Here is a 57,671-nt window from a genome sequence, read left to right as displayed (position 1 = left end):
CCTCAGCAGCAGTACAACGATCTGCCAGACTTTGATGACGACATTCCGTTCTAGGAAACGTATAAAATAATACCGTAAAGAAAAACGGTAAAATTACAGCGAAAGATACTATAACCCAGCAAAAATGCTGGGTTTTTTTATGCCTGAAAGTCAGATTTTCGGTGCCGTTTATACACTCAGGCTTTTGGCTTTTTCTTTGATGAAATTGATAAAAAGCTTGGTTTTTGTGTGGTTGAACTCAAGCTTCGGATAATACGCATAGGCAGACGCTTTGGGGACACGCAAATCAGGCAACACAGGGACAAGCAACCCTTGATCGAGTTCTTTGCGGATAGTGCCGGGGCCAACCAGAATGATCCCCATCCTGTAACCGCCGCTGTCACTAATGCTTCCGGGTTGGGGGAGATAAAATTACCTTGCAGCTTCAGGGTGATACCGTGTTCAAATTCATGATCCTGATGGTGAATTTCCGTGCCGTATAAAAGGCAGTTATGGTGAAGTAGCTGCTCAGGCTCAACAATCGGTGGGTGTTGGGCCAGATATGCAGGTGAGGCAAAGAACCGTGACTGGAAGTCAAACAGCTTGGTCGCGATATAACTTGAGGAGTTAAAGTCGGCGAGTTCACGGGTCACAACCACGTCTAGGCTGGGATCGGGCAATTCACCCAAGGCCAATGTGTGCAGTTCAACCTGAATATTCGGATAGGTATCGAGAAACTCAGCGAGGTAGTTGACCAGTAAGCGGCTACCTGTCGCCAGCGGGGCACCGATTCTCAGCACACCACTGATTTCGCCGTAGGTGGATGTTGTTTCTGAAACCAACTGGTTCCAGTCATACAAAAGCCGCTTTCCCCGCTGATAAAATAATCGGCCTGCGTCAGTAAGTGTGAGCGTACGTGTTGTTCTCTTTAGAAGTTGAACGCCCAACTGACTTTCCAGCCATGCCAATCGCTTTGAAAGCGCTGAACTTGAGGTGTTGAGGCGATTCGCTGCTTGGGCAAGCGAGCCCATTTCAACCACAGTGATATAACTCTTGGCGCAGGTAATCCAATCCATCAGTACGCATATTTCCTATCAATTAACACGCTTGCATTCACTTTCTTAAGCATTCACACGATAATACACCAAACTCTAGAGGCGAGGGTGAGTTTGACTTTCCTGTAACGCCCACATTCCTCTCTTTTTTGCTAATGGATTGCTCTATGAAAAAAACAGCAGGGCTTAGGCTGACAAATCGACTGATAGCATTTTTTACGCTGATGCTGATCTGCGCCATGTTTGTGCTGTTCATAGGGGGGCCGTCAGTTTTCATAAGCTGGGGAATGACTTCATTAAGCACTATCTGGGGCAGGTGGTTACAGAAATCGATATAGCCATTGCCGACCCAGATGCCAACGACAACCTGAACACTTGGCTGCCAAAGCTTCTAAAAGCCAATGATGTGATTGAGCTAGAGATCCGAAGTGATACGGGGCTTTTGTATCGTTATCAGCAAATTCATCAGATGGGTAACAGCTTTGATGTGGCGAGTATCGGTTATCCATTGCCGAGCAATCCGGGGTTTCGCGTCGCGATCACCTACGTCATGCCTTATGCTGATTTCACGTATTCGCTGGGGGCTATGTCCTCGCTTGGCCTGGCTGTGCTGATCATTGTCATGTCTATTGTCTGGGCTATAGGCTGGCTCCGCCAACAATTGCTTGGCGCTGAGCTATTGGAAGAGCGCGGTAAATTAATTTTGGCAGGGCGGACAGAAGACGTTGCTAAAAGTGACGATAGAGAGTGGCCTGCGACCGCCAGTATCGCTCTGGATAAGCTGATATCAGGCCTTAAAGAAGCGAGACAGGAACGCAGTCGCTTCGACACATTTCTTCGCAGTAACACCTTCCTTGATCAACTGACTGGCGCTGCTAACCGGGTGATGTTTGATAATCGTCTCCACGCATTGGTGCAGGATACGGGTAACCACGGCGCAGTGATGATGGTAAAAGTCGCAGACTTTGAAGATCTGGTACATGAAATTGGTCGAGAGCGAGCCGATGAATGGATTCAGGAAGTTGGCGTCGTACTATCAAATGCTGTTCAACGATATCCTGATGCGATACTCGCGCGTTATTTTGATGCGGAATTTTCAATCCTTCTGGTCCAACAGGCCGATAAGGAAGCGCAACTTTTCGCAGGACAGCTAATGCGTGCGCTCGAAAGACTGTCGCCTCCTGATGTAATGGAAAAAGAAAACTGGTGCCATGTCGGGCTGGCGATATTTACCTTTGGTGAGAGTCGTGGTCGGTTGATGGACGAAGTACAAACAGCCGTCAAGAATGCCGAACTTCAGGGCATCAACAGCTGGTCTCAGTTTCGTAAAAATGTTGTGGCACCGGAAACCCGGGGTAGTGTGCGTTGGCGAACATTACTCACTAAAGTCTTCGAGAAAGATGATTTAGAGCTTTATACCCAAGTAGTGAAAAACCGTACGGGAGATCTGCTTTACACTGAGGTACTGACACGGATTCATGATGAGCAAGGTCGGCTGATTAAAGCGTCACGTTTTATGCGCGGGGTTGAGTTGGTTGGAATGACGGCAAGGCTCGACAGCTCTGTTCTGACGAAAGTTATTACAAAAATAAATCAAGGCCACTTCAGCACTGTGTCTGTCAATCTCAGTGTGTACTCTCTTAAAAACAGGCGGTTTGTGCGCTGGATCAGAAATGAGCTGATGCAACTGACCTCAGACAAAAGAAAGCGCCTGTTGTTCGAAATTGCCGAAGGCCCGCTGGTGACCAACTTTGATGCTGTGTTTCCAGCGCTCCGGCTAATTTCTGGCCTCGGTTGCCAGCTGGTGGTTGATCAGGCTGGGCGATCTGTCGTCAGCACCCACTATGTGAAAGATATTCAACCTGCCTATATTAAATTACATCGCAGCCTAGTGAGAGATATCCATCAACGACCGGAAAACCAGCTTTACATCCGCAGTATGCTTGGTGCCTGTGAGTCAACAGCGACAAAAGTCCTTGCTGTGGGTGTGGAAACAACCCCAGAATGGAAACAGCTACTACAGCTTGGCATTCAGGGTGCACAAGGACGACTGTTAGGGCCGGAACTCTCTGATAAACCTATAAAACCTACCCAAAGACGACGTCAGAGATGGCGTAAGAAGTAAAGATATCTTTACTTTATTGAGTATGATCTTTGTATAAAAACCAGTCATTTTTTTGTCTCTTCAGTGATTGAGATCTGTTTATTTTGATGAATTTTGATATATTCATCGCACATCATCTCGAAAAATATCTAAGTGTTTCATTTTTGAGGCAAAAGACTTCATGTCCAATACGCTTTTTTTTCAGCGGTTTTTGACGCGCCGTAAACGCAAGCAACTGTCGTTGGCTATTTTTAGTCATCAGGTACTGTGCGTTAACACTCATGGCGATGTCGTTGTTGAAGAAATCCTTGCAGGCGACACCATTGAAGCCGTGTCACGCTTGTTTGAAAAAATTGAAATACAAAAAGCGGATGTCAGCCTGCTACTTGGGCGCAACCAGTATCAATCTATCTTGATTGACGACCCTGAACTGCCACCGGAAGACATGTTTTCGGCACTGCCGTTTAAGCTGAAAGACTACTTGTCTGAGTCTCCGCTTGATGTGGTCGCAGACGGGTTTGACTCTCCGCTTTCCGGCCGTTTTCAGGCAATGGCGGCGAATAAAGCGAGCATTCTGCAAATCAGTACCATGCTGATGAGGCGTCAGTGCCGACTAAAACAAGTGACGGTGGAAGATGCTCAACTGGCGGCATGGACGGATACAGACAGTACGGAAATGGTACTGAACAGCCTGTATACCGGAGGCATTCAGTTAACGGTTATCAGCAAAGGTAAATTATGTTTCCAGCGCCAAATCAGAACCTTGGCACTGGACAACAGTCATCAATTATCTGAAACCGATATTGATGAGCTGGCACTTGAGATACAGCGCTCTCTGGATTACCTGCGCTCGCAACTGCGTCAGACACAAATTCGCGGTGTGATTCTCGATCTTGACAGTCTGGATGATAAGGCACTGGCGTTATCCTTATCGGCACGTTTAACGGTAAAAGTTCGAACACCTGAATTCAGAAAAGGCGTACCGTTCAGAGAAAAACTGGCGTTCTCGTTGCTGGAAACCCCCGAGTCGCTGATAAATCTTTACCGTGACAGTCTGGGGCATAAGACGCCTTGGCTGACATTTGAAAAGATGTTAGGCGCATGGGGAATCACCATGTTGTTGCTGTCATCGGTGTATGCATACGAGCAATGGCAGTTAAGCGATGCCAGTAAAAACCTGTTAGCTAAGAATGGACAGTTAGAGCAGCTACGTGTTGCGTCGCAGGACCTGTCGTCGCGATTATCTTTGCACCTGCCATCGGAAGAGAAAAAGCGTCAACTGAACGCGTTGAAACAACAAATGGCCGACAGCCAAAGAACACTGAGTGCGGTTGCTGACCATGATAAAGCCTCATTGGAAGGGTTTGCCGGCGTGCTGCGTGATTTGTCATCAGCATCGAGAGCCGATATTTCGATTGAGGAAGTCAACATTTCGCCATACCAGCTGAATATCAAAGGGCTGGCAGCATCACCGGATGCGGTACCTGCATGGGTTACCACGTTCAAGAGGCATCGTTACTTGGCGTCTAAGGCCTTTGCGTCGATGGAAATCAATCAACGCGAAGACAAGTTGTTGGAATTTACGCTCAAGACTCAGCGTGATTCAGATGAGGTAGCATCGGAATGACCATGTTACAGACATTAAAGATTCGTTTTGAAAGCCTCACCCGCCGTGAGCAGTGGATGATCGCGATCTGCGGTTGGGTGTGTGTGTTGTCTGTAGGCATTTTTAATTTCATAGAACCTGCTTATCAGCAGTTGGTGGTGAAAGAGCAACAACATCGTGCGATGTCAGTGAACATCAATGAATTGATGTCGCTGAATGATCAACAACTGAAAATGCTGAGTGATAACCCTGATTCACAGCTTGATCGTGAACTGACCGAGCAGCAAGAAAAGAACCTGCAACTTGCGCAGGAAATTCAGAAGCAAGTGGCGGGCTACGTCAACAGCAGCCAGATGTCATCACTGATGGAAAGCGTGTTGAAGCAATCGGACAAGCTTGAGCTGGTATCGATGCGCTCGTTGCCGTCGGCGTTGCTGACCAAAGACAAAGATGCGGGGTATCACTTGCATCCGATTGAAATGACATTACGCGGCAGCTTTTTTGACATCGTTGAATACCTGACGGCACTGGAGTCGCTCCCTGTGAAGTATTTCTGGCGCAAAGTCGACTACCGGGTTGTGGATTATCCGACTGCTGAAGTCGTGATTGAAGTTTACACATTAGGCGACAGCCCGTTGTTTATCGGAGGTTAAATGAAACTGCTTTTATCGATACTACTGAGCGTTGCGATGTGCTTTTCTTCTGCGGTCAATGCCGCGGCTGCACATGATCCTACCGCGCCGCTTGGGTACAAAGCTGCCCCTAAACCTGTAGAGGTGAAAACGGCGCCCGCACCCGTTAAGAAAAAGGGGCCCAAGCGCGTGCGCCTACCGCGCCTTGATGCGGTAATTTGCTCGTCAGAAAACAGCTGTGTGGCTGTGTTTAACGGGGAAATGGTAGAGGAAGGCAAGGTTTACAAAGGGTTTAAAGTTGCCCGTATAAACGAAAATTCTGCATTGCTGACGCGTCAGAAAAAGCAATGGACCTTGAATGTATACAGTGAGCAGGTAGTTCAGTGATGAGAGAATATGGATGTAAAGCGCCGCTGTTAACTGTGCTGGCTGCAATGACGCTGGCAGCATGTTCCAGTGTCGACCGCCAGCCGCCTGAAGAGATAAACAAAACACTTAAAGAGGCGTATCAACAAAACGGTGCGCAGTTAAAAACTCTCCCCGATGCCGTCAGCCGAGATCTGATGGCATTTGGCGATCAGGAGCGACCTGATTCTCAGCTCAACAACAAGCGTGTTCGGGTGAATGCGCGTGATATTCCGGCCAAAACCTTTTTCGCCAGTCTGTTTAAAGACTCTGACTGGAATTTAGTACTGCATCCTGATGTGTCAGGGAAGATCTCCGTTTCACTCAAAGATGTCACCTTGGCCGAAGCGCTGGATGTTGTATCAGATATCTACGGCTATCAGATTGAATATACGGGTAAGCTGGTTCAGGTATTCCCGGCTGTGATGCGCACAGAAACTTTTGCGGTCGATTATTTGCAATTGCGTCGTGAGGGTAAATCCAGCACGTCAGTGACCAACGGCATTGTGACTCAAGGGTCATCATCCAACGATAACAATACATCAAGTGTTGCTGCCACGAGCGGGACGGTGATCAATACCTCCGCAGAGAGTGATTTCTGGCGACAGTTGGAACAAACAGTGCGCGGAATGATTGGTCCGGGTGAGGGTAACAATGTCATGGTATCGCCACAGGCGAGTTTGCTGACTGTACGCGCTTACCCCAACGAACTGCGCGAAATAAAACGCTATCTGCAAGTGGCGGAAAAGCGTCTTAAACGTCAGGTTGTGCTGGAAGCAAAGATCCTTGAAGTCACATTGAATGATGGCTATCAGCAAGGCATCAACTGGAAGAATATTACCCGCAGTATTGGCAGCGGTGCAGTCACCATTGCCAACGCAGCCGCGACGATAGGTAACAACATCACCACTGAGCTTGGCGGACAAACAACCATTACCATCGGTGACGGCCAGTTTGAATCAGTGCTGAACTTCCTTGAAACGCAAGGCGATTTAAATGTTCTGTCGAGCCCACGTGTCACCGCGGCGAATAACCAGAAAGCGATGATAAAAGTCGGTGGTGACGAGTACTTTGTCACCAACATTTCGTTCAGTGACGCGACAGGCGATAATTCGAAATCTGGACCCAATATTGAACTAACACCGTTTTTCTCCGGGATTTCTCTTGATGTGACGCCGCAAATTGACGAGAACAATGGCGTGTTACTCCACGTCCATCCGTCGGTGATTGATGTGTTGACCGAGACGAAAAAACTAAAAGTCGGCAAAGACGAAGAATTTGAACTGCCATTGGCGAAAACGTCGGTACGGGAGTCAGACTCCGTCATCCACGCTAAGTCGGGTGATGTGGTGGTCATTGGCGGTTTGATGAAATCGTCAGTCAGTGAAAAAGTCTCAAAAGTGCCGCTATTGGGCGATATCCCGGGGGTAGGGAATCTTTTCCGTAACACTGCCAAGCAGAAACAAAAGACCGAACTGGTTATTTTGCTTCGTCCTTCTGTTGTGGGTGATAAAACCTGGCAACAGGAAATTCAACGCTCGCAACAACTTCTGGATACCTGGTTTCCTGAGCAGTAAAGATAGACCTATGTCTTGCGGGAGAAGCTGATGATAAGCAAACTGCACACCGATAAATGGACGTCTCTGGCTATGATGGCTAGCGTCTTCTTTTTGCTTTTTTCTCTATCTGTCCATGCTGACAACTCTCGGTCATCAGTATCAGGCAATGCCAGCATGACGGTAGAGCATGTCACTCTGACACCCAAAGAGATGGCAACCGTAGCCTATGATAAAGCGCAGCAGCGTGCAAAGCAGGGAGACATGAATGAGGCTATTCAATACCTTTTCACAGTGCTCGATAATCAGCCTACCCATGTTGCGGCAATCAATCAGTTAGCGGCATTACTGTATGGCAAGAACCGGGGGCGCGAAGCGGAGTTTGTCCTTCGCAAAGGCATAAAAGCCAACCCTAACAAATTATCGTTAACCCTCACGTTGGCAAAGCTTCTTGATAAATCAGGTCAACCCGAGGCCGCCCTTTGGGTGCTTGGTGAAGCGAGGTCCAAAGCTGATTCAGACCCGAAACATGCTAGCCATTTGTACGCGATGCGGGGTGCCTTGGCACAAGAACTGAATCATATCGGGATGGCGAGAGACAGTTATCAGTGGCTGACCACACACTATGCGGAAGACGGCCGCTGGTGGCTTGGGCTGGCGGTGGCGGAAGATAAATCCGGTCATATTGATAAAGCTATACCTGCCTATGAGTCGGCGCTCAGTGCTGGGCATTTAAGTTCACCGTCAGTGACATTTATTCGTGACCGTCTGGCTCTATTGACCACGCCTCAGGAGGTTGCCGTCGATGGCAATTAAACTCCGCAAGCGACTTGGCGACTTATTGGTTGATGAACATATCATTCAGCTCAGTGATTTGATGGCGGCGCTCAGCCAACAGGAGCAAAGCGGTAGTAAGCTTGGCGATATTTTCATTGAGATGGGGCTACTGACAGAGCAGCAACTGGTTGATTTTCTCTCGCGCCAACTTGACCTGAAAGCTATCGATTTTAATCATTTCGATATTAATGTGGATGTGGTCGGTTTGTTGCCAGAAGTTCATGCTCGTCGTCTGCGAGCTTTGGTGATTGACAGAACATCAGAGGGTTTGCTTGTCGCGATGAGTGACCCTGCCGACTTGGCTGCGCAAGAATCTGTGATGGCATTGCTGCCAGACCATAAGATTGCGCTGGCGATTGCGTCAGAACGCCAGTTGATCGCTGCGTTTGACCGTTACTACCGCAAAACGCAGGCGATAGCCTCGTTTGCTGAACGTCTGGAAGCGGAACACAGAAAAGAGTCATCGACAGCTTCGGAACTACCATCGATGATGCGCAAGACATGACAGTGGTTAAGCTGATTAACTCGCTGTTTGAAGATGCTGTGCAGATGAATGCCTCTGACATTCATATCGAACCCGATGAAAAAGTTCTGCGGATCCGACAACGTATTGATGGCAACCTGCAGGAAACTCTGCTGAAAGAGTCCGGTATCGCATCGGCTTTGGTATTGCGTCTCAAACTGATGAGTGAGCTGGATATTTCTGAAAAGCGTCTGCCACAAGACGGCCGTTTTCACATCAAAGTGCGTAAGATGAATATCGATGTGCGCCTTTCTACATTGCCAGTTGAACACGGCGAAGCGGTGGTAATGCGTTTGCTTAACCAGTCGGCAGGCCTTCTCAGCCTCGATCAGGTGGGCATGCCCAATGACATGCTGCGTCGTTTCCGCAGTCAGCTCCACCGTCCATATGGAATGATTTTGGTCACTGGGCCCACAGGGTCGGGTAAAACCACCACGCTTTATGGCGCGCTCAACGAGTTAAATATCCCCGACAAAAAAATCCTTACTGCAGAAGATCCTGTGGAATACCGTCTGCCGCGTGTCAGTCAGGTGCAAATCAATAACAAAGTGGGGCTGACCTTTTCCAATGCGCTACGTACCTTCTTACGACAGGATCCAGACATCATTCTGGTCGGTGAGATGCGAGACAGTGAGACCGCTGAAATTGGTTTAAGAGCGTCGATGACCGGACACTTGGTTCTCTCGACCTTGCATACTAACAATGCCATTGACAGTGCACTCCGTCTTGTCGATATGGAAGCGCCGGGGTATCTAGTGGCGAGTGCGGTCAAGGCCGTGTTGGCGCAACGACTGGTGAAGCGTAACTGTACAGAGTGCAGCGAGCCAGAGCCTGTCAGCTCTCATCATAAGGTTTGGCTCGACAGCCAGTACCCAGCCTATAGTCAGCAACGTTTTACAAAAGGAAAGGGCTGCCAGACCTGCAATCACACCGGATATAAAGGGCGTATCGGGGTGTTCGAATTATTAGAAGTGACACCAGAGCTCGCCGATGCTCTGCGTGCCAATGACCACAATACGTTTACACGACTGGCACAGCAGCAAAAAGGTTACCGTTCATTAGTCGACAGTGCGCTTGCAATGGCAGTCAGCGGTCAGACGTCACTTGAACAGGCCATCAGCCTTTCCGAGAGTGCTCCGCTGCTTGATGAGCTTGAAGGTAACTTCTGATGGCGTTTTATCAGTTCGTTGCCAAAGATGCCAAAGGCGCACAAGTTCGCGACGTGGTGGAAGCGGAAAGCGAGCGTATTGCAATCGACAAGGTCACCGAGCGTGGATACGTGCTGCTGTCACTGCGGGAAAAAAAGCGTCGTAGTGCCGATATCACCTTACCAAAATTTACGCTACCGAGCTTTTCCCGCGGTATCTCGCTCGACTTGCTGGTGATCTTTTGTCGCCAGTTTTACAGCTTGTCAAAAGCAGGCATTCCCTTACTTCGCGCTATCAACGGCCTTTCTCAGAATACAACAGACCCCAAGCTAAAACTGGCGCTTGAAGGCATTCATGAAGAGTTGTCGAATGGACGAGCATTGTCGTCTGCCATGCGCGATTATCCGCTGATCTTCAGTGATTTGTTCGTTTCCCTGATTCAGGTGGGTGAAAACACGGGGCGGCTCGATCATGCGCTGCTTGAGCTGTCGGAGTACTACGAGAAAGAAATTGAAACCCGCCGCCGTATTAAAAGCGCCCTGCGTTACCCAAGTTTTGTCTTAACCACCATCGGGCTGGCTGTGGTCTTCCTCAACGTTAACGTGATCCCCAAATTTGTCGGTATGTTCGCCAAATATGGCTCTGAACTGCCGTTGCCCACCCGAGTGCTTATCACCACCTCGAATTTCTTTGTCGACTTCTGGTGGATGTTGATATTCGGTCTAGTGTTCTCAGTGGCTGCTTTTAAGCTCTGGAAAGACACGCCTGATGGCGGCATTAAGTGGGACAAATTCAGATTGCGCTGGCCGCTGGTGGGGAGCCTTTTGCAGCGAGCCCTGATGTCTCGGTTTGCACGCACCTTCGCGATGATGATTCAGGCGGGTGTACCGCTGAATACCTCTCTTTCACTGGCCGCCTCAGCCATTGGCAACAAATATCTATCGTCAAAAGTCAGTGAAATGAAAACCGCGGTGGAATCTGGCATGACGATAAGTTCAGTAGTCGGCAGTTCCGGTGTTTTCCCACCGTTGGTTCACCAGATGATTCAGGTCGGTGAAGAGACTGGGCAAATAGATAAGCTGTTGCTGGAAGTCAGTGACTTTTACGACCGCGAAGTAGATTACGAGCTAAAAACTTTGTCAGCGCGGATGGAACCGTTTTTACTGTTTATTGTCGCTGGGTTGGTATTACTGTTGGCCATGGGTATTTTCTTACCGATGTGGGGTATGTACGACTTCGCTCGCGGTATTTGAGCAATTAACACGAGCTTTTGATAAAAAACTTTCCGCTCAAAAAGTGTGCAACATATTGTTTTAAAAGGCTGTACAAAAAATAATCAAAAAAGTTTTAAAAAACGGCATTTTTTTGTGGCGCAGAACAGAAAATCGCATTATATTGCGCTTCCCCAGCGAGGAGGGTGCTGGTCTTACCTGTGGTGAGACTCAGTGTGAAACATGGAAAACAAAGTTTGATATCCATGCGTTCAGTTCCTTACTCGCGCAACCGTGCCTGCCGTTTTGCTGGCCCGAGTTTGCCGACAGAAGCTGCGCGTTGTCAGCGTCGACTGGGAAGCAGGGATAGCATGAAATCAAAAATTTTATTAGAGAACGCTCAGTCTGATTGCTGAGCATATTACTGAAGTACCTATGAGGAGGAGTAGTATGAAACGTCAAGGCGGTTTCACATTAATTGAAATGATCGTTGTGATCGTAATTTTGGGCATTCTGGCAGTAACGGCAGCGCCTAAGTTTTTGAGCTTTGAAGATGATGCAAGAGTTGGCGCACTAAATGGATTAAAAGGTGCAGTCGATAGCGCTGCAACAATGGCCTATGGAACTGCAGCAATTAAGAATGTTAAGGATGGACCACTAGTAACCAGCAGTGGCACCATTCAGGTAGTGAAGAGTTACCCCAAAGCATCTTCCGATGGCATTGCAGCGCTAGTAAATGGTATTGGCACAGATTTCAAAATCGTGGCTAATAAAACTACTGCCAATGATGGCAAAGTAATTCAATTCACATTTAGTAGCGTTAATACACCTGCATCTACAGATAAGTGTGTCATTTATACCGGAGCAACTGACTCTGCTGCTGCATTTACGACCGTAGGTGCATGTGACGCGTAGCCAGACGACTTATCTCGGCTTCACACTGATCGAACTGGTGGCAGTGATAGCCATTGTCAGCATTCTGGGAGTGTTTGCCTTACCGCGCCTGACGGGAAACGATGAGTTTGCTGTAATCAGTGCGCGGGATGCTGGCCTGTCGGTGGCTCGACAGGTTCAGCTGAAAGCGATGCAGCAGGCAGACCCCCAGTCTGTCTGCCATCAGCTCGTTGTGATTGCCTCCCAATTGGGGGGCAATCCTATTTCTAGCTGCGAGAACTCAAGCAGTCAGCGTGTAGTGCTTGACGATGTCACTGTCAGCCCTGTCAAAACCCTTTCTTTCGATCTTCTCGGCCGTCCTTATGATGCCGGAGCAAGATTAACTAAAGAACTCACCTTCACTTTTTCTAAAAGCGGTGCAACCGCTGCATTTTGCCTTAATCAGGAAGGCTACTTTTACGCCTGCAAGTAAACAAAGTAACAAAAGGATATTGTCACTATGAAACAGCTTAAGGGATTCACACTCATTGAGATGGTCGCTGTGATGGTGATGCTCTCGTTACTCGCTGTGATGGCGGCACCGAAGCTTATCAATATGAGAGAAGATGCTGAGTTGGCTGTATTGCAAGGTTTGAAAGCTGCTGTTGATGGCGCAATTCTGACTGTCAGTTCCAAAGTTATTCTTGCTGGTCTGGAGGACAATGTTGGTACTCAAAAGGTCAACGGAATAGACCTTTATAAAGGCTATCCATCCGTTTCAGAATCAGGTATCGGTGTCGCTGTAGGTATAAATGACGGCGATGACTGGGAGTTTGATGGAACTACTATAAATCACCCTGAGATAAAAATACGAGCCGCAAATCAAGTGAGTAAGTATTGTCTTATTTACAGAGGTGTTCCTCTTGCTGGGAGTAAACAACCTAACCTACCCCCATCAAGCCGTATTGTGGAAGATTGCGGTGCCATCACTACGAGTTAATTGCCAATGAAACTGACTCATAACTTTCGTGGCTTCACCCTTATCGAAACCATTATCGGGATGGTGGTGTTCAGTGTTGCGATCATTCTAATAAGCACGGCCTTGCTGCCTTTTATCGGTGGCAAATCGACCAACCCTTACTTTGAAGCACGCGCTGCGGCTCTTGGTCAGTCAGTCATGAACAGTATTCTTGCCCGTCAGTATGATCAAAACAGTGACCCAAATGGCAGCCGCTGGCGCTGCGGTGAAAATGCCGTGGCAGTAAAAGAAAAATTCGGCTATTCGCTGAAAGACCCGATTCCAGCATGTTCTGCCACACTTGGCCCGGATGCTGGCGAAACCACACCAGCGCAATTTAATGATGTCGATGACTTTATTGGCTGCTGGGGGGAAGATGCAGCCCAGTGTGATGGCCTAACTGTCAAAGGGGGCATTGATACGTTAGTCGGTACTGACTATCCGGGTTTTACCGTCAGTATTAATGTCGCCAACAGTCAGCTGGAATCTGTCTCGACTAAGCGCATCACCTTGTCTGTCTTTCACCCACAATCGGGTAAGTGGGCGTTCACTGCTACAAGGGAAATTTCTGATGAATCGTCACCCAAAAGGTTTCACCCTGATTGAACTGGTGGTCACCTTGGTGATTCTCGGTGTGCTTTCGGTCGGGATTTCCGGGTTTATCGGTTCTGGCGTGGGTGGCTATATCACTGCTCGTGACCGTGAGGCCGTGCAAGGCGAAGCCCGCTTTGCTATCGAACGGGTAGGGCGTGAACTGAGAAATGCGGTACCGAATAGTGTGACTATAGAGAAGGCGGGGCAGTGTGTCAGCTATTACCCTATCTATGCATCGGGCTTTTATGAATTATTACCAACCTCTTTATTGAGTGCGGTATTTGCAGACTCTTACGCCATAGATGTGAATGCCTTGAAAGGTAAGAAGATTGTCTTTTCGCCACAAAAGCCCGATGACTTTGACTATGCAACGACGATAAGCAGTGTGACCAAAGAAACCAAAGATGATTACCTAATGGCACTCAATTCATCACCCGGCGGCCTTTCGAGATCTTCCACCAAACGCTTTTACGTGCTGGGTAATCAGGTGCAATTTTGTTTTGAATCGGGTCAGTTAGTGAGAAAAGAGAGCCTATCCGATGATATGCCATTAGCTAACAATGTGTTAGTCAGCACCAGTGTATTTACTTTGCAGCAGATCTCACTCAACAGTTATGGGCTGGTAAACGTGCAGTATACCTTTAGTCAGAATGGTGAAACCACGGTATTTGAACAGGAGATCCCGGTTGTTAACGTCCCCTAAGTCTTCATCAATGCGCCTTGGTAGGTCGCTTAAACGGCAGCAGGGCAGTATGTTGATTATCGCCATTTTTTCAATCGTGGTGTTGGCCGCCCTCGGTGGGTATCTGATGCAAATTACGACCTCCCAAAGTAACACCACCGCCCGAGAAGTACTGGGAACCCGCGCATGGCTGGCAGCTAACTCCGGCTCCCAATGGGCAATGAGCCAGCTTTTCCCCTTGGTTCAGGACAAAAATAGCCTGCCTTCACCAAGTTGCAGCGCCAAAAAAGAAATCACCTTCAATGATGTCGGTTTGCAAGGCTGTACAGCGGTTGTTGAATGTAAAGTTAAGCGTTCTTCAGGTGGCAAAACAATATATGCCGTTGAGAGCATAGGCCAGTGCGGGAGCGGAGAGTTTGCAGTTTCCCGCGCTCAGGAAACTTGGGCGAGGGAGGTGGAGTGATGAAAATACTCAAGCATTATTTTTCATTCACCTTATTGCTGATGATGTCTTTGTCCGTTGAAGCTGCGATCAACGATACCAATATATGCGATATTTTTCCCAGAGTAGCTCAGTCCCACTCCAAGTTAGCAGGTTCATTAACTGCATATGGTGATTCCCGAATCATACAAACACATAATCTAGATAAAACCAAGCCAAAGAGTTTTACTCTTAGGTTCGGAAAGTCGCCAAATACTCACCAAAATTCTTGTAGTGCAGAACCTGAAAAAGGCATTTATTTTCAATGTTTGACAGACGCTAAGCTACCAGCGTTTGAACTTAAACTTGATAAAATGCCAAACAATATTCAAGCATGGGAAACTATTGGTGCGGGCAAGACCCTTGTGCTAGGAAAGACCGGAAATTCATGTAGAAGCGAAAAATACGACCCGACGAAGACAGGGGTATGTAACTTTGAAAGCGTGACTCTGAATGGGGGCACTCTGGAGTTGAATGATGGCACCTATTGGATTAACTACCTTACACTAGCATCAGCGGGTGGTGGTATGCCAAGTATCAATATAAAAGGAAAGGTGAAACTTTACGTAAAGAATGCAACATTCAATGCGGCAGCAAAAGTTGAGAACGAGGGTGACCCAGATGACTTTATCTTTATTATCAGTGATGAAGGGAAACTAAACTCTAATTCTGAAATTACAGCGTTAATTTACGCAGTGAAATCGCTACAACTGAATGGCAATACTTCGATCAATGGTGCAGTTAGTGTAGGGAGTTTGTCCATGAACACTAACGCTAAAATCTACGGTGAAAACCAATGTTTGACGATACCGGACCTTTTATTTGAACCCTCTTCGGGAAAGAATTTTACTGGCAAAAGTATAAAGGTTGTAGTTAAAACGATTTCTTCAAAAGGTCTGCCGAGACACAATGTAAACGGTACTCTCCTCGTCAATGTTTCTTCAGATGAGCGTGCCTGTATTTCAGGTTCCGAATCGGGTGAATGTTTGAAAATATCAACCCCTCGCAACCCTGTGAGCCTTAAGTTTATCAACGGGGAAGCAACTTTTTGGCTAAAGGGTTTGGGGACTGGCGATGTAAGCATATCTACCCAGCTCACCACGGATGGGGGGGAGATCATCAAGAAAGACTCCGGCATATATACATTCCTTCCAAAATTGGAGTTAGACCCAGAGAAGGCAACTTCCGCAAGCTGCAGTGACTTGAAAATCTCAGTAAGAGCTGTAGATGCTGCTGGCCTGATTCAGTCATCTTTCAACAATCCAGTTACCCTTTCAGCGACGGGGGATGGTTGTCTTAAACTTCCATCAGGTGATACCTGTTCGAAAACTCAAACGATGGTCCTTAATAATGGCATTGGGCATGTATTTGTCCGATCTGATGGAATTGGTCAGGTCGACGTTGAAGCAAAATTAGAGGTTGGTTCTCTGTCTTCAACTGCCAACGGCTCATATTTTTTCAGGCCAGAAGGCTTTCGGTTTGAGCCTGCAGCTATAAGCCTCGTCACCGGTAAACCTCAAAAGCTCTCTTTGATTGCCACTTCAGGCAGCTGCAGCGTCGTAAAAGCGTATAAGGGGCAGAAAAAGCTCGATATCGGTGTAACAAAGTTCATTAGCCCATCTTTGCGGGGGCCTGAAGTCAAGATCACTAATGCCGTTAATAATTCACTCAACCTAAATTTTGTTGATGGTGTAGCCAAAAGTGCATTGGAAGTACAGTACGATGGGGCAGGGGAGGTTGAATTTACTCTTACTGATAGTAGTTGGAACCCGGTAACGAATGCGCCTTTTTCTGAGGCGGAGTTGCAAGCCAAAGCTGAGGGAAGAACCGAACTTTTTGGTGTGCGACTCGATCAAAAAATGGAGGGGACAGCAGCTTTGACTGTTCGGCCATATACCTATGCTATCTGTAATGTACAAACAGAAAATGGTGAAGACCTTAATAATCTCTCCGGGCCTTTCTTTGCGAAAGCGGGTGAGCCATTTAGTGCATTCTTAAAGCCAGTAGGTTGGAACAGCGGCGATGCAGATGATGTCACTAATCCCGTAAACCTAACGGGTAAAAATTATTGTGATCGTCAAAGAATACCGGGTTATTTCTCGACGCTATTCTCACCTGACGACAAGGTTGTCTTAAAGAGAGCAGGTATAGTGTCGCCAAGTGATGGCTCGGCCGGTAGTGCTTGGACACTAGCTCAAGACCCTATACGTTTTGTGCAGCATGGGAATGCGACAGGCTATTCTTTTGAGGGGTTATCTTGGGATGAAGTTGGAACCGTAAGAATCCGCACAGAGGGGCAATATCTGGGGCAAAAAATCACTCCTTCTTACATACCTGTCGGCCCCTTTGAGCCTGACCACTTTGAAATATTCAACAGCAGAATTAACACGGCAAGTCCGTCAGTAAACGGTTCGAAAGCATTTAGTTACATGAACCAACCCTTTACAGGACAATTCGAAATAAAAGCCATGACAGGGGGTAATAACCCTCAAGCCGTTAAGAACTATCACAAACTAGCATCCGGTCAGGTAACTTTTTATATAACAGCTGTCAGCGAACAGGGTGGTGACGATTTAACGAAAAGAATCAGCTACTCATCGCCACAAAAATGGATAGCTTCTCCCGACGGGATCAGCGTGTGGAAGTTTGACGATGCAAACATGTCAGTTAAACGCAGTAGTGACAATTCGCCAGATGGCCCGTTCAATCAATTGGCTCTGGGAGTCAAACCGTCGACAACCACTGCACAGATAAAAAACAGTGATAGAGTGACAAACACAGACAGTGAGGACCTTGGTGCTAAGTGGGGAGAAACGGATATTCGCTATGGCCGATTGCGTATTTCTGATACCGCGGGGAACCTGAGCAGTGATCTCAGTGTCCCAGTCTATGCAGAATACTACGATGGCGCTCAATTTGTCGTCAATCAAGATGATAATGCGTCAAAGATAAGCATCGGTGCCAGCAGACAGCAAGAAATCTATTCAGATGGAAAAGCGCCTGACAAATCCTCAATCGTTTTTGATGGAACGGGTACTGAAAAAACGTTGAAAAATGGTGCTGCTGCCTTTGTAGTCAAACCAGAAGCTGAAAATGGTGAGTTTTATCGTCGTCAGTTTCGTCTTTGGCAGTGTTTGAAATCGGACACTGAACAGTGTAAAGACGGTGTGATTAATGCTCGGTCATGGCTTACATTTGGCGGCTCCAACAATAGCGGTAACCCGTCAGCCATTATTACTCTCGGCACCTATCGGGGTAACGACAGAATTATCTATCAGGGTGAAAAAAACGCCAATGTGGCTAGGTAATGAAAAAAAAGACAGATCTTATTCAGGTTTGTAGACCATCACCTTGCCGCTTGTGCGCTGCGTTGGTACATTTAGCGGCAATATAAAAAAATTCTCATGCGTGCAGGATTAACCGAAGATTATGTTTAAGAAACTTCGTGGTATGTTCTCCAACGATCTGTCTATCGATCTGGGAACAGCCAACACACTGATTTATGTAAAAGGACAGGGAATTGTCCTTGATGAGCCATCTGTTGTGGCAATTCGTCAAGACCGTTCAGGTTCAACCAAAAGCGTTGCTGCCGTCGGTCATCAGGCCAAACAAATGCTTGGTCGTACTCCTGGCACCATTTCAGCTATTCGTCCAATGAAAGATGGCGTTATCGCCGACTTCTACGTGACCGAAAAAATGCTGCAACACTTTATTAAAACCGTACATGACCACAGCTTTATGCGTCCTAGCCCTCGTGTGCTGGTGGCAGTACCTTGTGGTTCAACGCAGGTTGAGCGTCGTGCAATTCGTGAATCTGCACTGGGTGCGGGTGCCCGTGAGGTATACCTGATTGATGAGCCAATGGCCGCTGCAATTGGTGCAGGTCTGCCTGTTTCTGAAGCGACAGGTTCGATGGTTGTCGATATCGGTGGTGGTACCACAGAAGTTGCCGTTATCTCTTTGAATGGCGTGGTTTATTCTTCGTCTGTACGTATTGGCGGTGACCGTTTTGATGAATCAATCATCAACTATGTTCGCCGTAACTACGGCAGCCTGATTGGTGAAGCCACCGCTGAACGTATCAAGCATGAAATTGGCTCGGCGTATCCGGGTGATGAAGTGCGTGAAATTGAAGTGCGTGGTCGTAACCTTGCGGAAGGTGTACCACGCAGCTTTACGCTAAACTCAAATGAAATTCTGGAAGCGCTGCAGGAGCCACTGGCAGGTATTGTCTCTGCTGTGATGGTTGCGCTTGAGCAGTGTCCGCCAGAACTGGCTTCTGATATTTCTGAGCGCGGTATGGTGTTGACGGGTGGTGGTGCGTTGTTGCGTGACCTTGACCGTCTGCTGACCGAAGAAACCGGGATTCCGGTAGTTGTTGCTGAAGAGCCGCTGACATGTGTGGCTCGAGGCGGTGGTAAAGCGCTAGAAATGATCGACATGCACGGCGGCGATCTGTTCAGCGACGATTAATTCTCCTGATTGCTAACAAGCAGGTCGCTATTACACAATGAAACCAATGTTTGGCCGTGGGCCATCTTTGCCTTTACGCCTGTTTTTTGCGGTTATCATATCAGTCAGCCTTATGCTGACTGATAGTCGTTTTGACGCCTTCGCAAAAGTACGTTATTTGCTCAATACGGTGGTTGCGCCGCTCCAGTACGCCTCGAATCTGCCCCGCGATATCCTCGATAATTTGTCTCATCAGGTCACCTCGAATCAACAACTTCTGATCGAAAACGACAAGTTGAAAGAAGAAGTATTGATTCTTCGCAGTCGTCAGTTGTTACTTGATGAGGTTGAACGACAGAATCAGCAATTGCGTGAGTTGCTGGGCTCTTCGTTTGTCCGAGATGAACGACGCTTAGTCGCGGAAGTGATGGCGGTAGACTCTGACCCATACAAGCATCAGGTCATGATAGATAAGGGCCGCACCAATGGTGTTTATGAAGGCCAGCCGGTGATCAACGAACACGGTATTGTCGGTCAGGTGGCTTACGTCGGGGCGCACAACAGCCGTGTATTGCTGATCACAGACCCAAGCCATGCCATTCCTGTTCAGGTGAGGCGCAACGATATTCGTGTGATTGCTTCAGGGCGGGGTGACAGAGACAATATCCAGCTAGAGAACATTACCAGTAGCGCTGATATTGAAGCGGGTGACGAGCTGGTCAGCTCAGGGCTGGGCGAAGTCTTTCCTGAAGGGTATCCGGTTGCAACAGTCACATCGTTTTCGTTCGACAATAAGCGTCCTTTTGCACAGGTTGATGCACGTCCGGCGGTTCAGTTCGACCGACTGCGTTATGTGGTTTTGGTCTGGCCGACAATGAAAGCTGACAAACACCGAGCACCGCCGCCTGAGAGTGAACGTGATACGGTGAAAATAGATACACCGCCGACTTCATCATCTAAGAAAAACTGACTGTACCCAGAGGTTAATTGATGGCAAACCCAGTGATGCGAAGCCATGGTCTTATTTGGCTGTCTTTTATCATCGCATTGATTCTGCAAACCACACCGTGGCCGGGAGAGCTAGAGCATTTCCGTCCATCATGGGTCTTGCTGGTGACTTTTTACTGGGTCATGGCCTTGCCAAATCGAGTGAATGTGGGAACCGCGCTGATCCTTGGCTTACTGTGGGATTTGATTGTCGGCTCGACACTCGGGGTCAGAGGGCTGATGATGTCCTTGGTGATTTACTTCGTGGCATGGAATTTCCAGATGCTACGTAACATGTCTCTCTGGATGCAGGCAGCATTGCTGACTATTGCCACTCTGGCAGCTAAAATCCTTGAATTCCTCGCAGAGTACCTGCTGTCTAACGTGACATTTGATCCGAACGTCATGTGGGCTGGCTTGCTTAACTTCTTACTGTGGCCTTGGCTATTTTTATTGTTGCGTCGAGTCAGGCGTAAACTTGCTATCAAGTAACTTCGGAGGCTGAATGTCATCTCAATCCTATTATCTTGCTTCAGCCTCACCCCGTCGTAAGGCACTTCTCGAGCAAATTGGCCTGTCGTTTTCCGTGTTGTCTGTTAATGTTGAGGAGCAACAGGATTCGTCGGAATCTGCGCAAGATTACGTGCAACGCTTGTCGCGTGACAAAGCTAAAGCGGGTGTTGGTGTTGCGTCTCATGCCTTGCCTGTTATTGGTTCTGACACCATTGTGGTTTGTGACGGTGATGTGCTTGAGAAACCCGCTGACTTAGCGCACTCTCGGCAGATGCTAAGACGCCTTTCAGGGAAAAAACATCAGGTGATGACGGCTGTTTCTGTCGCTGATAGGAACCATACACTCACAACACTTGTCATAACCGATGTCTGGTTTAAATCCCTGAGCGATCAAGATATTGATGATTATTGGCAGACCGGGGAGCCTGCCGATAAAGCGGGTAGCTACGCTATACAAGGGATAGGTGGCCGTTTTGTCACCCGTATGGAAGGGAGCTACCACGCAGTTGTTGGCCTGCCTTTATATGAAACCGAAGAACTACTTAACCAATTCAAAGTATTAACTGGGGAAAGTTAATGAGTGCCGAGCTATTAATCAATGTGACACCTGCTGAAACCCGGGTTGCCCTGATTGAAGGGGGAAACCTGAGAGAAGTGCACGTTGAGCGGGAAGCCAAGCGCGGCATTGTGGGTAATATCTACAAAGGTAAAATCAGCCGGATCTTACCTGGTATGCAGGCAGCATTCGTCGATATTGGCCTTGAGAAAGCGGCCTTTCTTCATGCCTCAGATATCGTGCCTCATACCGAATGTGTCGCCGAGAATGAGAAGCAGCAGTTCAATGTTCGTGATATTTCTGAACTTGTCAGGCAAGGGCAGGACATTGTCGTTCAGGTGGTTAAAGACCAATTGGTACCAAAGGGGCGAGACTGACCACGGACATTACACTTCCCTCGCGCTACCTGGTCTTTATGCCAGGGGCATCTCATGTCGGTGTTTCTCAGCGCATTGAAAGTGAAGAAGAAAGAAACCGTCTGAAAAAACTGGTGTCCCCCTATTGTGACGAGCTGGGTGGATACATCATCCGTACCGCTGCTGAAGGGGCGACCGATAAAGAACTGGCGCAGGACGCGGCTTTTTTAAAGCGTCTCTGGAAGAAGGTGCTTGAGCGCCGTGGCAAGAATGCTACCCGCAGCATGCTTTACGGTGAACTCGACCTTGCGCAGCGTATCTTGCGTGATTTTGTCGGTACTGAGCTTGACCTTATCAAGGTGGACTCCAAGCAGTGTTTTGATGTGGTCAAAGAGTTTACCGAAGAGTTCGTGCCTGAACTTACCGATAAACTGGATTATTACAACGGTGACCAGCCCATCTTCGATATGTACGACACAGAAAACGAAATTCAACGTTCTCTGGATCGCAAGGTTGAGCTCAAATCCGGTGGTTATCTGATTATCGATCAGACCGAGGCGATGACCACGATAGACATCAATACAGGTGCGTTTGTTGGTCGCCGTAATCTCGAAGAGACCATATTCAATACCAATGTTGAAGCCACCCGTGCGATTGCCCGCCAACTTAGACTGCGTAACCTCGGTGGTATCATCATTATCGATTTTATCGATATGATTTCAGAAGAGCACCGTGAGCGGGTCATACAGTCTTTGGAGCAGGCATTGTCAAAAGACAGGGTGAAAACCAATATTAATGGCTTTACCCAACTGGGTCTTGTTGAGATGACTCGAAAGCGAACCCGCGAGAGTATCGAACATATCCTTTGTGGCTCCTGCCCAACATGTATGGGACGTGGCACGGTGAAAACGGTTGAGACTGTGTGCTATGAGATCCTGCGTGAAATTACCCGGGTAAACCGCGCCTACGATGCGGATAACTTTGTTGTTTATGCATCGCCGACGGTTGCGGACGCCTTAAGGGCGAGGAGTATCATGCTCTGGCGGAGCTGGAGATTTTTATTGGTAAGCAAGTCAAAGTTCAGGCAGAGCCTTTATACTCTCAAGAGCAGTTTGACGTGGTGATGATGTAACCGCGGGTATGGCTGCAACATGATAAGACTTTGCCTGCGATTTCTCCTCGCATTTACGCTGACTCTATTGTTACTGGTGGCCATGGCCACCGTTTCTTTACGTGTCTTCTTACCAAATTTGGATGCTTTTAAAGGGCAGATACAAAACTGGGCCGCTGAACGCAGTGACTTTCAGGTGGATTTTGCCTCTGCGACCGGGCATTGGCGCTATCTTGCACCCTCTCTCTCATTACATCAGCTGACACTAAAAACTGACCAACACCAGCCGTTACTCTCTCTTGAAAAACTCGACCTTCAGTTTGATATCTGGGCCTCACTCAAAGAGCGGGACCCCGTTTTTAATTACCTCAGTGCAGATGGCCTTAGTATTGATTTCACCAAGTTCCAGTCGCCTGATAATGTAACGACACCAGACTCATCAGATACCAAGATAAATGAAAAGGTCCTTCACCGTCTCGAGCGGCTATTTTTGGTCAATATCGCTAAATTTGGCCTACGAAATGCCGATGTGACGTTCAATGGCCCTCAGGGGCAAGCGTATACGCTGGATATTAATTCTTTACTTTGGAGTAACGATGGTCACGACCATCGGGCACAAGGGATCGTCAGCTTTAGGGGAACTGAGCTTAACCAACTTGCCGTCAATGCCAGCTTCTCGGAAAAAGGCGACATCGACACGCTTTACGGACAACTCTTTTTTGGTGCAAAAGACATTTCGGTTTTGCCCTTTATCAAAGACCACCTGCCTGAGAGCGTTTCGGTAAACAATGCCAAGGCGGGTGGCCGTCTCTGGCTCAATGTTGAAAACGGCCGTCTGAACGATGTGCACCTGAGTTGGATAAAAGCGTGCTCTCTTGGCAAGACGGCGAAAAAAATGACCATAGTGTCAGAATTGCTGGCGGCGCGGTCAGTATCTTGCCAGAACCGGACGGTTGGCGCTTTGATACTGATACCTTACGAATTAGCTCAGATGGCCAGCCATGGCCAGAATTTACTGCTAGCGGTCGACTGTCAGGCAATCAATGGCTGGTTAATCTCGCAGGTTGAATGTTGCTTCATTACTGCCAGTCAGTAAGTTGCTTCCGTTGTCCGTTGATGTTCAAGAAGCGATCGATGCACTCTCGCCGTCCGGAAAGCTCACTGATTTGCGCCTCCAATATCAGCCTGGAGAAGACATTACTTATTCAGCAATGCTGAACAATGTCAGTTTTAACCATTGGTCTTATCTACCGAAAACGCAGGGTCTCGGATTACGACTTGCAGGCTCGGGTACAAAAGGGGTGGCCTTATTGTCCATGAAAGACCAAAAGTTGCTGTACGGTGATTTCTTTCAAGCACCTCTGAGAATAGAAAGTGGTGATGTTGCGCTACGTTGGCAGCAAAGCAACGACATTGTTCAAGTTTGGAGTGATAGGGTCTCAGTTGCGTCTCCAGTCATGAATGTTGAGGGGCAATTCCTGCTCGAACTTCCTAAGGAAGGCAGCCCGTGGCTGTCGTTTTACAGCGAAGCAGAGCTTGAAGACGTCAGCCAGACATGGCGTTATTTACCCAAGCGTGCACTTGGCTCAAACCTCACGGAGTATTTGTCAAAGGCCTTACAGGCTGGGCACATACACAAAGCAAAATTGGTGTGGAATGGTGCCCTCAATCAGTTTCCTTATAAAGAGCATCAGGGCGTTTTTCAGGCTGGCGTGCCTTTACATGAAGGGACGTTCCAGTTTCTCGATACATGGCCAGCAGTATCTGACATTGATGCTGACTTACTCTTTGACAACGAGTCACTTTTCATTGATGCCAACAAGGCAAACTTTGCCAGAATATCCTCCGATAAAGTAAGCGGGCGATTGGTGTTGGATGGTGAATCTCCCCTATATCTTGATATCAAAGCCGATGGCAAAAGCGTGATGCCACCTCTTTGATGATGAAGACTCCCTTGGCTTCATCTGTTGGCAATGCTTTGACCTATCTTGGGCTATCCGGTCCCGTTAAAGCAGGTTTATCACTGACAATTCCTCTTGATGGTGAACAAGTAAAAGCCGTGGGGGCGGTGAAGCTGGCAAATAACAGTATCAAACTCAGTGGACCGACCGTAGAGATTGATAAAGTCAGCGGTCAGGTCTTGTTTGAAAACGACCGAGTAAGTACGAACGGCCTTTCCGGTATGTTGCTTGGACAAAAGATTGAGCTGCGTATCGATGGCGAGCAGCAGGGAAAACATTATGAGCTGGATATTCGCTCCGGCGGAAATTGGCTGGCTGAAAAACTACTCTCAGAAGCTGGGCTCAAAGGATTTGATTATCTAAAAGGCAACACCATTTGGACGATGAATCTGGTGTTAGGAATTTTTCCTCAAACGACACAGTTCCTTGCCGAATTAAAAGCGCCGCTCAGCAATATAAAAAGCGGGTTACCCGCGCCGCTTGACCAAACGTCTCTCGCTGGCAAAAGTGCCAAAATTATTGTCGAAGGCACAGGTAAACAGTTTACTGCCATTGCCGAGTTGCCAGACACCCGCTATCGCGGGGTAGTGTCTTTGTCTGGCAAGCGGCCAAAGGTTGTCAGTAGTTTCTTTGAGGTGGGTAACTCTTCGATGCCAGTATCGAAAATTGGTAGCCATCTGATTGATATTAACTATCCCTCACTGGACATCGATAGCTGGAAATATGTTATTGAAGCCTTGACGAAAACAGCAGCATTCCAAAAACCATCCAGTACCGATATTCCCTCTCCAACAGGCATTAATCTCCGTGCAGACAAGCTGGATATCCTCGGCTTTTCGCTCAATAACGTCAATGTGGCTGCGAGAAATAATAAACAAGGTTGGAATGTACTGTTCGGCAGTAAAGAGCTTGATGGCAATGCGCTGTGGCACAACGAGGGTGCTTTAGACATTTCAGTCGATCACTTATTTGTTAACCACGAAGCGAATAGTTCGACCAATGAAGAAAAACGAAGAGTCGAGACTAAAGCCAGTGCGGTTGATAAGCTGATAATGAAACATTTTCCAAATACTTCACTGGTTATTGAGCAACTTTGGCTGCAGGGGTACCGCGTCGGTCGTTTGAAGAGTAAGGTTTCTAAAAGCAATAACAGGTTGAATCTCACCACGTTCTCCATCGACAGTGGCGACAACATGATTGACGCATCGGGTTGGTGGGAAATTAATAACTCTGGCAAAAACCATAGCAGACTCGCTTTTAATGCCAGTGGTGCAGATACCGCTGACATCATGGGACGGTTTGGTGTGACAGGTGGTATTCAAAAAGCCAGTTATACCACCATAGGCGATATTACCTTCGACGGCACACCTTGGGCGCCGGATACCCATACCATGGATGGCGACATCAGCGCGGTAATGAGAGAGGGCTATATCAGTGGTGTTGGTGGGGCTGGAAAGCTGCTGGGATTGTTCAGTCTCGATTCCATTGTGCGCAAGATGCAGCTTGATTTTCGTGGTGTATTTGAAGATGGACTGGCGTTTGATGAGATATCAGGGCGTGGAGTGATCACAGATGGTGTTGTTGTAACAGATAATATCCAGATGAAAGCCTTGGCAGGTGATATGTTTATTAAAGGGATAGCCAACCTCCCGGAAAACAGGATTGATGCCGACGTGAAATTTATCCCCGATATCACCTCCAGTATTCCGGTCTTAAGTGCATTTGCTGTTGCGCCTCAGACTGCACTTATCGTTGCTGCGGCGACGACCGTTTTGTCGCCAGTTGTTGATGTATTTACACAGGTCCGCTATCAAGTATCAGGGACAATTGACGCGCCAGTAGTCAAAGAGGTATCGAGAAGTCAGGCGGAGATGACGTTACCGAAAAAGGCGCTGGAGCGTTTAAGAAGCCAGCAAGGGAGCGAATAAAAATGACAAGATTTGGCATTGTGCAAATGAACTCGGGTGTTGATGCCGACGATAACCTCGATTGGCTCGAAGGACAACTTCGTACGCTCAGTGCGCAGGGCGCCAAGCTGGTGCTGACGCCGGAAAACTGTTTGGTCTTCGGCCAAAAAGAAGACTATGACAAATATGCCGAGGAGCTGGGACATGGTCCCAAGCAAAAGCAGTTCTCTCAACTGGCGTTTGAACTTTGCATTTGGCTGGTCATAGGCTCGTTCCCTATCCGCAATCATGATGGGACGCTTGCCAGTACCTGTTTGGTCTACGATGAGACTGGCAACCTGCGTGGCTCTTACGAAAAGATGCACATGTTTGATGTCGATATTGCGGATAAGCATCGTAGCTATCGGGAATCTGATACTTTCAGAGCGGGTTCAGGGATGGCACTTGTCGATACCCCGTTCGGTACGCTTGGCCTGTCCATCTGTTATGACATTCGTTTTCCTCAGTTATATTCAGCTCTTCGCGAGCAAGGTGCAGACATTATTCTTGTGCCTGCCGCTTTCACGAAGACGACAGGGCAGGCCCACTGGGAAGTATTGCTTCGTGCCAGAGCCATTGAGACCCAATGCTGGTTGCTGGCTGCTGCGCAAACGGGCGAACACAACGCCGGACGCGAAACCTGGGGTCATTCAATGATTGTTGACCCATGGGGACAGATAGTAGCGGGTTTGGACGATCAAACGGGTGTCGCAAGCGCTGACATTGATTTGTCGGCAAATGCAGCAATACGCAACAAAATGCCCGTGCTCCAACACGCCAAGTTGCAATGCGTTATGAAATAGCGCAGTCTCAAAGATAGAGCGTTTTTTGTCACCTGACCTCAACACCTCAGGTGACCTTCATATTATTGCGAAGAGCAAGGTTTAATGAGTCTCGAACACGTAGAACAAACCATGTTGCACCTGTCTGGTGTCAGCAAGGGACAAATAGAGCAAACGCTGGCCCACCTAACAGCGAGGGACATCGATTATGGCGATGTGTATTTTCAGTCTTGCTGGCATGAGTCGTTAATTCTTGAAGATAGCATCATTAAAGATGGCTCGTTTAATATCGATCGTGGGGTCGGAGTTCGTGCCATCACGGGTGAGAAAACGGGCTTTGCCTATTCTGATCAGATCAACGCTGATGCATTAATGCAAAGTGCGACGGCAGCACGAGGCATTGCGGCAAAAGGTGGTTCAGGTAAGGTGTCTGCTTTTGCCAGCCATCAATATCCCGCTATCTACCAAAGCACTGATCCTCTGAAGAGTATGTCCAAACAGGACAAGATTTCGCTGTTGAAAGAAATTGACACTTATATACGTGCCAAAGAGCCATTAGTGCAGGAAGTGTCGGTCAGTATCAGTGGCGTGTATGAGCAAGTGCTTATTGCGGCGACAGACGGCACGTACGCCGCCGACATCAGGCCTTTGGTACGTTTGTCCATCAGTGTGCTGGTGGAAAAAGAGGGACGACGCGAGCGTGGTGCCTCTGGCGGTGGCGGGCGCTTTGGTTATGCCCACTTTGTGTCAGAAGAAAACGGTAAATCGGTTGCCCTTAATTACGCTGATGAGGCAGTAAGACTGGCTTTGGTAAATCTTGCAGCACAAGGCGCGCCTGCGGGTACCATGCCTGTGGTCTTGGGTAATGGCTGGCCCGGCGTTCTGCTGCATGAAGCGGTTGGACACGGCCTCGAGGGGGATTTCAACCGTAAAGAGTCGTCTGTTTTCACCGGACAAATTGGTGAGTTGGTCACGTCGCCGCTTTGTACCATTGTGGATGACGGTACGCTGAGCGACCGAAGAGGGTCGCTGAATATTGATGATGAAGGTGTGCCGGGGCAATACAATACCCTGATTGAAAACGGCATTCTCAAAGGTTACATGCAGGACAAGCACAATGCGCATCTGATGGGCGTGAAGCCAACAGGCAATGGTCGTCGTGAGTCTTATGCGCACTTGCCAATGCCTCGCATGACCAATACCTATATGCTGGCAGGAGACAGTGTGCCAGAAGATATTATCAGCAGTGTTGAGTATGGTCTTTACTCACCGAGTCTGGGGGGCGGTCAAGTTGACATTACATCCGGCAAATTTGTGTTCTCAACCAGCGAAGCCTATTTGATTGAAAATGGTAAAGTGACGACGCCAGTGAAAGGGGCGACGTTGATTGGCAGTGGTATAGAAGCGATGCAACAGGTCTCTATGGTCGGTAACGACTTATCCCTAGACAGAGGCGTGGGTGTTTGTGGTAAGTCTGGGCAAAGCGTACCCGTAGGGTGGGGCAGCCGACGCTTAAGCTCGATGCCATGACAATTGGTGGTACCGAATAATAGCCTCACTTATCTCTTAGATGTGAAGAAAAAAAGCCAGCGATGCTGGCTTTTTTGTATCGAACGGCATATCGCGGTTTTAACCGAGATCATCACCCTTGAGCTCTTTCAGATACTGAAAAATCTCGCGGTACGCTTTGGGCGGCTTGTTCTGTGCTTTTTCTTTACTCGCCTGACGAGCCAACTGGCGAAGATATTGGCGTTCAGCGTCAGGATATAAAGCAATGACATCATTGATTGCACTGTCACCTTGTTCAACCACACGATCACGCAATTGCTCCAGCTTCTGAAGTTCAGCCGTTTGCTGAGAGTGTTTGTTGTTCAGCTTATCGAGTGCTGCTTGAATAGGTTCCGGATCACGGTTGCGCATAAGTTTCCCGATGAATTGCAACTGACGGCGTCTTGCTTCATTTTTAAAGCGTTGTGCATCGTCGATAGCATCGCGAAGGCTATCATCAAGTGGAAATTTATCCAGCACGCCCGGCTTTAGCTTAACCAGCTCCTCGCCCAGCTTTTGTAACTCTTCCATGTCACGCTTCATCTCGGTTTTACTGACCCAGATGATTTCCTCTTCTTCTTCCCAAGGTTCGCGTTTGTTCTTACGGCCCATACTGTATCCCGGGTTTGTTGTCTCAAATTGCAGTTATTTTACCAAGAATGCCGCCGCTTGGTGGCGTTTTTTGAACATTGTCAGTTATGGGAGTGTTATCCTTACAAGAACATCAAAACAACAGTGACTTATATGGACGCGAAACAACAGGTTTCTCAGCAGCGCTCTGAGTTGGAAGCGGCTGTCAGCCGTGCACTTGAACTGGCGGGAAAGAAGGCGGATGCCGCCGAAGTTGCCATTACTAAAACAACAGGCCTCAGTGTGTCGACGCGAATGTGTGAAGTCGAAAATGTTGAGTTCAACAGTGACGGTGCGTTAGGGATTACTGTGTATCGCGGACAGCGAAAAGGCAGTGCCTCGACGTCGGATTTGACGGAAGAGGCGATTGCGCAGACGGTTGAAGCCGCGCTTGATATTGCCAGTTACACCTCAGAAGACCCGTTTGCAGGGCCTGCGCCAAAAGAGTTGATGGCGTGGGAATACCCTGACTTAGATCTGTTCCACCCTGACGAACCGGAACCGGATCATGCCGCCAGCATCGCGATTGCCGCCGAGCGTGCCGCGCTTGAGCAGGATGATCGCATTAAGTTTAGTGACGGTGCGAGTTATGACAGCCATTACGGCGTGCGCGTTTACGCCAATAGCCATGGCATGATGGGGAGTTATGCTACCAGTCGACACAGCATCAGCTGCGTGGCCATTGCTGAAGACAATGGTGCGATGGAGCGTGACTACAGCTATACGGTTGCGCGTGATCACCGAGAGATGTGGACGCCGGAACGTGTTGGTATTGAAGCGGCAAAACGTACGCTTGGTCGCCTGAATCCACGTAAAGTCAGTACCTGCCAGGTGCCTGTGATGTTTTCTGCAGACATCGCGACGGGATTATTTGGACACCTTGTAATGGGGATCAGCGGTTCAAACCTGTACCGTAAGTCATCGTTTTTGTTGGATAAGCTGGGTGAGCAGATTTTCCCTGACTGGCTTTCCATCAACGAAAAACCACATATCATCAAAGGTATGGCAAGTGCGCCTTTTGACAGTGAAGGGCTCGTTACCCGTGATTTAGATATTATCAAAGCGGGGACTCTGGAAACCTATCTGGCAACTAGCTATGCTGCAAGAAAACTGAAGATGCAGCCAACAGGTCATGCTGGTGGTATACATAATTGGTTTGTCTCCAACACGGGTCAGTCTTTTGAGCAGATACTGAAAGAGCTAGGAACTGGGTTGTTGGTGACCGAACTCATGGGGCAAGGGGCCAATGTCGTCACTGGCGACTATTCGCGCGGTGCGTCAGGTTTCTGGGTTGAAAACGGTGAAATCCAATACCCGGTCAGTGAAATCACGATTGCAGGTAACTTGGTAGAGATGTACAAAAACATTGTGGCTATAGGTGCAGATACCGAGTTTCGTAGCCAGATCCAAACCGGGTCAGTGTTGATTGAGTCGATGAAGGTGGGTGGCGAATAAGCGCTTTTCTATTCACCAATCGATGAATGGAAAAAGGCCTGTATCGTTAACAGGCCTTTTTTATTGTCTATTATTGAGCGGGTTTCTTTGGAAAAGGTGTTAGACGAGAAAAACGGTTGCTAATCCAAGGAACACAGACAAGCCAATCATGTCCGTCACTGTGGTTAATGCCATGCCTCCAGCAAGGGCTGGGTCGATTTTCATCTTCTTGAGCATAATTGGAATAACCACCCCAGCGATACCAGCAACAATCAGGTTGGTCAGCATGGCTCCAGCAATGATTGCTCCGAGCAATATACTGCCTTTCCACCACACGACAACACCGCCGATAATTGCCGCCCACACAATACCATTGAGCAAACCGACTGCGGCCTCTTTCGTCAATAGCCAGCGGGTGTTGGACTCCCCAATATGGCCGACAGCGAGCCCTCTAATTACCAGCGCGACGGTCTGGTTACCAGCAACACCACCCATTGACGGTACAATTGTCATCAACACAGCAATCGCCGCCATTTTATCCAGTGTGCCCTCAAACAGGTTCGACACCGAGGCTGCAGCTAAGGCTGCCAACACATTCACGCCAAGCCAGATGCTTCGGCGGCGGGCAGATTTAAGGATGGGGGCGAAGGTATCTTCGTCGTCATCCATCCCCGCCATACTCATCATCGAGTGCTCTGCATCCTCACGGATGATGTCGACAACATCATCAATGGTGATACGGCCAACGAGCTTATTTTCTTCGTCAACAACCGGCGATGATAACCAGTCACGACGTTCAAATAGGCTTGCGACCTCGCTACCGTCCATGGTAACCGGGATGGCTTCATCCGGGTCATCCATGATGTCGAGGATCTCTGTGTCCGGCTGAGAAGTCACCAGTGAAGTAATGGATAAATGGCCGATCAAAGTGCTGTTTTGATCGACAACATACAGTGAGTCTGTTGCTTCAGGTAGTTCGCCGCGAATACGTAAATAGCGCAGTACGACGTCGACAGTGACGTCTGAGCGAATGGTTACCACATCGGTGCTCATGATCCCGCCAGCGGTTCCTTCAGGGTAGGCGAGTGCCTCTTGAACCCTTGCCCTGTCTTGCGAATCCATCTGGGCGAGCACGTCTCTTGATACGCCACGTGGCAGGCTTCGGAACAGGTAAGCAATATCATCACTTTCCATACCTTCAGCCGCGGCAGCGACTTGCTCGGGATCCATTTTGATCACAATGCCGTCTTTGACATCCTCGGAGAGTTCTTCGAGAATTTCCCCCTGAATTTCAGGATCAGTCAGCTGCCAAAGGACTTGACGCCCTTTGGGCGGTGAGGCCTCAAGAAGATAAGCAATGTCTTCGGGTTCCATGTCTTCGAGTATTCGTCGAACATGAACAAACATGCCGTTTTCTAACGCCTTATTGACGTCTTGCAGGATTTGATGTGTCTTATTTGGGCGATCGTTTTCGTAATGTTCTGCCATGTGATAACCCGCTTAACGGCTGAAACTAATGTGCAATGGTCTGAATTCTAACGCAATGGCAGGGTGCTGTCTTTCAGCAAATGGCTTATCAGTGGGATTAAAATGAGGTTGGTTAGTTTTCTTCGTCGAAGCCAGATTCAATCAGAAAAGTCACGGCATCAAAGGCCTCTTTTGCCTGGGGTCCATCGGCGGAGACTTCGATTTGTTCACCCTGGCTGGACTCCAACATCAACAGCCCCATCACGCTATCAGCTGTCGCGCATTTATCACCTTTGGTTAGGTGTATTGTGGCATCAAAACTTTGAGAAAGTTCAACTAATTTCATTGCAGCCCGGGCGTGAAGCCCTAATCGGTTCTTGATTAGGACGTGTTTGCTCAGTTCGGTCATACTTTTCCTTCCAGCGTCCGGTGTCTAATTTGCACTTGTTGTCCGGTACTCCCGAAATAATCTGCGAGATGTTGGGCGACATAGACAGAGCGGTGTTGCCCACCCGTACAGCCTATGGCAACGGTAAGATAACTGCGGTTATTGTTCTCTAACGCGGGTAACCAAAATTCTAAAAAGCTTTTGATTTGGGCGATCAGCATACTGACGTCAGACTCTGCGGCCAGATACAGTTTGACGTTTTCATCAAGGCCAGTCAGAGGACGAAGTGCGGGCTCCCAATGAGGGTTGGGAAGGAAGCGAACATCGTAGACAAAGTCTGCATCGGTCGGATCCCGTGTTTAAAGCCAAAGGATTCAAATACCATCACCAGATCTTTGGAATTCCTACCGAGAACTAAGCTGCGAATAGCTTCACTAAGATCATGTATGGAGTGCCCGGTGCTGTCGATGACCCTATCAGCCCGCTCTTTCAACGGTAGTAAAAGCTGTTTTTCCCGAACAATAGATTGCTCTAGCGTTAGGTTCTCTCTCGACAAGGGGTGCAGACGCCGCGTTTCACTGTAGCGTTTTATTAGCTCTTTTTCTTCCGCATCAAGGAAAAACAGATCAACATCAATCGAGGATGGTAAGGCTGACAGTACCTTGGTAATTTCTGAGGGATCTTCCGGCATATTGCGGATATCAATACTTACCGCAACTTGGCTAATGGTTTTAGGTTGTACCTTGATGAATTCAGGCAGCAATGTGACGGGGAGGTTGTCGACACAATAGTAACCCTGGTCTTCCAGTACTCTCAGTGCAACGGATTTTCCAGCACCTGAGCACCCACTGACAATTTTCAACTCCATGAAATAAATCCTTCTTATCGGGTCACTGAGTCATGATACTGAACAGTTCCTGATCGGATTTTGCACAGCGGAGTTGACGGGTTAATGTTTTATCACTGAATTTTTTAGCAATCAGTGACAAGGTGGCCAGATGGACTTTGCACAAGTCGTCAGGAACGAAGAGTGCGAAAAGAAGGTCAACCGGCTGGTTATCAATCGCATCAAACTTAATGGGCTCGGCACATTGTACAAAAACGCCAACGGCACGTTTGCTATTAAAAATACGACCATGGGGAATGGCGATACCATTACCTATGCCCGTAGTGCCCATTTTCTCGCGATTCAGAAGACATTCGAACAGCTCTTTTGGCTCTTCGTTTAATTCCTTAGCAGCAAGTTGGCTGATGAGTTCGAGTATCCGTTTCTTACTAGAACAAAGGACTGCACTTTTCGTGCAGTCCAATGTCAGTACATCTTTAATATCCATGCTTCTCAGTGGCTGTTTAATTTATTTTTGTGTTTGTTGAGTTGTTTAACCAATTTGTCGGTTAAGGCGTCGATGGCAGCGTACATGTCTTCAGAATTCGCTCGGGCATGAATTTCACCATTATTAACATGTAGCGTCGCTTCTGCTATTTGTTGGATTTTTTCGACGTTCAACACAACGTGAACATTGTTGATGCGATCAAAGAAACGCTCTAACTTATCAAACTTTGTCGTCACATAGTCTCGCATTGATGGAGTGATATCAACATGGTGACCGGTGAGATTGATTTGCATAAACATCTTCCTTCTGTTGATAGCCCGACGTTAAATCAGGCGCTTTCGCTGATTTGACGGAGCAATACCTAGCGACTCGCGATACTTTGCAATCGTTCGTCGCGCTACCTGTATGCCTTGTTCCGCCAACAATGTCGCTATCTTGCTGTCGCTCAATGGCTTTGCCGGATTTTCGGCAGCAACAAGTTTCTTGACCAGCGCACGTATAGCCGTCGAACTACATTCACCACCGTTGTCGGTACTGACGTGACTGGAGAAGAAAAATTTAAGCTCAAAGATGCCCCGGGGTGTGTGCATAAACTTCTGCGTTGTGACCCGGGAGATGGTTGATTCATGCATATCTACGGCAAGGGCAATGTCATTCAGCACCATTGGCTTCATGGCTTCCTCGCCGTATTCGAAGAAGTCCTGCTGATGCTCAACGATACAGCGAGCAACTTTCAACAGGGTGTCATTTCGGCTTTCTAAACTCTTGATGAGCCACTTTGCATCCTGAAGGTGACTACGAATAAACTGGCTGTCAGCCGGGCTACAGCCGTTTTTCGATAGTGCGGCGTACTGCTCGTTGACTTTTAACCTCGGGGCGCTGTCAGGGTTTATCTGAACAACCCATTTACCGCGGTCTTTGAACACCAACACATCGGGAATGACATATTCCGCTTCATTGGTCACGATCAGATTACCCGGTCGAGGCTCCAAGCTGTGGATGAGGTTCATCACCTCTTTCAGCTCAGGCTCTTTCATGCGGGTTTCTTTCATGATCTGCCGATAATCACGGTTGGCCAACAAGTTCATGTGTTCGGCCAGTACGTGTTTGGCTTCACCAAGCCATGGCGTGTCTTCTGTGAAGGCGGCAAGCTGGATAAGCAGGCATTCTTGAAGTGAGCGTGAAGCGACACCGAGAGGATCGAACTGTTGAACCCGTTTAAGTACGGCCTCCACTTCGTCCAACTCGACGTCTTCACTCCCCATGCTCTCAAGGATATCCTCGGCTGAAACCGTGAGGTAGCCTTTGTCGTCGACTGCATCAATGATGGCGGTGGCAATGGCAAGGTCGGTTTCAGAGAAGGGAGTGAGTTGAAGTTGCCATTCGAGGTAATTTTGTAGAGATTCGGTGGTTTCACCTTGGTAAACAGGGGCATCGTCGCTGACAGAAACGCCCGTGTTACCGGAACTGGCGGTGTAGACATCATCCCAGGTAGTGTCGACAGGCAGATCTTCGGGCATTTCGTCTTTGCCCATTGCGTCTGAGCTGTCAAGGCTATCACTGTCAGTGGTGGCTGTTTTTTCATTGTCAGCCGACGTGTCATCGATGCTTTCATCGGACACATCATTGTTCTCATCTTGTTCCAACAACGGATTAGAATCGAGTGCTTCCTGAATCTCTTGCTGCAAATCTAGTGTCGACAACTGCAGGAGACGAATAGCCTGCTGCAATTGCGGCGTCATAGCAAGTTGTTGACCAAGCTTGAGTTGAAGCGTGGGTTTCATAGTAATAGTGGCACCTTTTTACAATCTCATCGCCATAGCGGGTCGGAGACAGCCTCTGCCAGTCTCTTATAACTATAGTCTGAACTGGTCACCAAGATAGACGCGCTTGACGTGCTCGTCACTGAGCACTTCTTCAGGTGTGCCATCTGCAATCAAATGGCCTTGGCTGACGATGTATGCATGCTCGCAGACACTGAGTGTCTCGCGAACGTTATGGTCTGTGATGAGTACACCCAAACCTCTGTCGCGCAAATGTTCAATGATTTTTTTTATGTCTATCACTGAAATGGGATCGACGCCAGCAAACGGTTCATCCAATAAAATGAACTTGGGGTTGGCTGCTAACGCGCGAGCAATTTCGACTCGTCGACGCTCACCCCCCGATAGTGCCATACCCATGCTGCTACGTATGTGCTGTATATTAAACTCTTCGAGCAAATCTTCGGCTTTGTCTTGCCTTTGCTCTTTTGTCAGGTCGTTGCGAGTTTGTAGTACGGCCATCAGATTGTCATAGACACTGAGCTTTCTAAAAATAGAGGCTTCCTGAGGTAAGTATCCGATACCCATCCTAGAGCGATTATGCATTGGCTGGATACTGATGTCTTCACCATCAATGGCTATCACGCCCTCGTCACGTGCAACCAACCCCACGATCATGTAAAAGGACGTTGTTTTTCCCGCACCGTTAGGGCCCAGTAAGCCGACAATCTGTCCGGATTTCACTTCGAGGCTGACGTTGGTGACAACCTTTCTGCCGCTGTAGGTTTTCGCTAAGTTTTTCGCTGATAAAATGGCCATTCGGTCTTACTTCTTCGGGCTGGACTGAGGCGGCAGTGTGGTGGTTGAACGGCCTGCAAACACCTGTTCTTTGGTGATGTTATAGGTGATGGTATTACTCTCGACGCGGCTTCCACCTTGATGCTCAACAACGGCATCATCATTGAGTTTCAATAAACCGTTTGCGACATCATAATGGAGCTTTAGTGCTTTACCGTTTACTTTTTGTCCATCGTCCAATATCAATTCAAAGGTCACAGGTGTGCCGATAGCATCAATAAATTCATATTGTTGACCTTCACCTTCTTTTACCTGTTGGATGCGCTTGGCATCTACTTTATTGGCGAAAAGTCGGATGGTGCCTTGATTGATGTATACCTTATCAGTGAATACTGCGAGACCTGTTTTCAAGTCGAGAAACTGGCTTTCAGCATCAATGAGAATGGGTTGCTGCATGTCGGTACTTTTTGCCTGAGCGGTTTGGCTGCCCAAAACAAGGAGTAAACTAACGATTACTGAATGTAGTCGGTTCATATCTGCTCTTTACATTACCTATCAGATCTATGCTGTAAGATCCAAAGTTGCCTTTGGCACTGGCTGCCTCTGTTTGGAAGCCATTACCAATAATTTCTATCGCATCTTGGGTCCAGAAGTCTTGTTTTGCCAAATCAAGCGTCAGTGATTCGGTCGACACCACTTTGATTTTTGCATCTGGCAAAAGATTGAAGATCCTGACCCGCCCCGTCATCTCGAGCAGCGTTTTGTCTTTCAATACCGCAAAGTTTGCGCTGATTCTCCATTCTTCATCTGCTCCGTCTTTGTAAGTCCAAAGAACCGGCTCATTAAAATGGGTTTCGCCCAGTTTGCTGTAATACTCAAGTGATGAAGACTGGATTGAGTAGCTGCGTATCCCACTCGCATCATAACTGGTTGATTTAACTTTTTCTCCAGCAAAGAGTGGTTTTTCGGCATTCGGCTCGACTTGCTGTGGCTGATACGCAATGTGTGTGTTGTAAAGGTAGTAACCTAACCCGCTGCAAATCACCAGCAGAACCAGCGTGGCGAAACGCTGCAGCGTCATATACTCAATCCTTTGTGAAGGCCCATTTCACCACGTGCTTCTAACATTAAGTCACAGACTTCTCTGACGGCACCATGCCGCCGGCGATTCGGGTGATCCAATCCGCTTTTTGCGCTAATAAAGGATGTCCGTCTTTGACACAGATTGATAAGCCGACCTGTTTCATGACTTCCCAGTCAATCAGGTCATCGCCGACATAAGCTGTTTGCTCAGCCGGAACAGAAAGTGACGACAACAATACCTGATAAGCTTTGTCTTTATCGTCTTGCCCCTGATAAACATGCTGGATTCCGAGCGCATTCATTCTCCGTGCGACAATTTCTGACTGACGGCCGGTGATAATAGCTACTTCAATACCTGCACTCATGAGGGTCTTAATGCCGTAACCATCACGGGTATGGAAGGTTTTGAGTTCTTCGCCCGCGTTGCCCATGTAGATTCTGCCATCGGAGAAAACGCCGTCGACATCGCAGACAAGAAGCTTTATCTCTTTTGCTTTGTTGTAGATTTTCTCGGGAACTGGCCCGTAAAGTGTATTTATTTCGACGTTTTCTTCTGTGTTCATTTACACCACACCCGCTTTGACGAGGCCGTAGAGGTTTAGCGCACCTATAAGCTTTTTGCCATCAATGACCAGTAAGCCATTAATTTTTTTATCTTCCATCAGTTTTAGCCCTTCAGCGGCGAGCATCTCAGCACTGACAGTTGTCGGAGAACTGCCCATTACATCACCGATGGCTGTTGTATGTAAGTCAACTTTGCGCTCAATTAAACGTCTTAAATCACCATCGGTGAAAATACCCATGAGGTTTTGCTGATTATCAACAATGGCCGTCATACCGAGGCACTTTTGGGTCATCTCCACGAGCGCTTCGGTAACGGTGGCTTGTTGCTTTACCATAGGTAAATCATCACCACTGTGCATGACATCAGAGATATGCAGCAAGAGCTTTCTGCCTAGTGCTCCTCCGGGATGAGAGAGCGCGAAATCATCTGCGGTAAAGCCTCTGGCCTGCATCAAGGCAACTGCGATGGCATCACCCATCACTAATGTGGCTGTGGTACTTGATGTTGGCGCCAGTCCAATCGGACAAGCCTCTTTGCCCACTTTAATGCAAAGGTGCGCTTTGGCCAGCTGCGCCATGGTTGAGGAGGGGTTTCCGGTTATCGAAACCAGTTGGATGCCTCTTCGTTTCACCACTGGTAGCAGCGTGAGGATTTCAGATGCTTCACCGGAATTTGATATTGCCAGTACGACATCGCCGGGTTCTATCATTCCGAGATCGCCATGACTGGCTTCTCCGGGGTGCACAAAAAAAGCAGGCGTCCCAGTACTTGCCAGTGTTGCCGCTATTTTGTTACCAATGTGCCCCGACTTGCCCATGCCCATAACCACGACTTTGCCTTGGCAGTCAAGGATCAACTGGCAGGCGAGGGCAAAGGAGTCATCCACGTATTGCTCCAGTAGCCTAACTGCTTCTAGCTCTGTGGTTACGACGCGTTTCCCTGCACCGATAAAGTCAAAACCTGCCATGTAACTAACCTTATTGGATCATCGTGTAGAAAAGATAGCTCTGGTAGCTGATAAAGCAGGCTAACAGGAATGTTCCCTGGAATCTGCCAATTTTGCGGCCTTTACCAATCGCAAATACAAACAAAATAAGTGTCAGTGCCATCATGACAATGTAGTCCCGATTTATGGCGGAAGGTCAATCATCGACGGATTTAATAAGCCTGGAATACCCATTACTGCGAGTATATTGAATATGTTTGAACCGATGATGTTGCCGACAGCGAGGTCATCTTCACCTTTTAAAACACCAGCCACAGAAGCGGCAAGTTCTGGCAAACTGGTGCCGACAGCAACGATAGTCAATCCGATAACCAAATCGCTCATACCAAATGCTTTGGCGATGGTTGTTGCGCCCTCAACGACCATGCTTGCACTGCCTATCAGCAGAACGAGCCCTATCACTACCCAAAATGCGGCTTTACGGCTGGATACACCTTCAGGGATTTCCGCTTCTTGTTCAGCAAGCGCCGGGTCAGTTTCTCCGCTGGCACGACCAATATTCATCATCGCGATAAGAAAAACGACAAACATACCTGCCAAAATAAGGCCTTCATGGAATGCTAATTTGAGATCCCAAAGCACTGCACCAGCAACAACGCTGATGACAAGGAGTAGAGGCAACTCACGTCGAACGATGTCTGAGCTGATGAGAAGAGGCTTAATAAGTGCCGTCATCCCCAGAATAAGTGCAATATTGGCAATATTCGAACCAATGACGTTACCTACAGCGGTATCGGTTTGATCTTTTAACGCTGCCGTCGCTGAAACGACCATTTCGGGTGCTGAACTTCCCATAGCAAGGATTGTCATACCGATGACAAGCGGCGATATGCCGACGTTCCTGGCTATCGCCGCGGCACCGAAAACCAGTCTGTCAGCACTCCATACCAACAAAGCCAAGCCGACGACGAGAAGGGCTGTCGCTTCAATCATTAATATTCCTTTCTTAATCTAGGGACGTTGAAAGCAGCAATTTTGACGGGTAATGGATTAAATGTGAAGAAAAAGCGATACGGGAACCACAATTGATTCAGACTTTCAGTCGCAACAAGCGTAAAAATAAGCTTATGGTGCTCTAGCAAAAACAGATTCTATGGGGCGACATGAGGTGATTTTTCGTAAAGAGGCTTGCGCGAAAATCACAAGTTTTGATTAAGTCAGGTGCAACAAAATTTAAAATCAACCACATACCATGATTGCCATCATATATGAGGAACGATTACTATCACTGGCTTACTTGTACATTCTCGATTTTTATTTAAAGAAGGCTCGCGATGAATTCGGAACATTTGGTTGAAATTAAAGGCCTTACGTTCTCAAGGGGCGACAGGAAAATATTCGATGATGTCAGCCTAAACGTTCCTAAAGGGAAGGTGACGGCGATAATGGGCCCATCCGGAATAGGGAAAACGACGCTTCTCAAGCTGATGGCGGGGCAGTTGTCGCCGGAAGCCGGTGAAATCAATTTTGGTGGCCACAATATTCCTGCTCTGGGGCGTCAGAAACTCTATGAAGTGCGCAAGCGCATGAGCATGTTGTTCCAGTCGGGGGCCTTATTCACTGATATGACGGTATTTGATAATGTCGCCTTCCCGTTGCGAGAACACACTGATTTGCCTGAAAACATAATTCGTACAGTGGTTCTTCTCAAACTCGAAGCGGTCGGTCTTCGTGGTGCATCAGCGCTGATGCCCAGCAGCCTCTCTGGTGGTATGGCGAGGCGCGCCGCGCTTGCCCGCTCGATTGCGCTTGATCCCGAGCTTATCATGTATGACGAGCCCTTTGCGGGACAAGACCCCATTACCATGGGTGTCTTAGTCAGTTTGATTCGTAACCTCAATCAGGCACTTGGCCTAACATCGGTTGTCGTCTCTCATGATGTTACCGAAGTGATGGGCATTGCCGACCACGTATATATTCTGGTCAACGGCAAGATACTCGCGTCAGGTTCCCCCGCTTCGTTGCGCGAAAACCCCGATCCTCAAATAGCCCAATTCCTCAATGGTGTTGCCGATGGTCCGGTACCTTTCAGGTATCCCGCTCAGGAAATTGATACGGAGCTCTTTTCATAATGATTAGAATGATTCAGGAGCTGGGCTCGCGTGTGATGTCAGTCTCTCAGACTATCGGGCGTGCTACCTTTGTGTTGTTTGGTGCCATCTTTGGTAAACCGCAACCAAAGAAAATGTTCCCTTTACTGATCACCCAATTGAACGCAATAGGTGTTCGTTCACTTGCCATTATTGTCGTTTCTGGCCTTTTCATAGGTATGGTATTGAGCCTTCAAGGCTACCTTGTTCTCACGGGGTTTGGCGCCGAAACCAGCCTCGGCAGATGGTTGCACTATCACTGCTTCGTGAACTTGGACCTGTGGTTACGGCACTGCTCTTTGCTGGTCGAGCGGGATCCGCGTTAACAGCTGAAATTGGCTTAATGAAGGCAACAGAGCAGCTATCAAGTCTAGAGATGATGGCTGTAGACCCGCTCAGACGAGTAATAGCACCGAGGTTTTGGGCTGGTGTTATCTCTATGCCGCTACTCACAATGATATTTATCGCTGTGGGCATCTGGGGCGGACAGCTCGTCGGCGTTGACTGGAAAGGTATTGATTACGGTAGCTATTGGGCACTGATGCAGTCTTCTGTCGAGCTTGGCTACGACATCGGTAATTCCTTCATTAAAAGCCTCGCATTTGCCGTCACGGTTACTTGGATAGCACTATTTAATGGTTATGATTCGGTTCCAACCTCTGAAGGGATCAGTCAGGCTACCACACGCACAGTTGTGCATTCGTCACTGGCCGTATTAGGTCTTGATTTTGTCCTTACAGCCTTGATGTTTGGGAGTTAAAAAATGCAACAAACAAGAAAAACAGAATTTTGGGTTGGGACGTTTGTATTGGCTGGTTTAATGGCCATCCTCGTACTGATCTTTCAGGTCGCTGATGTAAAAAGCTTGACCAAAAGCGACACCTACACCATATCTGCACACTTTGAAAATGTGGGTGGTTTGAAGGTACGTTCCCCTGTGAAAATTGGTGGTGTTGTCGTCGGAAGAGTGAAAGACATTACATTGACGGCACCTGACTACTTGCCGACGGTAGTGATGGAAATCGACGAGACATATGGTCACTTCCCAGAGACCAGCTCCGCAGCTATTTTGACAGCAGGCCTTCTTGGCGAGCAATACATAGGCATTCGTCCGGGCTTTGTTGATGATGATATTGCGTTGCTTCAGGACGGTGATTTACTGGAAGAGACCCGCTCAGCGATTGTGTTGGAAGACCTTATTGGACAGGTTTTATTCAGTCTCGGTGACAAAAAGGAGTGAAAACAATGATCAAGAAACTCTCAGGCGTTATCCTGCTCGCTGTTTTAGGTACTGCCCCTAGTTTTAGTGTGCTCGCGACAGGCACACAAACAGGCACTGTGGCGAAAGCCGATATTGATGCGACCAACCCCTATACATTGATCAATCAGGTATCACACAACGCATTTGCACGCATTAAGAAAGATCATCAGACCTTTCAGCAAAACCCAGAGCTTTTGCGTGCCGTCGCGGAAGAAGAGCTGTTGCCACATATCAATGTGAAATATGCCGCTTATAAAGTGCTGGGTAGAGAAGCAAACAAAGCAACCAAAGCGCAACGCGATCAATTTGTTAAGGCATTCACAGATTATCTCATTGCTGCATACGCTCAGATCATGACCCAATATACTAATCAAGAAATTAATGTTGAATCGCCGTCACCGATTGATCCTAAACGTAAGGTTGTAGGTGTCAGGGTAGAGATTCTTGATTCAGCGCGCCCTCCAATCCGGCTTGATTTTAAACTGAGAAAGAACAGTAAGAGCGGTGAATGGCAAGGCTATGATGTGGATGTTGAAGGCGTCAGCATGCTGAACACCAAGCAGAGTGAGTGGAGTACTCAATTACGTAAAAATGGTATTCTTGCCGTCGCCAATCAGCTGGAAGAGCTCGCTAAGCAGCCTATTTCAGCCAAAGAGGCGATAAAGTGATGAAGCCTCTGGAGCTTGTCAAAAAGGAAGATGGTTCGTACTTTTTAATAGGTGAACTAGACCGAAATACAGTTCCTGCGTTTTGGCAACAACGCGCTTCTTGGTTGCCAGATCAGCAAAACGTGAATTTGAACCTTTCTCAATTAAAGCGGGTTGATTCTGCGGGAATGGCGATGCTTTTGCATTTGAAAAATGAATTGAACAATAACCGACAGCAACTTGTGTTGCTGGGGGTTCCGGAACAGCTGAAGGTGCTGCTGACACTGAGTAATGTTGATGCAATCCTCAATAACGATGCTGTTGCGTAAGACGAGGAAATACAGTGGAAACTACAGAAATTAAGTCGATCCTTGAAGCTGCGCTGTCGTTGGATGAAATCCATGTCAAGGGTGAAGGAAGTCACTTTGAAGTGATCGCGGTGGATGATATGTTCGATGGCATGTCCCGTGTCAAAAAGCAGCAAACAATTTATGCCCCTCTTATGGAACATATCCGCACCAATGCCATTCATGCTCTGAGCATCAAGGCCATGACACCCGCAGAATGGGCGCGTGACAAGAAACTGATGCAGCCAATGTAAGAGGGTGACATGCAAAAATTTAGAGTCCATGGCGGTGGCGCTATTTGCGGGGAAGTTTCAATCTCTGGTGCTAAAAACGCAGCCTTGCCAATTCTCTTTGCCGCATTGCTGGCTGAAGAACCCGTTGAAGTTGCCAATGTTCCCAAGCTAAAAGACATCGACACCACCATGGAGTTGCTTGCGCAACTTGGTGCTGAAGTCTCACGCAATGGTTCCGTATATGTCGATGCCAGCAAGGTGAATAATTTCTGTGCACCTTACGACTTGGTTAAAACAATGCGTGCGTCTATTTGGGCATTGGGTCCACTTGTCGCAAGATTCGGAGAAGGTCAGGTATCACTACCAGGAGGCTGCGCGATTGGTGCCAGACCAGTAGATTTACATATTCACGGTCTTGAACAACTGGGTGCTACCATCACTCTTGAAGAAGGGTATGTGAAAGCTAAAGTCGATGGACGTTTGAAAGCGGCGCACATTGTGATGGATAAAGTCAGTGTTGGCGCGACCGTGACTATCATGGCGGCAGCGACGTTGGCAGAGGGCACTACAGTCATTGAAAATGCCGCTAGAGAGCCTGAAATTGAAGATTGCGCAACATTCCTCAATACACTCGGGGCGAAAATTTCGGGTGCGGGTACGGATAAAATTTCAATCGAAGGTGTCGATCGTTTGGGCGGTGGTTATCACAGTGTGGTGGCAGATCGCATTGAAACGGGCACATTCTTGGTTGCAGCCGCTGTTTCTGGCGGTAAGATCATATGTCGAAATACATCGGCGTCATTGCTTGAATCTGTCATTGCAAAGTTGGAAGAAGCGGGTGCGAAGGTAGAGTCTGGTGAGGGCTGGATTTCTCTTGATATGACGGACAGAGAACTGAAAGCCGTTAATGTCAGAACCGCGCCTCATCCGGGCTTTCCTACTGATATGCAAGCGCAGTTTTCATTGCTCAATTTAATAGCCAAAGGCACAGGTGTTATCACCGAGACCATTTTCGAAAACCGCTTTATGCATATTCCTGAGCTTCAGCGTATGGGCGCTCACGCAGAGATAGAGGGAAATACTGTGATTTGTGGTGATTGTGATGGTTTGAGTGGTGCTCAAGTCATGGCAACAGACTTACGCGCGTCGGCGAGTCTAGTGATTGCAGGTGCGATAGCGAAAGGCGTGACTACGGTAGACCGTATTTATCACATTGATCGTGGATATGAGCGAATTGAAGATAAATTGAGGCCTCTTGGCGTCAATATCGAACGTTTCAGCGAGTAATCACCCAGAAGCTGATCAGTCTTAAAAAGCCACGCCAAAAAGCGTGGCTTTTTTAATCGCTATGGTTTGTTACGGATCTAAAGGCGCTTCCCCAATAATGATCGGTAACGTCAGAGTTTCACCATTTCGAATAACGGTGACTGTCGTTTTTGTTCCTGGCCTCAGGTCAGCCACAATATCAAAGCCTGTGCTTAGATTGTTATGAAGCGGTGTATTATCAATTTCAATCAGCAAATCCCGTGGTTGTAACCCTGCACTGTCTGCGGGTCCACCTAGCGAAACTTCCGTCACGAGAATACCGGAGAGCGGCTCAATGTTATGCAAGCGGGCTGTTAGCGGCGACACCTGATTTCCGCTAATACCGATGAAGCCACGAATGACTCTGCCATCAGCAATCAATTTTTTCATGATCTTAATTGCAATGGGATAAGGGATAGCAAAGGAAATTCCTTGGGTCTCGGTATCCTTTTGTGAAGCTGTGTTTATACCGACCAATACGCCACGACTGTTAACTAAAGCGCCGCCCGAGTTGCCATCATTAATTGCCGCATCAGTTTGCAGAAGATCCAGTGGGCTGCCGATAATTCTCACGCCTGAGCGGCCGGTTGCAGAGAGGATCCCGGATGTCACGGTCTGACCTAGATTATTGGGGTTTCCGATAGCTAACACGACATCCCCAACTTTTGGGCTGTAATTAGGATCTTGTGGGATCACCGGGAAGTCGCCCCCTTCCACACGCAGAACGGCGAGATCAATGCGTTTATCTTTTCCCACTAAGTGCGCATTGATAATCCTGCCATCTTGCAGCGCAACTGTAATTTCATCGGCATTAATAATGACGTGGTAATTTGTCAGGATATAGCCCTTGTCCGACATGATCACGCCAGACGCAGCACTGGTAAGTTCCATTGATCTGGTTTCATTATTAAAGCGTTTGTTATAGATATTGACGACAGCAGGTGAGGCTTTCCTGAATGCAGAGTTGTAGGAAATGAACGCTTCTTCGGGTGCCGCTGGCTGTGCAAGTATATTCATCGCGTCGGTTCGCAAAGAAGGTACGCTCAGAAGCAGTAATAAAGCTGCAGCTACACCTAGTACGATCGAGCGGAAGAGAAATGCCAACATCAGCGCAGAATTCCAAAGTGAGTGATATCATCCAGAGGATAACATTGAAACTCCCAATTGAGTAGATATGCAAAAGGCCTGTTAAAACAGGCCTTTTGATTGTTTGGATCAGGTTTTCGTATTCAGGATGTTACTGAACCATGAGATACATAGAATATGAACCACGAATGATGTTCAGAGGCAACGGACGATTCTTACCATCGAGCTCTTTACGGAGATCACCCAGATTGCTGATCACTTTTCGACCTATGCCAACGATCAAATCACCTTGCTTGAGACCATTAACGGCTGCGGATGAATCTTTACTCACTTCTTTGACAAGTACGCCTTGCTGACCGTCTTTACTGAAGTTTTCGAGCTCAGCACCTTGAAGTCCCTTGTGCAGGGTTTCGGCTTTGGCTGTTTGGCCTACATCATTTAGAACTGCAATGACTGTCTTTTCTTTGCCGTTTCGGACAAGTCCAAGTTCGACCTTTTTACCCGCGCCTAGAGAGCCAATTTTGGCTCTGAGTTCGCCGAAACTGCGAATATTTTTGCCATTTACCGACACGATAATGTCGCCAGCTTTTACACCCGCTTTATCTGCTGCTGAGTTTTCATCGACTTTACTAACAAAGGCACCGTGATTTGTTTCATAGCCAAAGTCCTCAGCAAGCTCTGAAGTGAGCTCCTGACCATGAACACCAAGGCGTCCGCGTCTGACCTGACCGTACTCGATGATTTGCTCAACCAGGTTTTTAGCCATGTTGGAAGGAATGGCAAAACCAATACCAATATTCCCACCATTTGGGCCGAGTATAGCTGTGTTGATACCCAGCAGCTCACCATTAAGATTAAGCAATGCACCACCGGAGTTACCACTGTTGATGGCCGCATCCGTCTGGATAAAGTTTTCCAGGTTTTCGACATTCAGTCCGCTTCTACCCAATGCGGAAATAATACCTGATGTCACTGTCTGTCCTAATCCAAATGGATTACCAATAGCTATCGCAAAGTCGCCAACACGGATAGTGTCTGAATCGGCGAGTTTAACTTCGGTGAGTCCATCCACGTTGTCTACTTTGAGCAGCGCGACATCCGAAAACTGATCGCTACCAATGAGCTCTGCATTTAGCACGCGACCATCATTGAGCTTAACCGTGATTTTCTTCGCGCCATCAATGACATGGTGATTGGTAATGATATAGCCTTCTTTCGCATCAATAATGACACCAGAGCCCAATCCGCGGAAAGGTCGCTCCTGAACTTGTTCTGACGGGAAATCAGGCCCAAAGAAAAAACGGAAACCTTCTGGAATACGTTGTTTAGAAACGTGGCTTCCTTCCACGTCGATGCTTACAACACCCGGACTTACTTTCTCAAGCATCGGTGCCAAGCTTGGCATAGTTTGACCGGATACAGCCGTTGGCAACGCCGCATATGTAGGTAATGTAGTGATAACAGAACCTATGAGCAGAGAAAGACTGCTCAATGCAACCAGAGACTTTTTCTTCATAAATTCACTCCTGTTTACAGACAACTATAAGAGTGGAAAGGGTGTAAAAAAGTTCAATGCCTGAGAAAGCTTGTCACAATTAGCTCGCTTTGGTGTCCGTCTGGGTTGCACCATTTTCCTTTAAGAAACCACTGGTGCCTTCTGAGTAATCACGTGGTTGCTCTTGAGGAGTGGACTCTTTTGCTTTGGAGTCACTGATTTTGGTGATTTTTTTCGCAAACGGGTTATCTTGCGGCGGTAGGTCTGGCACCAAATCTGCGGAGACATTTGCCATGTGTTGATAGAGCTTACTGTAGTCACGAGAGATATTATCGAGGATCTCTGCGCTTTGAGAGAAGTGATCGATCAGATCCTGGCGATATTGGGCAAGCTCATACTGCGACTTTTCCAAATCCTTTTTGAGTTCTTTCTGTTGAGAGGCATTGCCAGACGTAAACCTTGCGAGAAAAAAACCGATAACAACGCCGATGATCAAATAAACCAATATGTTGATCGCTCCCATGACTGCTCCTTGTACGTCAAAACCAAAGTGATGAAGCAATACTGAACGCCGGGTAATCAATGCCAGATTGTAAGAGCCCGATATGCGACAGAAGCGCTTCCATATATCTTAACTATACATGGCAATATATCTGCGTGGTACTATTGATTGGAATATGGAGCTTGGGCACTAATTGCCTGATTTAAGTTGAGAACGAGGTAGTTGAGTGCAATGACGCCCATTGAGTATTATCAAAAGGATTTAGAGCGTCCTGATTTTTATCACGATCCAGCCCAGCAAATGGCGATAGAAAAACTTGATGAGCTATATCATCGTTTATGTCGTAGCCCGGCAAAAGAGAGCGGAAAACCTCGCTTTTCTTTTTCTTTTTTTTCCAGAAAGACTGCCAAAGAAACGCTAACGCCAGAAAAGGGATTATATTTTTGGGGAGGCGTTGGACGTGGCAAAACCTACCTTGTCGACCTTTTCTATGAAGCATTGCCATTTGAACAAAAAATGCGCATGCACTTTCACCGTTTCATGCACCGCGTTCATCAGGAATTAAAGCTTCTGGATGGAGAGAGCGACCCACTTGAAAAGGTGGCAGACAAATTGGCGAAGGAAACGAGAGTGTTGTGTTTCGACGAATTCTTTGTTTCGGATATCACCGATGCAATGATTCTTGGAACCTTGCTAGAAGCTTTGTTTGCCCGTGGTATTTGCCTTGTTGCGACCTCAAATATTGTGCCGGATGGTTTATATCGAAATGGTTTGCAGCGCGCCCGCTTTTTGCCCGCCATTGCGCTTATCAATCAGCATTGCGAAATCGTAAATGTTGATTCGGGCACAGATTATCGACTTCGTACTTTGGAGCAAGCCGAGATATACCATTCTCCTTTGGATGCCGAAGCAGAAGAAAACCTAAAAGAGTACTTTCAGAAACTAGCCTGTGAGCCTCACAGACAGGAGCCTGAAATTCACATAAATAGTAGAACGATAGATATCAGGCAGGAAGCTGAAGGCGTGGTTCATTTTCGCTTCGACGCTCTGTGTGATAGCCCTCGTTCACAAGCTGATTACATAGAAATAGCGAGGCTCTACCACACAGTATTGTTATCTGAGGTCCCTCAGTTAGGGCCCGAAAAAGATGATGCGGCAAGACGATTTATTGCAATGGTCGATGAGTTTTACGAGAGAAACGTAAAGCTGATCATTTCTGCTGAAGTACCCGCTGAAAACTTATACTCGGGTGGGCGACTAGCCTTTGAATTCAAGCGGTGTTTATCAAGGTTGAACGAAATGCAAAGCCATGATTATTTGGCTCTCGAACATCTGCCGTAACATGATTTTTTAGGGCTTACGCTGGCATTTATCCTTGGCAGTCAAAAAAGCGAGAATTTATCTTAAAAAAAGGTGATTTTTTCTCCAGTGTGCCCTATAATCCGCCGACCCACCGTTACTGTTGAAAGGCTTAGGCCGAGGGTACCACCACTCGAAGGGGTGCTGAATGGACGCTTAACAGTGGGAGTCAAATGACTCCTTAAGTGAAATTATTTTAGAATCGGGTATTTATTAGCATGAAAACTTTCGTTGCTAAACCAGAAACCGTAAAACGCGACTGGTATGTTGTAGACGCAGAAGGTAAAACTCTGGGTCGTATCGCAACTGAGATTGCATCTCTCTACGTGGTAAGCATAAGCCGGAGTACACTCCGCACGTTGACACTGGTGACTACATCGTAGTTATCAACGCAGAAAAAGTAACTGTTACTGGCGCTAAAACGACGGACAAGATCTACCACAGCCACACTGGCTACATCGGTGGTATCAAGTCAATCAGCTTTGATAAGCTGATCGCTAAGAAGCCAGAAATGATTATTGAGCTAGCTGTTAAAGGCATGCTGCCACGCGGTCCTCTAGGTCGTGCCATGTTCCGTAAACTGAAAGTTTACGCGGCGCTGAGCACAAGCACACTGCTCAACAGCCGAAAGTACTAGACATCTAAGGGGAATATAGCAATGGCACATTACTACGGCACCGGTCGCCGCAAAAGCTCCGCAGCTCGCGTATTCATCAAGCCGGGCAGCGGTAACATCGTCATCAACCAACGTTCACTGGAAACCTACTTCGGTCGTCCAACTGCACGTATGGTAGTTCGTCAACCACTTGAGCTGGTTGAGATGACTGAGAAGCTGGACCTGTACATCACTGTTTCTGGTGGTGGTATCTCTGGTCAGGCGGGCGCTATCCGTCACGGTATCACTCGCGCTCTGATGGAGTACGATGAGAGCCTGCGTCCTACGCTGCGTGCAGCTGGCTTCGTTACTCGTGACGCACGTCGCGTTGAACGTAAGAAAGTTGGCCTGCGTAAAGCACGTCGTCGTCCACAATTCTCTAAGCGTTAATTTCGCTTCAGGATATTTCCTGGAATTTTGGATTCAAAAAGCCTGGCCATTGTGTCAGGCTTTTTTGTATATACTTTTCCTGACTCCTTCCTTTTTGTTCTAAACTGCCAAATAAAGTAATGACACAAATCCACTTTTTACGCGTTTAATATGGACTTTTGTCCCATTTTGAACTTTGTTAAGTGATGACATCACATTTGTTACAAAAAGGTAGCAAAATCTTGTCAAAAAGTGGTGTTTTCTTTATCATTCTGTTGACGATATGTGGTTGCTAGAGCGTTGTATAGGGCAGTCGTACCGCATACCTTTCTGTAAGCCACAAGCTCCAAGGACGCATAGGGACATAACAATAAACCATGCGGGAGCACATGGGAGAATGTTGGATGAGCAATGCGCCAGTGAATTCCGGCCGCCGCCGTTTCCTTACAGCCACCACCTCTGTGGTCGGCGGTATAGGTGCAGTGGCTGTAGCTGTGCCTTTTATCAAGTCTTGGAATCCGAGCGCAAAGGCAAAAGCCGCAGGTGCGCCGGTTGAAGTCGATATCAGCAAATTAGAACAAGGACAAATGGTTCGCGTCGAATGGCGCGGAAAGCCAGTTTGGGTAGTGAAGCGCAGCCAGTCTGTACTGGACCAGTTACCTTCATTAGATGCGGATCTGAGGGATCCTAATTCCGAAGAACCTCAACAGCCTGAGTATGCCACGAATGGCTATCGCTCTATCAAACCCGATATTTTCGTTGCTGTCGGTATTTGTACCCACCTCGGGTGTTCACCGACTTATTTACCCGATACGTTCGATGAGCAAGTAAGCGGTGTTCCCTCTGGTTTCTTTTGCCCGTGTCACGGGTCCAAATTTGACATGGCGGGTCGTGTCTTCCAGAGCGTTCCTGCCCCTTTAAATCTTGTCGTTCCGCCATATACATTCTTAAGTGATACGCGCGTTCTGGTGGGTGCTGATGAGGAGGCTGCGTAATGGAAAACTTAGCAAACTGGTTTGAGAAGCGCCTTCCATCGATGAATGCCTACAAAAAGCATTTGTCAGAATACCCAATGCCGAAGAATTTCAATTTTTGGTACTTATTTGGTTCTCTCGCGATGCTGGTGTTGGTAAACCAGATCTTGACGGGAATTTGGCTGACAATGAATTACAACCCGTCAGCTGAGGGCGCTTTTGCGTCTATCGAATATATCATGCGTGATGTGGAGTACGGTTGGTTATTGCGCTATATGCATTCTACGGGCGCATCAGCGTTTTTTGTGGTTGTCTATCTACACATGTTTCGTGCCCTGATTTACGGTTCATATCAAAAGCCACGTGAGCTCCTTTGGGTATTTGGTATGTTGATATTTTTGGTTCTTATGGCAGAAGCCTTTATGGGCTATCTGCTGCCGTGGGGCCAGATGTCGTATTGGGGTGCTCAGGTCATTATCTCGCTGTTCGGTGCCATTCCAGTTATCGGTGATGACCTCACGCTCTGGATTCGCGGTGACTATGTGATATCCGGTGCCACGCTGAACCGCTTTTTTGCGCTTCATGTTATTGCTCTACCTATCGTTCTGCTCCTTTTGGTTGTACTTCATGTTCTAGCACTTCACGAGGTGGGATCTAACAACCCGGATGGTATTGAGACTAAGCTCCCCAAAGGAACAAAAGGCGATGATTACAAGACTCGTTTCCCGTTCCATAAGGACTACAGCAATAAATACGACATCATTGACTCCATTCCTTTCCATCCCTACGGTACGGTGAAAGACCTGATTGGTATCGCGGGCTTTGCAATATTGTTCAGTTACGTGTTGTTTTTTAACCCTGAAATGGGTGGGTATTTCCTCGAGCCACCTAACTTTGAAGCAGCTAACCCGCTGAAAACCCCGGAGCACATTGCACCTGTTTGGTACTTTACGCCTTTCTACGCAATCTTGCGGGCAGTACCCGATAAACTATTGGGTGTTATTGCGATGGGAGCGTCGATAGTGGTGTTGTTCCTTTTGCCATGGCTCGATCGCTGTAAAGTACGTTCATACCGCTACCGCAGTGGCTGGCACCTCGCTAACATTGCGCAATTTATCGTGTGCTTCATCGGTCTGGGAATTTTGGGCGCGCTGCCTGCCACTCCGACCTACACCTTGATGGCGCAGATATTTAGCTTTGGTTACTTTATGTTCTTCGTACTTCTGTTTGTATACAGTAAAAACGAGGCCACGCAGCCACTTCCGGAAAGGGTGAATTATAAATGAAGAAATGGATTGTAATTCTGTTTGCCCTGCTGCCATCTATGGTTTTGGCTGCGGGTCCTAAAGTACCGCTGGACAGTGCAAACAATGATTTGAGTGACACTGCATCGCTCCAACGAGGCGCGAAGCTCTTCATGAACTATTGCTTTGGCTGCCATGCAACACAATACCAGCGATACGAACGTGTCGCTGAGGACTTGGGTATTCCAAAGAACCTAATGATGGAAAACCTGATCTTCGATGCGAATGCTAAAATTGGCGATTTGATGACAAACGCAATTTCCACAAAAGATGCCGCGACGTTTTTTGGAGCTCCAGCACCAGATTTAACCTTGGTATCTCGAGTGCGAGGCACAGACTGGATCTACACCTACCTTCGGTCGTTTTATGAGGACCCTTCGCGTCCGTTTGGCGTCAACAACACCGTATTTCCAAGTGTTGGTATGCCTCATGTGCTGGAAGAGCTTCAAGGCACACCAGTGAAACAGTATAAAAAAGTACTTATCGATGGTGAGATGGTTGAAGAATTCCAGGGTATCAAGTCACTGGGCAATGGTGAGCTGAGCGCGGAAGAATACGACGATGCTGTTCGCGATTTAGTGAACTTCCTCGAATATTCAGGTGAGCCAATGAAGCTCGAACGTCAAAGCTTGGTATGTGGGTAATAGGTTTTTTAGTTATTTTCCTCGTCTTATCCGTCTTGTTGAAGAAAGAGTATTGGCGTGATGTTCACTGATCGGTTACTCTAGTGAGTTGCTGATCCTATATCAAATGGGGGCTAACGCCCCCATTATTTTTCTGTAAATGAAACATTCTGGAGGGGTTAATGGCTGTTGCTGCCAATAAACGCTCGGTGATGACGTTGTACTCCGACGCATCAGACATGTATAGCCATCAGGTGCGTATTGTTCTTGCTGAGAAAGGCGTAACCTTTGAGATTGAGTTGGTAGATCCAAATAACCTGCCAGAGGATTTACTCGACCTAAATCCTTACAACTCTGTGCCGACCCTTGTGGACCGTGAGCTAGCGCTATACAACGCAAATATTATCATGGAATATCTGGATGAGCGTTTTCCTCACCCACCTTTGATGCCTGTTTACCCTGTTGCTCGTGGTAACAGCAGACTGATGATGTTCCGTATTGAGAAAAACTGGTACTCATTGGCTGAAAAAGTCAAAAAAGGTAATGCAGAGGAAGCTGAGCGCGCACGTCGTCAATTGCGTGAAGAGCTGCTGGCTTTGGCGCCTGTGTTTGCTGAGTACGAATTCTTCATGAGCGAAGAGTTCAGCCTAGTTGATTGTTACCTTGCTCCGCTATTATGGCGTCTGCCAGTTATGGGTATCGAGCTAAGTGGTCCGGGCGCGAAAGAAGTGAAAGCATATATGGCTCGTGTATTCGAGCGTGACTCTTTCCTAGCATCACTGACCGAAGCAGAGCGTGAAATGCGCTTAGCAGGGCAATAATATGCAAGACATATCTTTGACTCCTCGTCGTCCTTACATGTTAAGGGCGTTTTATGACTGGATTCTGGATAATGATCTTACCCCACATTTGGTCGTGAACGCTGAACTTCCCGGTGTTGTTGTGCCTTGGGAGTATGTTCAAGATGGGCAAATTGTCCTGAATATAGCCCCACGCGCCGTGGGCGAACTTGCTCTTGGTAATGAAGATGTGATTTTTAATGCCCGTTTCGGCGGTCGCCCAATGCAGGTGTCGGTGCCTCTCTACGCGGTTAAAGCTATTTACGCGAGAGAAAACGGTGCAGGTACCATGTTTGAGGCCGAAGAGGCTTATGAAGAGCAACTTGAAGCCGTGATGGCTGAATCAGAAGAACAAAGCCCGACTGAGGAAACTCCTGTGAACTCAGTCGATATCGTTGAGCCTGAAGAGGCATTGGTCGATACAGATGAACTCAATACTTCTGACGTCGATGAAAACGACGAAAAAGAGCGACCGAAGGGTAAGCCGACGTTAACTGTCGTTAAATAAAAAAACGCAGCCAATGGCTGCGTTTTTTTATGCTGCTTGTTCGACTATTGCTTAACTTCTGGTTGAGGTTTTGCCTCGACATAGTTGAAGCCTTTAATAACCTGTTTTACTCCAGAGATATGCCTTGCAATATCCACTGCGATATCTGCCTGTGTGTCAGTGACATAGCCAAGTAAAAATACTTCTTTGTCTTCTGTCAGTACCTTGATATTCACATCCATCAATTTCTTGCTGGCGACCAAATTTGACTTCACCTTGGTTGTGATCCAAGTATCTTGACCTATCTCAGAGAGGTTGAGAAGCGGACGCACCCGAAGTTGATTGAATACTTCATCGACATTTTTCAATGATTCAACTTTTTTCGCAACTTGTTGTTTGACCGTCTCGTTAACCGCTTGGCCAACAATCAGTACTTTACCCTGATAGGACACCGCGTTAAGTCTTACTAGCCCTTTAAACTCGGGTTTATTAACGATCCCTGCGACATCGATGACAACCTTGCTATCATTCCATTCCGTTTTTGCTGAACGGGTGTCGTTTTCATAAATCGTTGAACAGCCAGCCCCGAAGAAAAGGCAAAATATAGTTACCAGTGAAAGAGATATATTTTTCATTAGAGCTCTCCATGCTGAGGGAAGAGAACCTGATCGATCAGATCGCACAGCGTGTGCAGTGTGATCAGGTGAACTTCCTGAATTCGGGCTGTTCGCTGCGATGGTATGCGGATCTCGACGTCTTGCTCTCCCAGCAAGCCTGCCATTTCGCCACCGTCTTTGCCCGTGAACGCAACGATAGTCATGTCTCGTGTCACTGCCGCTTCCATGGCTTTGATAATGTCTTTGCTGTTACCGCTGGTTGAGAACGCCAAGAGCACGTCACCAGTTTGCCCGTAGGCTCTGACTTGCTTAGAGAAGACCTCATCATGGTGATAATCGTTGGCAACCGCAGTCAGAGTGACAGTGTCGGCGGTCAGGGCCAATGCAGGCAGGCTTGGACGCTCTGTTTCAAAGCGGTTCAGCAAACAGGATGCGAAGTGCTGCGCATTAGCGGCAGAACCTCCATTTCCACAGCAAAGGATTTTATTGCCATTGAGCAAAGACTGAACCATGACCTGTGCGGCTTTGGAAATCTGCTCTGGCAATGCTTCTGCTGCGGCTATTTGTGTCTGAATGCTCTCTGTGAAGCTTTCTTTGATGCTGTCTAGCATTTAAAACCCTTTTATTTCGATGTTTTTTATCCAGTTAACGGAAGATACGTCACCTTCAAACGTGACGGCATCAAACCTGAATTCGGTATGTGCACTGTTTTTTCCTTGTTGGCAAAGCCAGAATTCTGCTGCAGCAAATAACCGTGCTTTCTTTTTTTCGCCGATCGCATAGGCGGCTCCACCAAAAGTGTTCGTTTTGCGAAATTTCACCTCAATAAAAACGGTGCATTCGCCGTCCTGCATGATGAGATCTATCTCGCCTTGTTTACAACGAGCATTTTTAGCCAAGAACTTAAGCCCGCGCTGACTGAGGTAGTTGCGGGCTTGTTGTTCAAAATGGTCACCGGCCTGTTTCTTATTCCACGGCAACAATGCCTTGTTCCCCGAATTTTGCCCAGCTAAGGGCTCTGCTGACGACACAGCTGCCACCGATTGAAAGCTCTCCAGATTGCCCTTGATAGCGATAATCTGGCGAAGACTGCATCTGAGGAAGCTGATTGATGAGTTCAAACGTATCCATTCCGATCGCGTAAAGCCGTGTAGAGGAGTTATTTTGATTTGGCCATAGTTGGTAAAAGCGAACAGCCGTCGCGTTATTCTGATCAATGATTAGCGGTACATCACTAAATTCTACCCCTTTTACTTCACCGTTAGTACTTATCTGACCGATACCACTGATAGCCGCGTTGCTTCTTGAGCTGGCGAAAAGTTTAGGAGGCTGAACATCGGGGTTAATGGCAATATCAATGAATGGTTTGAGTGCAATAAGCTCTCTGGCACTCGCAACGAGATACACCGCATCCACATCGCGTCGGCTGCGTTGCTCAGATTCAAGGTCAAGACTAAGCAGCTGCTTCATCTGTTCGATACGCTTTTGGCTGTCAAACAAACCGAAGACAGATTGAATTTTCCGCTGCATGGTGGCTTGGTCGGTGAAGTAGTCCACCTGAGCACTTTTGTTGGTTTCTTTCTTCCACTCTTTGGCAAAGGCTTCGCTGACACGTTTACCGTAGGTTGTTTCCTGTGCAAGAACCAAAGGGTAGTGGAAGTTCTGTTTGATGAGGTGTCTTGCCGCCTGGCTGGCTTCCTGCTCTGGTGATAAATCAAAGTAGCAAGCGGCGCCAAGTGCTGTCTCTGAATCCGCCGGTGCATTCAACGCCAGCATAGGGATACGTTTGTCAGTGGTATCCAGATATTGCGCAATCTTGTCTTTTTGCAACGGCCCAATCACAAATTCGATACCGTCTTTTTCCAAGGCTTTGTGGATATCCTTCATGTCCATGGCATTCGTGTCATAGAACGAAATCGTGGGCGGTTCGGTGCCTTCTTGAGGTTGACTGTCCATCATTGCCTGAATGAAGCCGTTTCTGACGGCCTGACCGGCAGATGCGAATTTGTCAGTCAGTGGTAGTAGTAATGCAATATGCCTTGGGCTGTAGGGTTCAAGGTCGCGTAAAAGTGCGAGGTTGTTACTCAGAAAGCT

At 47.7% G+C, this 57,671-nt stretch carries 53 protein-coding genes and 10 pseudogenes (1 of these 63 running past the window's edge); 42 read left to right on the top strand and 21 right to left on the bottom strand.

Annotated elements, in window-relative coordinates; translation table 11 throughout:
* Positions 1-54, top strand: partial view of a single-stranded DNA-binding protein gene (locus tag CS022_RS18825; RefSeq protein WP_129123555.1) — the final stretch only. Its footprint begins 492 nt before the window's first position; the window shows 54 of its 546 coding nt (coding positions 493-546); its start codon lies beyond the left edge, outside the window; the stop codon is at positions 52-54.
* Positions 55-168: 114 nt separating this feature from the next.
* Here the strand turns inward: CS022_RS18825 and CS022_RS18820 are convergent.
* Positions 169-1,055, bottom strand: a pseudogene (locus CS022_RS18820) (LysR substrate-binding domain-containing protein).
* A 295-nt stretch (positions 1,056-1,350) separates the two neighbouring features.
* Between CS022_RS18820 and csrD the strand changes: the two are divergent.
* From csrD to tldD, 25 genes and pseudogenes are all read left to right on the top strand, one after another.
* Positions 1,351-3,159 (top strand): RNase E specificity factor CsrD, encoded by a 1,809-nt coding sequence (gene csrD, locus CS022_RS18815; protein ID WP_328590411.1) that lies wholly within the window; start codon positions 1,351-1,353, stop codon positions 3,157-3,159.
* 160 nt (positions 3,160-3,319) lie between these two features.
* Positions 3,320-4,765 (top strand): PilN domain-containing protein, encoded by a 1,446-nt coding sequence (locus CS022_RS18810; protein WP_129123554.1) that lies wholly within the window; start codon positions 3,320-3,322, stop codon positions 4,763-4,765.
* Between the two features lie 2 nt (positions 4,766-4,767).
* Positions 4,768-5,397 (top strand): type II secretion system protein M, encoded by a 630-nt coding sequence (locus CS022_RS18805; RefSeq protein ID WP_235869673.1) that lies wholly within the window; start codon positions 4,768-4,770, stop codon positions 5,395-5,397.
* Positions 5,398-5,763: an MSHA biogenesis protein MshK gene (locus CS022_RS18800; protein WP_129123552.1), complete on the top strand. Its 366-nt coding sequence runs from the start codon at positions 5,398-5,400 to the stop codon at positions 5,761-5,763.
* A complete protein-coding gene (gene mshL / locus CS022_RS18795; RefSeq protein WP_129123551.1) occupies positions 5,763-7,358 on the top strand; it encodes a pilus (MSHA type) biogenesis protein MshL in 1,596 nt (531 codons plus the stop codon). Before CS022_RS18800 ends, mshL begins: the two co-directional genes overlap by 1 nt.
* Before the next feature lie 30 nt (positions 7,359-7,388).
* A complete protein-coding gene (locus CS022_RS18790) occupies positions 7,389-8,153 on the top strand; it encodes a tetratricopeptide repeat protein (RefSeq protein WP_129123550.1) in 765 nt (254 codons plus the stop codon).
* Positions 8,143-9,866 (top strand): annotated as a pseudogene (locus tag CS022_RS18785) (GspE/PulE family protein). The gene CS022_RS18790 and the pseudogene CS022_RS18785 overlap by 11 nt, the downstream one beginning before the upstream one ends.
* Positions 9,866-11,098 carry a type II secretion system F family protein gene (locus tag CS022_RS18780; RefSeq protein WP_129123549.1) on the top strand — a complete coding sequence of 411 codons (1,233 nt, stop codon included), beginning with the start codon at positions 9,866-9,868 and terminating at the stop codon, positions 11,096-11,098. The pseudogene CS022_RS18785 and the gene CS022_RS18780 overlap by 1 nt, the downstream one beginning before the upstream one ends.
* Positions 11,099-11,506: 408 nt before the next feature.
* On the top strand, positions 11,507-11,971 hold the full coding sequence (locus tag CS022_RS18775; protein ID WP_129123548.1) for a pilus assembly FimT family protein: 465 nt from the start codon (positions 11,507-11,509) through the stop codon (positions 11,969-11,971).
* Entirely contained in the window at positions 11,961-12,422 is a 462-nt protein-coding gene (locus CS022_RS18770; RefSeq protein WP_129123547.1) for a type II secretion system protein, read from the top strand. The genes CS022_RS18775 and CS022_RS18770 overlap by 11 nt, the downstream gene beginning before the upstream one ends.
* A 27-nt stretch (positions 12,423-12,449) precedes the next feature.
* Complete coding sequence (locus CS022_RS18765) at positions 12,450-12,929, top strand: type II secretion system protein (RefSeq protein ID WP_129123546.1); 480 nt, start codon at positions 12,450-12,452, stop codon at positions 12,927-12,929.
* 6 nt (positions 12,930-12,935) lie between these two features.
* Positions 12,936-13,553 carry a type IV pilus modification PilV family protein gene (locus CS022_RS18760; protein ID WP_129123545.1) on the top strand — a complete coding sequence of 206 codons (618 nt, stop codon included), beginning with the start codon at positions 12,936-12,938 and terminating at the stop codon, positions 13,551-13,553.
* On the top strand, positions 13,519-14,244 hold the full coding sequence (locus CS022_RS18755; RefSeq protein ID WP_161569675.1) for a PilW family protein: 726 nt from the start codon (positions 13,519-13,521) through the stop codon (positions 14,242-14,244). Before CS022_RS18760 ends, CS022_RS18755 begins: the two co-directional genes overlap by 35 nt.
* On the top strand, positions 14,228-14,686 hold the full coding sequence (locus CS022_RS18750; RefSeq protein ID WP_235869671.1) for an MSHA biogenesis protein MshP: 459 nt from the start codon (positions 14,228-14,230) through the stop codon (positions 14,684-14,686). The genes CS022_RS18755 and CS022_RS18750 overlap by 17 nt, the downstream gene beginning before the upstream one ends.
* A complete protein-coding gene (locus CS022_RS18745) occupies positions 14,686-18,012 on the top strand; it encodes a DUF6701 domain-containing protein (protein WP_129123543.1) in 3,327 nt (1,108 codons plus the stop codon). The genes CS022_RS18750 and CS022_RS18745 overlap by 1 nt, the downstream gene beginning before the upstream one ends.
* 121 nt (positions 18,013-18,133) lie before the next feature.
* A complete protein-coding gene (locus CS022_RS18740; protein WP_068900864.1) occupies positions 18,134-19,177 on the top strand; it encodes a rod shape-determining protein in 1,044 nt (347 codons plus the stop codon).
* A 37-nt stretch (positions 19,178-19,214) separates the two neighbouring features.
* Positions 19,215-20,126, top strand: a complete 912-nt coding sequence (gene mreC / locus CS022_RS18735; RefSeq protein WP_129123542.1) for a rod shape-determining protein MreC — start codon at positions 19,215-19,217, stop codon at positions 20,124-20,126.
* A 20-nt stretch (positions 20,127-20,146) separates the two neighbouring features.
* A complete protein-coding gene (gene mreD / locus CS022_RS18730) occupies positions 20,147-20,635 on the top strand; it encodes a rod shape-determining protein MreD (RefSeq protein WP_129123541.1) in 489 nt (162 codons plus the stop codon).
* A 13-nt stretch (positions 20,636-20,648) separates the two neighbouring features.
* Entirely contained in the window at positions 20,649-21,233 is a 585-nt protein-coding gene (locus tag CS022_RS18725) for a Maf family protein (RefSeq protein ID WP_129123540.1), read from the top strand.
* Positions 21,233-22,700 (top strand): annotated as a pseudogene (gene rng / locus CS022_RS18720) (ribonuclease G). The gene CS022_RS18725 and the pseudogene rng overlap by 1 nt, the downstream one beginning before the upstream one ends.
* 19 nt (positions 22,701-22,719) lie before the next feature.
* Positions 22,720-23,775 (top strand): YhdP family protein, encoded by a 1,056-nt coding sequence (locus tag CS022_RS18715; protein WP_129123539.1) that lies wholly within the window; start codon positions 22,720-22,722, stop codon positions 23,773-23,775.
* Complete coding sequence (locus tag CS022_RS27420; protein WP_129123538.1) at positions 23,744-24,619, top strand: YhdP family protein; 876 nt, start codon at positions 23,744-23,746, stop codon at positions 24,617-24,619. Before CS022_RS18715 ends, CS022_RS27420 begins: the two co-directional genes overlap by 32 nt.
* A 14-nt stretch (positions 24,620-24,633) precedes the next feature.
* Entirely contained in the window at positions 24,634-26,568 is a 1,935-nt protein-coding gene (locus CS022_RS27415) for a YhdP family phospholipid transporter (RefSeq protein ID WP_161569674.1), read from the top strand.
* 2 nt (positions 26,569-26,570) lie between these two features.
* Entirely contained in the window at positions 26,571-27,389 is an 819-nt protein-coding gene (locus CS022_RS18700; RefSeq protein WP_129123536.1) for a carbon-nitrogen hydrolase family protein, read from the top strand.
* Positions 27,390-27,473: 84 nt separating this feature from the next.
* A pseudogene (tldD, locus tag CS022_RS18695) lies at positions 27,474-28,918 on the top strand (metalloprotease TldD).
* Between the two features lie 79 nt (positions 28,919-28,997).
* On the opposite strand, the gene yjgA reads toward tldD, so the two are convergent.
* A complete protein-coding gene (gene yjgA, locus CS022_RS18690) occupies positions 28,998-29,528 on the bottom strand; it encodes a ribosome biogenesis factor YjgA (protein ID WP_129123535.1) in 531 nt (176 codons plus the stop codon).
* 132 nt (positions 29,529-29,660) lie between these two features.
* On the opposite strand from yjgA, the gene pmbA reads away from it, so the two are divergent.
* On the top strand, positions 29,661-31,001 hold the full coding sequence (pmbA, locus tag CS022_RS18685) for a metalloprotease PmbA (RefSeq protein WP_129123534.1): 1,341 nt from the start codon (positions 29,661-29,663) through the stop codon (positions 30,999-31,001).
* Between the two features lie 99 nt (positions 31,002-31,100).
* On the opposite strand, the gene mgtE is transcribed toward pmbA, so the two are convergent.
* The 12 genes and pseudogenes from mgtE to CS022_RS18625 form a co-directional block, all read right to left on the bottom strand.
* Positions 31,101-32,468, bottom strand: a complete 1,368-nt coding sequence (gene mgtE, locus CS022_RS18680; protein WP_129123533.1) for a magnesium transporter — start codon at positions 32,466-32,468, stop codon at positions 31,101-31,103.
* Positions 32,469-32,580: 112 nt separating this feature from the next.
* Entirely contained in the window at positions 32,581-32,856 is a 276-nt protein-coding gene (locus CS022_RS18675) for an HPr family phosphocarrier protein (RefSeq protein ID WP_129123532.1), read from the bottom strand.
* Positions 32,853-33,703, bottom strand: a pseudogene (rapZ, locus tag CS022_RS18670) (RNase adapter RapZ). The gene CS022_RS18675 and the pseudogene rapZ overlap by 4 nt, the downstream one beginning before the upstream one ends.
* A gap of 22 nt (positions 33,704-33,725) precedes the next feature.
* Positions 33,726-34,169: a PTS IIA-like nitrogen regulatory protein PtsN gene (ptsN, locus tag CS022_RS18665; RefSeq protein ID WP_129123531.1), complete on the bottom strand. Its 444-nt coding sequence runs from the start codon at positions 34,167-34,169 to the stop codon at positions 33,726-33,728.
* A 5-nt stretch (positions 34,170-34,174) separates the two neighbouring features.
* Positions 34,175-34,462 carry a ribosome hibernation promoting factor gene (gene hpf, locus CS022_RS18660; protein WP_068900836.1) on the bottom strand — a complete coding sequence of 96 codons (288 nt, stop codon included), beginning with the start codon at positions 34,460-34,462 and terminating at the stop codon, positions 34,175-34,177.
* A 30-nt stretch (positions 34,463-34,492) separates the two neighbouring features.
* Positions 34,493-35,953 (bottom strand): RNA polymerase factor sigma-54, encoded by a 1,461-nt coding sequence (locus CS022_RS18655; RefSeq protein ID WP_129123530.1) that lies wholly within the window; start codon positions 35,951-35,953, stop codon positions 34,493-34,495.
* Positions 35,954-36,025: 72 nt separating this feature from the next.
* The gene (lptB, locus tag CS022_RS18650) at positions 36,026-36,751 is read right to left on the bottom strand and encodes an LPS export ABC transporter ATP-binding protein (RefSeq protein WP_129123529.1); all 726 of its coding nucleotides are present in this window, start codon (positions 36,749-36,751) and stop codon (positions 36,026-36,028) included.
* 6 nt (positions 36,752-36,757) lie between these two features.
* Complete coding sequence (lptA, locus tag CS022_RS18645; RefSeq protein ID WP_129123528.1) at positions 36,758-37,264, bottom strand: lipopolysaccharide transport periplasmic protein LptA; 507 nt, start codon at positions 37,262-37,264, stop codon at positions 36,758-36,760.
* The gene (lptC, locus tag CS022_RS18640; protein ID WP_129123527.1) at positions 37,236-37,811 is read right to left on the bottom strand and encodes an LPS export ABC transporter periplasmic protein LptC; all 576 of its coding nucleotides are present in this window, start codon (positions 37,809-37,811) and stop codon (positions 37,236-37,238) included. The genes lptA and lptC overlap by 29 nt, the downstream gene beginning before the upstream one ends.
* A pseudogene (kdsC, locus tag CS022_RS18635) lies at positions 37,808-38,376 on the bottom strand (3-deoxy-manno-octulosonate-8-phosphatase KdsC). The gene lptC and the pseudogene kdsC overlap by 4 nt, the downstream one beginning before the upstream one ends.
* Positions 38,377-39,345 (bottom strand): KpsF/GutQ family sugar-phosphate isomerase, encoded by a 969-nt coding sequence (locus CS022_RS18630; protein ID WP_129123526.1) that lies wholly within the window; start codon positions 39,343-39,345, stop codon positions 38,377-38,379. It lies immediately after the preceding pseudogene.
* 10 nt (positions 39,346-39,355) lie between these two features.
* Positions 39,356-40,317: pseudogene (locus CS022_RS18625) on the bottom strand (calcium/sodium antiporter).
* Between the two features lie 341 nt (positions 40,318-40,658).
* Here CS022_RS18625 and mlaF point away from each other — a divergent pair.
* The 7 genes and pseudogenes from mlaF (at position 40,659) to murA (ending at position 45,249) form a co-directional block, all read left to right on the top strand.
* A complete protein-coding gene (gene mlaF / locus CS022_RS18620; protein WP_129123525.1) occupies positions 40,659-41,456 on the top strand; it encodes a phospholipid ABC transporter ATP-binding protein MlaF in 798 nt (265 codons plus the stop codon).
* Positions 41,456-42,234: pseudogene (gene mlaE, locus CS022_RS18615) on the top strand (lipid asymmetry maintenance ABC transporter permease subunit MlaE). The gene mlaF and the pseudogene mlaE overlap by 1 nt, the downstream one beginning before the upstream one ends.
* Before the next feature lie 3 nt (positions 42,235-42,237).
* Complete coding sequence (gene mlaD / locus CS022_RS18610; protein ID WP_129123524.1) at positions 42,238-42,714, top strand: outer membrane lipid asymmetry maintenance protein MlaD; 477 nt, start codon at positions 42,238-42,240, stop codon at positions 42,712-42,714.
* An 8-nt stretch (positions 42,715-42,722) separates the two neighbouring features.
* A complete protein-coding gene (mlaC, locus tag CS022_RS18605) occupies positions 42,723-43,403 on the top strand; it encodes a phospholipid-binding protein MlaC (protein WP_408057264.1) in 681 nt (226 codons plus the stop codon).
* Complete coding sequence (locus tag CS022_RS18600; RefSeq protein WP_129123561.1) at positions 43,403-43,711, top strand: STAS domain-containing protein; 309 nt, start codon at positions 43,403-43,405, stop codon at positions 43,709-43,711. Before mlaC ends, CS022_RS18600 begins: the two co-directional genes overlap by 1 nt.
* Before the next feature lie 14 nt (positions 43,712-43,725).
* On the top strand, positions 43,726-43,983 hold the full coding sequence (ibaG, locus tag CS022_RS18595; protein WP_129123522.1) for a BolA family iron metabolism protein IbaG: 258 nt from the start codon (positions 43,726-43,728) through the stop codon (positions 43,981-43,983).
* 9 nt (positions 43,984-43,992) lie between these two features.
* The gene (gene murA / locus CS022_RS18590) at positions 43,993-45,249 is read left to right on the top strand and encodes a UDP-N-acetylglucosamine 1-carboxyvinyltransferase (protein WP_129123521.1); all 1,257 of its coding nucleotides are present in this window, start codon (positions 43,993-43,995) and stop codon (positions 45,247-45,249) included.
* A gap of 69 nt (positions 45,250-45,318) precedes the next feature.
* Here murA and degS read toward each other — a convergent pair whose 3' ends face one another.
* The 3 genes from degS to zapG all read right to left on the bottom strand — a co-directional run bounded on the left by degS (position 45,319) and on the right by zapG (position 48,371).
* Positions 45,319-46,374 carry an outer membrane-stress sensor serine endopeptidase DegS gene (degS, locus tag CS022_RS18585; protein WP_129123520.1) on the bottom strand — a complete coding sequence of 352 codons (1,056 nt, stop codon included), beginning with the start codon at positions 46,372-46,374 and terminating at the stop codon, positions 45,319-45,321.
* A gap of 130 nt (positions 46,375-46,504) precedes the next feature.
* On the bottom strand, positions 46,505-47,869 hold the full coding sequence (locus tag CS022_RS18580; protein ID WP_129123519.1) for a Do family serine endopeptidase: 1,365 nt from the start codon (positions 47,867-47,869) through the stop codon (positions 46,505-46,507).
* Between the two features lie 79 nt (positions 47,870-47,948).
* A complete protein-coding gene (gene zapG, locus CS022_RS18575; RefSeq protein WP_129123518.1) occupies positions 47,949-48,371 on the bottom strand; it encodes a Z-ring associated protein ZapG in 423 nt (140 codons plus the stop codon).
* 210 nt (positions 48,372-48,581) lie between these two features.
* Here zapG and zapE point away from each other — a divergent pair, with 210 nt between their 5' ends.
* From zapE to sspB, 8 genes and pseudogenes are all read left to right on the top strand, one after another.
* Entirely contained in the window at positions 48,582-49,691 is a 1,110-nt protein-coding gene (zapE, locus tag CS022_RS18570) for a cell division protein ZapE (RefSeq protein WP_129123517.1), read from the top strand.
* A gap of 236 nt (positions 49,692-49,927) precedes the next feature.
* Positions 49,928-50,354: pseudogene (gene rplM, locus CS022_RS18565) on the top strand (50S ribosomal protein L13).
* 7 nt (positions 50,355-50,361) lie between these two features.
* Positions 50,362-50,754, top strand: coding sequence for a 30S ribosomal protein S9 (gene rpsI / locus CS022_RS18560; RefSeq protein ID WP_129123516.1), 393 nt, complete (start codon positions 50,362-50,364; stop codon positions 50,752-50,754).
* Positions 50,755-51,137: 383 nt separating this feature from the next.
* On the top strand, positions 51,138-51,728 hold the full coding sequence (gene petA / locus CS022_RS18555; RefSeq protein ID WP_129123515.1) for a ubiquinol-cytochrome c reductase iron-sulfur subunit: 591 nt from the start codon (positions 51,138-51,140) through the stop codon (positions 51,726-51,728).
* Positions 51,728-52,993 (top strand): cytochrome b, encoded by a 1,266-nt coding sequence (locus CS022_RS18550; RefSeq protein ID WP_129123514.1) that lies wholly within the window; start codon positions 51,728-51,730, stop codon positions 52,991-52,993. Before petA ends, CS022_RS18550 begins: the two co-directional genes overlap by 1 nt.
* Positions 52,990-53,726 (top strand): annotated as a pseudogene (locus CS022_RS18545) (cytochrome c1). The gene CS022_RS18550 and the pseudogene CS022_RS18545 overlap by 4 nt, the downstream one beginning before the upstream one ends.
* 90 nt (positions 53,727-53,816) lie before the next feature.
* The gene (gene sspA / locus CS022_RS18540; protein WP_129123513.1) at positions 53,817-54,455 is read left to right on the top strand and encodes a stringent starvation protein SspA; all 639 of its coding nucleotides are present in this window, start codon (positions 53,817-53,819) and stop codon (positions 54,453-54,455) included.
* Between the two features lies 1 nt (position 54,456).
* Positions 54,457-54,981 carry a ClpXP protease specificity-enhancing factor gene (gene sspB / locus CS022_RS18535; RefSeq protein WP_129123512.1) on the top strand — a complete coding sequence of 175 codons (525 nt, stop codon included), beginning with the start codon at positions 54,457-54,459 and terminating at the stop codon, positions 54,979-54,981.
* Between the two features lie 44 nt (positions 54,982-55,025).
* On the opposite strand, the gene CS022_RS18530 is transcribed toward sspB, so the two are convergent.
* The 4 genes from CS022_RS18530 to CS022_RS18515 all read right to left on the bottom strand — a co-directional run.
* A complete protein-coding gene (locus CS022_RS18530) occupies positions 55,026-55,595 on the bottom strand; it encodes a BON domain-containing protein (RefSeq protein ID WP_129123511.1) in 570 nt (189 codons plus the stop codon).
* Complete coding sequence (locus tag CS022_RS18525) at positions 55,595-56,188, bottom strand: phosphoheptose isomerase (protein ID WP_129123510.1); 594 nt, start codon at positions 56,186-56,188, stop codon at positions 55,595-55,597. The genes CS022_RS18530 and CS022_RS18525 overlap by 1 nt, the downstream gene beginning before the upstream one ends.
* A complete protein-coding gene (locus tag CS022_RS18520; protein WP_129123509.1) occupies positions 56,189-56,560 on the bottom strand; it encodes a YraN family protein in 372 nt (123 codons plus the stop codon).
* Positions 56,544-57,671: penicillin-binding protein activator (locus tag CS022_RS18515; RefSeq protein WP_201746322.1), on the bottom strand; the 1,128-nt coding region annotated here is incomplete at its 5' end. The genes CS022_RS18515 and CS022_RS18520, both read right to left, overlap by 17 nt.

It is taken from the genome of Veronia nyctiphanis (genome assembly GCF_004116385.1).
Taxonomy (GTDB): domain Bacteria; phylum Pseudomonadota; class Gammaproteobacteria; order Enterobacterales; family Vibrionaceae; genus Veronia; species Veronia nyctiphanis.
This window is presented reverse-complemented; position numbering and strand designations above follow the sequence as displayed.

What these genes read in the sequence shown, in the direction of transcription:
- CS022_RS18745 (WP_129123543.1), top strand. Translation starts at nt 14,686, where the DNA reads ATGAAAATACTCAAGCATTATTTTTCATTCACCTTATTGCTGATGATG.
- CS022_RS18780 (WP_129123549.1), top strand. Translation starts at nt 9,866, where the DNA reads ATGGCGTTTTATCAGTTCGTTGCCAAAGATGCCAAAGGCGCACAAGTT.
- zapG (WP_129123518.1), bottom strand. Translation starts at nt 48,371, where the DNA reads ATGGGAGCGATCAACATATTGGTTTATTTGATCATCGGCGTTGTTATC.
- CS022_RS18805 (WP_235869673.1), top strand. Translation starts at nt 4,768, where the DNA reads ATGTTACAGACATTAAAGATTCGTTTTGAAAGCCTCACCCGCCGTGAG.
- mgtE (WP_129123533.1), bottom strand. Translation starts at nt 32,468, where the DNA reads ATGGCAGAACATTACGAAAACGATCGCCCAAATAAGACACATCAAATC.
- CS022_RS18655 (WP_129123530.1), bottom strand. Translation starts at nt 35,953, where the DNA reads ATGAAACCCACGCTTCAACTCAAGCTTGGTCAACAACTTGCTATGACG.
- degS (WP_129123520.1), bottom strand. Translation starts at nt 46,374, where the DNA reads ATGTTGGCATTTCTCTTCCGCTCGATCGTACTAGGTGTAGCTGCAGCT.
- CS022_RS18530 (WP_129123511.1), bottom strand. Translation starts at nt 55,595, where the DNA reads ATGAAAAATATATCTCTTTCACTGGTAACTATATTTTGCCTTTTCTTC.
- zapE (WP_129123517.1), top strand. Translation starts at nt 48,582, where the DNA reads ATGACGCCCATTGAGTATTATCAAAAGGATTTAGAGCGTCCTGATTTT.
- CS022_RS18725 (WP_129123540.1), top strand. Translation starts at nt 20,649, where the DNA reads ATGTCATCTCAATCCTATTATCTTGCTTCAGCCTCACCCCGTCGTAAG.
- CS022_RS18630 (WP_129123526.1), bottom strand. Translation starts at nt 39,345, where the DNA reads ATGGCAGGTTTTGACTTTATCGGTGCAGGGAAACGCGTCGTAACCACA.
- mlaF (WP_129123525.1), top strand. Translation starts at nt 40,659, where the DNA reads ATGAATTCGGAACATTTGGTTGAAATTAAAGGCCTTACGTTCTCAAGG.
- sspA (WP_129123513.1), top strand. Translation starts at nt 53,817, where the DNA reads ATGGCTGTTGCTGCCAATAAACGCTCGGTGATGACGTTGTACTCCGAC.
- lptB (WP_129123529.1), bottom strand. Translation starts at nt 36,751, where the DNA reads ATGGCCATTTTATCAGCGAAAAACTTAGCGAAAACCTACAGCGGCAGA.
- CS022_RS18600 (WP_129123561.1), top strand. Translation starts at nt 43,403, where the DNA reads ATGAAGCCTCTGGAGCTTGTCAAAAAGGAAGATGGTTCGTACTTTTTA.
- mshL (WP_129123551.1), top strand. Translation starts at nt 5,763, where the DNA reads ATGAGAGAATATGGATGTAAAGCGCCGCTGTTAACTGTGCTGGCTGCA.
- CS022_RS18765 (WP_129123546.1), top strand. Translation starts at nt 12,450, where the DNA reads ATGAAACAGCTTAAGGGATTCACACTCATTGAGATGGTCGCTGTGATG.
- lptA (WP_129123528.1), bottom strand. Translation starts at nt 37,264, where the DNA reads ATGAACCGACTACATTCAGTAATCGTTAGTTTACTCCTTGTTTTGGGC.
- hpf (WP_068900836.1), bottom strand. Translation starts at nt 34,462, where the DNA reads ATGCAAATCAATCTCACCGGTCACCATGTTGATATCACTCCATCAATG.
- CS022_RS18525 (WP_129123510.1), bottom strand. Translation starts at nt 56,188, where the DNA reads ATGCTAGACAGCATCAAAGAAAGCTTCACAGAGAGCATTCAGACACAA.
- CS022_RS18675 (WP_129123532.1), bottom strand. Translation starts at nt 32,856, where the DNA reads ATGACCGAACTGAGCAAACACGTCCTAATCAAGAACCGATTAGGGCTT.
- mlaD (WP_129123524.1), top strand. Translation starts at nt 42,238, where the DNA reads ATGCAACAAACAAGAAAAACAGAATTTTGGGTTGGGACGTTTGTATTG.
- CS022_RS18550 (WP_129123514.1), top strand. Translation starts at nt 51,728, where the DNA reads ATGGAAAACTTAGCAAACTGGTTTGAGAAGCGCCTTCCATCGATGAAT.
- sspB (WP_129123512.1), top strand. Translation starts at nt 54,457, where the DNA reads ATGCAAGACATATCTTTGACTCCTCGTCGTCCTTACATGTTAAGGGCG.
- CS022_RS18760 (WP_129123545.1), top strand. Translation starts at nt 12,936, where the DNA reads ATGAAACTGACTCATAACTTTCGTGGCTTCACCCTTATCGAAACCATT.
- yjgA (WP_129123535.1), bottom strand. Translation starts at nt 29,528, where the DNA reads ATGGGCCGTAAGAACAAACGCGAACCTTGGGAAGAAGAAGAGGAAATC.
- CS022_RS18755 (WP_161569675.1), top strand. Translation starts at nt 13,519, where the DNA reads ATGAATCGTCACCCAAAAGGTTTCACCCTGATTGAACTGGTGGTCACC.
- mreC (WP_129123542.1), top strand. Translation starts at nt 19,215, where the DNA reads ATGAAACCAATGTTTGGCCGTGGGCCATCTTTGCCTTTACGCCTGTTT.
- CS022_RS18740 (WP_068900864.1), top strand. Translation starts at nt 18,134, where the DNA reads ATGTTTAAGAAACTTCGTGGTATGTTCTCCAACGATCTGTCTATCGAT.
- pmbA (WP_129123534.1), top strand. Translation starts at nt 29,661, where the DNA reads ATGGACGCGAAACAACAGGTTTCTCAGCAGCGCTCTGAGTTGGAAGCG.
- lptC (WP_129123527.1), bottom strand. Translation starts at nt 37,811, where the DNA reads ATGACGCTGCAGCGTTTCGCCACGCTGGTTCTGCTGGTGATTTGCAGC.
- CS022_RS18800 (WP_129123552.1), top strand. Translation starts at nt 5,398, where the DNA reads ATGAAACTGCTTTTATCGATACTACTGAGCGTTGCGATGTGCTTTTCT.
- CS022_RS18580 (WP_129123519.1), bottom strand. Translation starts at nt 47,869, where the DNA reads ATGAAGAAAAAGTCTCTGGTTGCATTGAGCAGTCTTTCTCTGCTCATA.
- CS022_RS18790 (WP_129123550.1), top strand. Translation starts at nt 7,389, where the DNA reads ATGATAAGCAAACTGCACACCGATAAATGGACGTCTCTGGCTATGATG.
- CS022_RS18810 (WP_129123554.1), top strand. Translation starts at nt 3,320, where the DNA reads ATGTCCAATACGCTTTTTTTTCAGCGGTTTTTGACGCGCCGTAAACGC.
- petA (WP_129123515.1), top strand. Translation starts at nt 51,138, where the DNA reads ATGAGCAATGCGCCAGTGAATTCCGGCCGCCGCCGTTTCCTTACAGCC.
- murA (WP_129123521.1), top strand. Translation starts at nt 43,993, where the DNA reads ATGCAAAAATTTAGAGTCCATGGCGGTGGCGCTATTTGCGGGGAAGTT.
- ptsN (WP_129123531.1), bottom strand. Translation starts at nt 34,169, where the DNA reads ATGGATATTAAAGATGTACTGACATTGGACTGCACGAAAAGTGCAGTC.
- CS022_RS18700 (WP_129123536.1), top strand. Translation starts at nt 26,571, where the DNA reads ATGACAAGATTTGGCATTGTGCAAATGAACTCGGGTGTTGATGCCGAC.
- CS022_RS18775 (WP_129123548.1), top strand. Translation starts at nt 11,507, where the DNA reads ATGAAACGTCAAGGCGGTTTCACATTAATTGAAATGATCGTTGTGATC.
- CS022_RS18715 (WP_129123539.1), top strand. Translation starts at nt 22,720, where the DNA reads ATGATAAGACTTTGCCTGCGATTTCTCCTCGCATTTACGCTGACTCTA.
- mreD (WP_129123541.1), top strand. Translation starts at nt 20,147, where the DNA reads ATGGCAAACCCAGTGATGCGAAGCCATGGTCTTATTTGGCTGTCTTTT.